This is a genomic window from Ruegeria sp. AB5 (assembly GCF_056542645.1).
This window is the reverse complement of sequence record NZ_JBQGAE010000003.1, coordinates 1-55300: the sequence shown is the minus strand read 5'-3', so window position 1 is coordinate 55300 and position 55300 is coordinate 1. Positions and strand designations below refer to the sequence as shown.

Annotated in this window: 61 protein-coding genes and 1 tRNA gene (1 of these 62 cut by a window edge); 39 read left to right on the top strand and 23 right to left on the bottom strand. The window is 55.6% G+C overall.

The window, feature by feature from the left end; genetic code table 11:
• The 3 genes in view from ACR0L4_RS07805 to ACR0L4_RS07795 are tightly spaced (at most 7 nt apart) and all read right to left on the bottom strand, a layout consistent with a single transcriptional unit that may run on beyond the window.
• Positions 1-1491: the 5' portion of an aldehyde dehydrogenase gene (locus tag ACR0L4_RS07805; protein ID WP_480511923.1), read on the bottom strand. Its footprint begins 6 nt before the window's first position; 1491 of the gene's 1497 nt are visible here — the first part of the coding sequence; it begins with the start codon at positions 1489-1491; its stop codon lies beyond the left edge, outside the window.
• 5 nt (positions 1492-1496) lie between these two features.
• Positions 1497-2414: a dihydrodipicolinate synthase family protein gene (locus ACR0L4_RS07800; RefSeq protein ID WP_170749505.1), complete on the bottom strand. Its 918-nt coding sequence runs from the start codon at positions 2412-2414 to the stop codon at positions 1497-1499.
• Between the two features lie 7 nt (positions 2415-2421).
• Entirely contained in the window at positions 2422-3132 is a 711-nt protein-coding gene (locus tag ACR0L4_RS07795) for a GntR family transcriptional regulator (protein ID WP_170749506.1), read from the bottom strand.
• Positions 3133-3292: 160 nt separating this feature from the next.
• Between ACR0L4_RS07795 and ACR0L4_RS07790 the strand changes: the two genes are divergently transcribed.
• On the top strand, positions 3293-4243 hold the full coding sequence (locus ACR0L4_RS07790; RefSeq protein ID WP_170749507.1) for a GlxA family transcriptional regulator: 951 nt from the start codon (positions 3293-3295) through the stop codon (positions 4241-4243).
• A 450-nt stretch (positions 4244-4693) separates the two neighbouring features.
• Here ACR0L4_RS07790 and ACR0L4_RS07785 read toward each other — a convergent pair whose 3' ends face one another.
• Positions 4694-5161, bottom strand: coding sequence for a ZrgA family zinc uptake protein (locus ACR0L4_RS07785; protein ID WP_480511920.1), 468 nt, complete (start codon positions 5159-5161; stop codon positions 4694-4696).
• 300 nt (positions 5162-5461) lie between these two features.
• Here ACR0L4_RS07785 and ACR0L4_RS07780 point away from each other — a divergent pair, with 300 nt between their 5' ends.
• The 10 genes from ACR0L4_RS07780 (at position 5462) to speB (ending at position 16539) form a co-directional block, all read left to right on the top strand.
• Complete coding sequence (locus ACR0L4_RS07780; RefSeq protein WP_480511918.1) at positions 5462-6733, top strand: imelysin family protein; 1272 nt, start codon at positions 5462-5464, stop codon at positions 6731-6733.
• A 138-nt stretch (positions 6734-6871) separates the two neighbouring features.
• Positions 6872-7165: a (2Fe-2S)-binding protein gene (locus ACR0L4_RS07775; RefSeq protein ID WP_170749510.1), complete on the top strand. Its 294-nt coding sequence runs from the start codon at positions 6872-6874 to the stop codon at positions 7163-7165.
• A complete protein-coding gene (bfr, locus tag ACR0L4_RS07770) occupies positions 7113-7598 on the top strand; it encodes a bacterioferritin (RefSeq protein WP_170749511.1) in 486 nt (161 codons plus the stop codon). The genes ACR0L4_RS07775 and bfr overlap by 53 nt, the downstream gene beginning before the upstream one ends.
• Positions 7570-9105, top strand: a complete 1536-nt coding sequence (locus ACR0L4_RS07765; protein ID WP_480511915.1) for a di-heme oxidoreductase family protein — start codon at positions 7570-7572, stop codon at positions 9103-9105. Before bfr ends, ACR0L4_RS07765 begins: the two co-directional genes overlap by 29 nt.
• Before the next feature lie 3 nt (positions 9106-9108).
• Positions 9109-10119 (top strand): imelysin family protein, encoded by a 1011-nt coding sequence (locus ACR0L4_RS07760; RefSeq protein ID WP_480511913.1) that lies wholly within the window; start codon positions 9109-9111, stop codon positions 10117-10119.
• A gap of 3 nt (positions 10120-10122) precedes the next feature.
• Positions 10123-11208, top strand: a complete 1086-nt coding sequence (locus tag ACR0L4_RS07755; RefSeq protein ID WP_480511911.1) for a DUF1513 domain-containing protein — start codon at positions 10123-10125, stop codon at positions 11206-11208.
• A gap of 101 nt (positions 11209-11309) precedes the next feature.
• A complete protein-coding gene (gene speA, locus ACR0L4_RS07750; protein WP_480511909.1) occupies positions 11310-13199 on the top strand; it encodes a biosynthetic arginine decarboxylase in 1890 nt (629 codons plus the stop codon).
• A 21-nt stretch (positions 13200-13220) separates the two neighbouring features.
• The gene (locus ACR0L4_RS07745) at positions 13221-14444 is read left to right on the top strand and encodes a saccharopine dehydrogenase family protein (RefSeq protein WP_480511907.1); all 1224 of its coding nucleotides are present in this window, start codon (positions 13221-13223) and stop codon (positions 14442-14444) included.
• A gap of 86 nt (positions 14445-14530) precedes the next feature.
• The gene (nspC, locus tag ACR0L4_RS07740; RefSeq protein WP_480511905.1) at positions 14531-15700 is read left to right on the top strand and encodes a carboxynorspermidine decarboxylase; all 1170 of its coding nucleotides are present in this window, start codon (positions 14531-14533) and stop codon (positions 15698-15700) included.
• On the top strand, positions 15697-16539 hold the full coding sequence (speB, locus tag ACR0L4_RS07735; protein WP_480511903.1) for an agmatinase: 843 nt from the start codon (positions 15697-15699) through the stop codon (positions 16537-16539). The genes nspC and speB overlap by 4 nt, the downstream gene beginning before the upstream one ends.
• Here the strand turns inward: speB and ACR0L4_RS07730 are convergent.
• The gene (locus tag ACR0L4_RS07730; protein WP_480511901.1) at positions 16536-17126 is read right to left on the bottom strand and encodes an HD domain-containing protein; all 591 of its coding nucleotides are present in this window, start codon (positions 17124-17126) and stop codon (positions 16536-16538) included. The two genes, speB and ACR0L4_RS07730, sit on opposite strands and share 4 nt — an antisense overlap.
• Before the next feature lie 97 nt (positions 17127-17223).
• On the opposite strand from ACR0L4_RS07730, the gene ACR0L4_RS07725 reads away from it, so the two are divergent.
• On the top strand, positions 17224-18051 hold the full coding sequence (locus ACR0L4_RS07725) for a LysR family transcriptional regulator (protein WP_480511899.1): 828 nt from the start codon (positions 17224-17226) through the stop codon (positions 18049-18051).
• 2 nt (positions 18052-18053) lie between these two features.
• Here the strand turns inward: ACR0L4_RS07725 and lptF are convergent, their stop codons facing one another.
• On the bottom strand, positions 18054-19190 hold the full coding sequence (gene lptF / locus ACR0L4_RS07720) for an LPS export ABC transporter permease LptF (protein ID WP_480511897.1): 1137 nt from the start codon (positions 19188-19190) through the stop codon (positions 18054-18056).
• Positions 19191-19323: 133 nt separating this feature from the next.
• Positions 19324-20094, bottom strand: coding sequence for an FkbM family methyltransferase (locus tag ACR0L4_RS07715; RefSeq protein WP_480511895.1), 771 nt, complete (start codon positions 20092-20094; stop codon positions 19324-19326).
• A 370-nt stretch (positions 20095-20464) separates the two neighbouring features.
• On the opposite strand from ACR0L4_RS07715, the gene ACR0L4_RS07710 reads away from it, so the two are divergent.
• The 11 genes from ACR0L4_RS07710 to ACR0L4_RS07660 all read left to right on the top strand — a co-directional run bounded on the left by ACR0L4_RS07710 (position 20465) and on the right by ACR0L4_RS07660 (position 26136).
• The gene (locus tag ACR0L4_RS07710; RefSeq protein WP_480511893.1) at positions 20465-21637 is read left to right on the top strand and encodes a tyrosine-type recombinase/integrase; all 1173 of its coding nucleotides are present in this window, start codon (positions 20465-20467) and stop codon (positions 21635-21637) included.
• 1 nt (position 21638) lies between these two features.
• Positions 21639-22730 carry a hypothetical protein gene (locus tag ACR0L4_RS07705; RefSeq protein ID WP_480511891.1) on the top strand — a complete coding sequence of 364 codons (1092 nt, stop codon included), beginning with the start codon at positions 21639-21641 and terminating at the stop codon, positions 22728-22730.
• A gap of 106 nt (positions 22731-22836) precedes the next feature.
• Positions 22837-23034, top strand: a complete 198-nt coding sequence (locus ACR0L4_RS07700) for a helix-turn-helix transcriptional regulator (RefSeq protein ID WP_480511889.1) — start codon at positions 22837-22839, stop codon at positions 23032-23034.
• Between the two features lie 108 nt (positions 23035-23142).
• Entirely contained in the window at positions 23143-23514 is a 372-nt protein-coding gene (locus ACR0L4_RS07695) for a hypothetical protein (RefSeq protein WP_480511887.1), read from the top strand.
• A 100-nt stretch (positions 23515-23614) separates the two neighbouring features.
• Entirely contained in the window at positions 23615-23824 is a 210-nt protein-coding gene (locus ACR0L4_RS07690) for a transcriptional coactivator p15/PC4 family protein (protein ID WP_480511885.1), read from the top strand.
• Positions 23824-24351: a hypothetical protein gene (locus ACR0L4_RS07685; protein ID WP_480511883.1), complete on the top strand. Its 528-nt coding sequence runs from the start codon at positions 23824-23826 to the stop codon at positions 24349-24351. Before ACR0L4_RS07690 ends, ACR0L4_RS07685 begins: the two co-directional genes overlap by 1 nt.
• 143 nt (positions 24352-24494) lie before the next feature.
• The gene (locus tag ACR0L4_RS07680) at positions 24495-24740 is read left to right on the top strand and encodes a hypothetical protein (RefSeq protein ID WP_480511881.1); all 246 of its coding nucleotides are present in this window, start codon (positions 24495-24497) and stop codon (positions 24738-24740) included.
• Complete coding sequence (locus ACR0L4_RS07675; RefSeq protein WP_480511879.1) at positions 24737-25183, top strand: DUF5681 domain-containing protein; 447 nt, start codon at positions 24737-24739, stop codon at positions 25181-25183. Before ACR0L4_RS07680 ends, ACR0L4_RS07675 begins: the two co-directional genes overlap by 4 nt.
• Entirely contained in the window at positions 25180-25467 is a 288-nt protein-coding gene (locus ACR0L4_RS07670) for a hypothetical protein (protein WP_480511877.1), read from the top strand. Before ACR0L4_RS07675 ends, ACR0L4_RS07670 begins: the two co-directional genes overlap by 4 nt.
• Entirely contained in the window at positions 25464-25793 is a 330-nt protein-coding gene (locus tag ACR0L4_RS07665) for a hypothetical protein (protein WP_480511875.1), read from the top strand. The genes ACR0L4_RS07670 and ACR0L4_RS07665 overlap by 4 nt, the downstream gene beginning before the upstream one ends.
• Positions 25783-26136 (top strand): hypothetical protein, encoded by a 354-nt coding sequence (locus ACR0L4_RS07660; RefSeq protein WP_480511873.1) that lies wholly within the window; start codon positions 25783-25785, stop codon positions 26134-26136. The genes ACR0L4_RS07665 and ACR0L4_RS07660 overlap by 11 nt, the downstream gene beginning before the upstream one ends.
• Positions 26137-26156: 20 nt before the next feature.
• Here ACR0L4_RS07660 and ACR0L4_RS07655 read toward each other — a convergent pair whose 3' ends face one another.
• Entirely contained in the window at positions 26157-26573 is a 417-nt protein-coding gene (locus tag ACR0L4_RS07655; RefSeq protein WP_480511871.1) for a CAP domain-containing protein, read from the bottom strand.
• A gap of 420 nt (positions 26574-26993) precedes the next feature.
• Between ACR0L4_RS07655 and ACR0L4_RS07650 the strand changes: the two genes are divergently transcribed.
• From ACR0L4_RS07650 to ACR0L4_RS07640, 3 genes are all read left to right on the top strand, one after another.
• Positions 26994-27164: a hypothetical protein gene (locus tag ACR0L4_RS07650; RefSeq protein ID WP_480511869.1), complete on the top strand. Its 171-nt coding sequence runs from the start codon at positions 26994-26996 to the stop codon at positions 27162-27164.
• Between the two features lie 927 nt (positions 27165-28091).
• On the top strand, positions 28092-28766 hold the full coding sequence (locus ACR0L4_RS07645) for an SOS response-associated peptidase (RefSeq protein ID WP_480512341.1): 675 nt from the start codon (positions 28092-28094) through the stop codon (positions 28764-28766).
• Positions 28767-28810: 44 nt separating this feature from the next.
• Positions 28811-29686, top strand: coding sequence for a hypothetical protein (locus tag ACR0L4_RS07640; RefSeq protein ID WP_480511867.1), 876 nt, complete (start codon positions 28811-28813; stop codon positions 29684-29686).
• 89 nt (positions 29687-29775) lie between these two features.
• Here ACR0L4_RS07640 and ACR0L4_RS07635 read toward each other — a convergent pair whose 3' ends face one another.
• From ACR0L4_RS07635 to radC, 3 genes are all read right to left on the bottom strand, one after another.
• On the bottom strand, positions 29776-29940 hold the full coding sequence (locus ACR0L4_RS07635; RefSeq protein WP_480511865.1) for a hypothetical protein: 165 nt from the start codon (positions 29938-29940) through the stop codon (positions 29776-29778).
• A 125-nt stretch (positions 29941-30065) separates the two neighbouring features.
• Positions 30066-30479 (bottom strand): thermonuclease family protein, encoded by a 414-nt coding sequence (locus ACR0L4_RS07630; protein WP_480511863.1) that lies wholly within the window; start codon positions 30477-30479, stop codon positions 30066-30068.
• Positions 30480-30511: 32 nt separating this feature from the next.
• Complete coding sequence (gene radC / locus ACR0L4_RS07625; protein ID WP_480511861.1) at positions 30512-31462, bottom strand: RadC family protein; 951 nt, start codon at positions 31460-31462, stop codon at positions 30512-30514.
• A gap of 265 nt (positions 31463-31727) precedes the next feature.
• On the opposite strand from radC, the gene ACR0L4_RS07620 reads away from it, so the two are divergent.
• From ACR0L4_RS07620 to ACR0L4_RS07585, 8 genes are all read left to right on the top strand, one after another.
• Entirely contained in the window at positions 31728-32762 is a 1035-nt protein-coding gene (locus ACR0L4_RS07620; RefSeq protein ID WP_480511859.1) for a Hint domain-containing protein, read from the top strand.
• Positions 32763-33401: 639 nt separating this feature from the next.
• Positions 33402-34283 carry a hypothetical protein gene (locus ACR0L4_RS07615; protein WP_480511857.1) on the top strand — a complete coding sequence of 294 codons (882 nt, stop codon included), beginning with the start codon at positions 33402-33404 and terminating at the stop codon, positions 34281-34283.
• 1 nt (position 34284) lies between these two features.
• On the top strand, positions 34285-35748 hold the full coding sequence (locus ACR0L4_RS07610; RefSeq protein ID WP_480511855.1) for a hypothetical protein: 1464 nt from the start codon (positions 34285-34287) through the stop codon (positions 35746-35748).
• Between the two features lie 208 nt (positions 35749-35956).
• A complete protein-coding gene (locus ACR0L4_RS07605) occupies positions 35957-37363 on the top strand; it encodes a hypothetical protein (RefSeq protein ID WP_480511853.1) in 1407 nt (468 codons plus the stop codon).
• Entirely contained in the window at positions 37360-39576 is a 2217-nt protein-coding gene (locus ACR0L4_RS07600) for a hypothetical protein (RefSeq protein WP_480511851.1), read from the top strand. The genes ACR0L4_RS07605 and ACR0L4_RS07600 overlap by 4 nt, the downstream gene beginning before the upstream one ends.
• Positions 39577-39759: 183 nt before the next feature.
• Entirely contained in the window at positions 39760-39990 is a 231-nt protein-coding gene (locus ACR0L4_RS07595; RefSeq protein ID WP_480511849.1) for an HGGxSTG domain-containing protein, read from the top strand.
• 19 nt (positions 39991-40009) lie between these two features.
• Positions 40010-40345: a hypothetical protein gene (locus ACR0L4_RS07590; protein ID WP_480511847.1), complete on the top strand. Its 336-nt coding sequence runs from the start codon at positions 40010-40012 to the stop codon at positions 40343-40345.
• Between the two features lie 3 nt (positions 40346-40348).
• Positions 40349-40603, top strand: coding sequence for a hypothetical protein (locus ACR0L4_RS07585; RefSeq protein ID WP_480511845.1), 255 nt, complete (start codon positions 40349-40351; stop codon positions 40601-40603).
• Positions 40604-40791: 188 nt separating this feature from the next.
• Here ACR0L4_RS07585 and ACR0L4_RS07580 read toward each other — a convergent pair whose 3' ends face one another.
• The 6 genes from ACR0L4_RS07580 to ACR0L4_RS07555 form a co-directional block, all read right to left on the bottom strand.
• Positions 40792-41526, bottom strand: coding sequence for a hypothetical protein (locus ACR0L4_RS07580; RefSeq protein WP_480511843.1), 735 nt, complete (start codon positions 41524-41526; stop codon positions 40792-40794).
• Positions 41527-41556: 30 nt separating this feature from the next.
• Positions 41557-41802, bottom strand: coding sequence for a hypothetical protein (locus ACR0L4_RS07575; protein WP_480511841.1), 246 nt, complete (start codon positions 41800-41802; stop codon positions 41557-41559).
• 504 nt (positions 41803-42306) lie between these two features.
• Positions 42307-42432, bottom strand: coding sequence for a hypothetical protein (locus ACR0L4_RS07570; protein ID WP_480511839.1), 126 nt, complete (start codon positions 42430-42432; stop codon positions 42307-42309).
• A 790-nt stretch (positions 42433-43222) separates the two neighbouring features.
• Positions 43223-43471, bottom strand: coding sequence for a hypothetical protein (locus tag ACR0L4_RS07565; RefSeq protein ID WP_480511837.1), 249 nt, complete (start codon positions 43469-43471; stop codon positions 43223-43225).
• Between the two features lie 395 nt (positions 43472-43866).
• Positions 43867-44109, bottom strand: coding sequence for a glycine zipper 2TM domain-containing protein (locus ACR0L4_RS07560; protein ID WP_480511835.1), 243 nt, complete (start codon positions 44107-44109; stop codon positions 43867-43869).
• Positions 44110-44350: 241 nt separating this feature from the next.
• Positions 44351-44884: a hypothetical protein gene (locus tag ACR0L4_RS07555; RefSeq protein WP_480511833.1), complete on the bottom strand. Its 534-nt coding sequence runs from the start codon at positions 44882-44884 to the stop codon at positions 44351-44353.
• A 363-nt stretch (positions 44885-45247) separates the two neighbouring features.
• Between ACR0L4_RS07555 and ACR0L4_RS07550 the strand changes: the two genes are divergently transcribed.
• The 4 genes from ACR0L4_RS07550 to ACR0L4_RS07535 all read left to right on the top strand — a co-directional run bounded on the left by ACR0L4_RS07550 (position 45248) and on the right by ACR0L4_RS07535 (position 48018).
• Positions 45248-45490: a hypothetical protein gene (locus ACR0L4_RS07550; protein ID WP_480511831.1), complete on the top strand. Its 243-nt coding sequence runs from the start codon at positions 45248-45250 to the stop codon at positions 45488-45490.
• Positions 45487-45924, top strand: coding sequence for a hypothetical protein (locus tag ACR0L4_RS07545; RefSeq protein WP_480511829.1), 438 nt, complete (start codon positions 45487-45489; stop codon positions 45922-45924). The genes ACR0L4_RS07550 and ACR0L4_RS07545 overlap by 4 nt, the downstream gene beginning before the upstream one ends.
• A gap of 64 nt (positions 45925-45988) precedes the next feature.
• Positions 45989-46492 carry a hypothetical protein gene (locus ACR0L4_RS07540; RefSeq protein WP_480511828.1) on the top strand — a complete coding sequence of 168 codons (504 nt, stop codon included), beginning with the start codon at positions 45989-45991 and terminating at the stop codon, positions 46490-46492.
• A 101-nt stretch (positions 46493-46593) separates the two neighbouring features.
• Positions 46594-48018 carry a S1C family serine protease gene (locus ACR0L4_RS07535; protein WP_480511826.1) on the top strand — a complete coding sequence of 475 codons (1425 nt, stop codon included), beginning with the start codon at positions 46594-46596 and terminating at the stop codon, positions 48016-48018.
• An 863-nt stretch (positions 48019-48881) separates the two neighbouring features.
• Here ACR0L4_RS07535 and ACR0L4_RS07530 read toward each other — a convergent pair.
• Positions 48882-48957: transfer RNA gene (locus ACR0L4_RS07530), tRNA-Trp, on the bottom strand.
• 140 nt (positions 48958-49097) lie between these two features.
• Here ACR0L4_RS07530 and ACR0L4_RS07525 point away from each other — a divergent pair.
• The gene (locus tag ACR0L4_RS07525; RefSeq protein ID WP_170749523.1) at positions 49098-49805 is read left to right on the top strand and encodes a DUF374 domain-containing protein; all 708 of its coding nucleotides are present in this window, start codon (positions 49098-49100) and stop codon (positions 49803-49805) included.
• On the opposite strand, the gene ACR0L4_RS07520 is transcribed toward ACR0L4_RS07525, so the two are convergent.
• The 5 genes from ACR0L4_RS07520 to ACR0L4_RS07500 form a co-directional block, all read right to left on the bottom strand.
• Positions 49802-50047 (bottom strand): MoaD/ThiS family protein, encoded by a 246-nt coding sequence (locus ACR0L4_RS07520; RefSeq protein WP_170749524.1) that lies wholly within the window; start codon positions 50045-50047, stop codon positions 49802-49804. The genes ACR0L4_RS07525 and ACR0L4_RS07520 overlap by 4 nt on opposite strands.
• Positions 50040-52295 carry a xanthine dehydrogenase family protein molybdopterin-binding subunit gene (locus ACR0L4_RS07515; protein ID WP_480511823.1) on the bottom strand — a complete coding sequence of 752 codons (2256 nt, stop codon included), beginning with the start codon at positions 52293-52295 and terminating at the stop codon, positions 50040-50042. Before ACR0L4_RS07515 ends, ACR0L4_RS07520 begins: the two co-directional genes overlap by 8 nt.
• Positions 52295-52774, bottom strand: coding sequence for a (2Fe-2S)-binding protein (locus ACR0L4_RS07510; RefSeq protein ID WP_117868038.1), 480 nt, complete (start codon positions 52772-52774; stop codon positions 52295-52297). Before ACR0L4_RS07510 ends, ACR0L4_RS07515 begins: the two co-directional genes overlap by 1 nt.
• Positions 52771-53637 carry an FAD binding domain-containing protein gene (locus ACR0L4_RS07505; protein ID WP_480511820.1) on the bottom strand — a complete coding sequence of 289 codons (867 nt, stop codon included), beginning with the start codon at positions 53635-53637 and terminating at the stop codon, positions 52771-52773. The genes ACR0L4_RS07510 and ACR0L4_RS07505 overlap by 4 nt, the downstream gene beginning before the upstream one ends.
• Before the next feature lie 164 nt (positions 53638-53801).
• Positions 53802-55073, bottom strand: a complete 1272-nt coding sequence (locus tag ACR0L4_RS07500; RefSeq protein ID WP_480511818.1) for an NAD(P)/FAD-dependent oxidoreductase — start codon at positions 55071-55073, stop codon at positions 53802-53804.
• Positions 55074-55300: the final 227 nt, after the last annotated feature.

Genomic DNA, 55300 nt, shown 5'->3' with positions numbered 1-55300 from the left:
GACAGCCTCGTCCGCGTCGTCTGCCAGATCGATCCAAATGGTTTTCAACTGGGTGTACTGGTCATGCGCGTGAACCGAGTTGTCGCGACCGCCAAAACCGGATTGCTTGTAGCCCCCAAATGGCGTGGTGATATCTCCTTCACCAAAGCTGTTGACCGTCACCGTCCCTGCCCGAATGGCGCGCGCGCCGCGAATGGCACGTTTGGCGTTGGCCGTGAAGATCGACGCGCAGAGGCCATACTCAGTGTCATTGGCGATCTTGATGGCCTCGTCAAAACCCGAAACTTCGATCACCGACAGAACTGGACCAAAGATCTCTTCCCGTGCCAGTGTGGCGTCATTGCTGGGCACTTCGACCACGGTAGCCTCGACAAAGCCCTTGTCCGCCTTGCCACCGATCACCACGTTTTGAGCCTGATCCAGATAGCCGCAGACCTTGTCGTAGTGACCTTCACTGACCAAAGCCCCCATGCGGGTTTCCGGGTCCAGCGGATCACCGATATTCCACTGCTTGGCGTGATGCCCGATGCGCACCAGCAGTTCAGCCTTGACGTCCTTGTGTACGATCAGCCGCGACGAGGCCGAGCAGTTCTCGCCCATGTTCCAGAACGCACCGTTGACCACATGAGCCGCCACGCGGTCGAGGTTTTCGGCGTCATCCATCACGATGGCCGGGTTCTTGCCGCCCATCTCCAACACCACCTCTTTGGCGTTGCTTTCGGCGGAATAGGTCAGGAACCGCTTGCCCGTTACGGTCGAGCCGGTAAAGGACACCGTGTCGACGTCCATATGCCGCCCGATAGGTTCGCCGACCTCGGCGCCGCCACCCGGAACAATGTTCAGAACACCCCGAGGCAGGCCCGCCTCCATTGCCAGTTCAGCAAGACGCAGCGCGGTCAGCGTGGTCTCGGCTGCCGGTTTCACCACCACCGAACAGCCAGCCGCCAGAGCCGGTCCGATTTTCCACGCCAGCATCAGCAGTGGAAAATTCCAGGGCAGCACCAGCCCCACAACACCAATCGGTTCGCGCAGAACCATCGCGATATGATCGTCGCTGGCGGGCGAGACCTGATCATAGATCTTGTCGATCGCTTCGGCGTGCCACTTCAGACAATGGATGGTTTCGGGCAGGTCGACGGTTTCACAGTCATAAATGGTCTTGCCGCTGTCGATACTCTCCATCACCGCCAGGTCGCGGGTGTTGCGGGTCATCAGTTTGCAAAGCCGGATCAGCACGTCCTTGCGCTCGGACGGGTGCAGTTTGGACCAACGGCCGTCGTCAAACGCCTCACGCGCCTTTTCGACCGCAAAGTCCACATCAGCCGCACCGCAGGATGCGATGTCGGCCAGCTTATGGCCTGTAGCCGGGTTCACCGTCTCAAAGGTGTCGCCCGAGATCGCCGGGCGGAACGCGCCGTCGATGAAGGCGCCGGTCGGCAGGGTCAGGCCTGCGGCGATGGATTTGTATTCGTCCTGTGTCAGAAGATCCATGTTTCCTACCCTTCAGCCACGATGTCAGCGATTGTGGTCTTCAACACGCGCGTTACCTGTTCCAGCGCGCGTTTGTCGTCCTTGTTCAGTCCCTTCAGCGGCGGTCGCATCGCGCCTGCTTCGATCCCGTTCATGGTTACGCCATGCTTGATGGTCTGTATGAACTTGCCGCCCTGTTCCAGAACCCGCATCAGCGGCATCAAGGCAGACATGATCCGGCGGCCCTTGGCAAAATTGCCCTCGATGGCGCAGGCCTGATACAGCGCCACGTGTTCCGAAGGCAGAAAGTTCGACCCGCCACACACCCAGAACGGTGCGCCCCAGGCAAAGAACTCAAGCGCCTGATCGTCCATACCGCAACCCAATTGGATATGCGGATAGTCCCGCGCCAGCAAATGGACCCGGTTGATATCGCTCGAGCTTTCCTTGATGCCGCAAAAGTTGCGGCTGCGGCCCACGCGATCCAGGAAGTCCTCGCCCATCATGGTGCCCGTACGGTGCGGATAGTTGTACAGCATCACCGGCAGATCCGCAGCCTTGTCGATGGCCAGCGCGTTCAGGGCGTTTTCACGGTCCGTTGGCACCGAATAAGGCGGGCTGGCCAGCAGGATCGCATCTGCGCCGATCTCGCGCGCGCCCGAGGCTAGCGTAACCGAATCTGACGTCAGCATTGCCCCGGTCCCTACGACCAGAGGCAAACGGTTCTTCAACTGCTGATGCGTGAACTTGGCCAGTTCCAGCCGTTCATCGACGGTTTGGGCATAGTTCTCACCCGTCGATCCACCCGAGATAAGACCCTGCACACCATTTTCTATGAGATATTCGACCACGTCGGACAAGGCGTCCCAATTCACGCTGCCATCCTCGCGATAGGGCGTGACCACAGGGGTATAGATCCCCTCAAATCTGAATATCGGGTTCATTCCGTCCTCATGCAGGGTTCGAAGGGGGCAGGATTCCCATCGGGACATCCAGCGCGTCAGGCATTACAAACAGCTCGATTTGGTCGCGTGACAGGTTCCAGTGCTCCTCGGCCAGCTGCGCAGCAGCCGCCTCATCGCCCGCCTCGATGGCGGCGATGATGGCGTCATGTTGACGGCTTGCCTCGGTCAGGTTTCCGGTCATTTCGGCGGTGTGCGGACGATAGAACGTCATCCCGATCCGCGCGTGATCGATCAGCAGACGATTGAACGACGGCAATAAATAGACGTTGCCCGACATCTGGCCCGTCACATCGTGGAACCGATTATTGGCCATTGCACGATCCTTGGCCGAGTCTGCGCGCAACGCGGCCTTAAACGCCTGCTGTGCGTCCTTCAGTTCGGCAATCTGAGTCTGCTCTGCATTCATCGCCGCAAGACGCAGGATCGCGCCATAAATCATTGGGGCGGCCAGGAAGAAATCTCTGAGCGTGGTGTATGACATCTCGGATACGCGCGCACTGCGATTGGCACGCAGGTCCAGATACCCCTCGCCCGCCAATTGCCGGAACACTTCGCGCAACGGCGTGCGAGACAGGCCGAAAGCCTCTGACAGATGAGCCTCATCAAGATCGACCCCCGGACGCAATTGCAAGGTCAGGATCGAATTCTTCAGATGCTCTGTCAGTTCGCTCTTGGGCGAGCGTGCCTCATCCTTCATCTGCGTTTCCTTTCCACCCCGCGCCCTATCGAATCGACGCCATCCCTATTCATCTGTGTATTCAATTAAAATACAACTTGTATACAATAAAAATTCGTGCAGCATTGCCCCCCTGAACGTAGTCTCAAAATACCCGCCAGCCCAAGGTGCCAAATTGCCTATGCCGAACCCGCGCCACATCACGTTCATCCTGATCGAGGAGTTCTCGCATCTCGCCTTTTCCTGCGCGGTCGAGCCTTTGCGGATTGCCAATCTGGTCAGTGGTGAAGACCTGTACAGTTGGTCATTTGCGTCCGAGCACGGTGCCCAGGCAATATGCTCCAACGGATCGGTGACGCTGGTGCATTCCGGGTTCGATGCGCTTGCCAAATGTGACCAGCTTTTTGTGTTGTCTGGCATTCACATGCGCGATCACGTCTCACGCCCCCTTCTCGCCCTTCTTCGGCGCGAGCGTGCGCGGGGAACGTCGATTGGGGCACTGTGCTCGGGCGCATGGCTGCTGGCCGAGGCCGGATTTCTGGACGGCATGCAGGCGGCTATCCATTGGGAATACCACGACGCTTTCATGGAGGCATTTCCGGACGTCAATCTGGTGCGCAGCGTGTTTGTCGCCGACGAAAAACACATAACGGCATCCGGAGGAACCGCGACTGCCGACCTTATGCTGCACCTGATCGAAAAAGATCATGGTGAGGAACTGGCTATCGATGTGGCAGATCAAATGGTCTACAACGCCGTGCGCAATGCAACCGCCAAGCAACGGGTTTCGCTACAATCGCGCAATGGCATGCGAAACGCGCATCTGGCCAAGGCCATTCAGGTCATGCAGGACAGTATCGAAACCCCAGTGGCGCCCTCCGAGATTGCCGAGGAATTGGGTATTTCCACCCGACAGCTTGAACGACTGTTCGGAAAGTACCTGAATACCTCGCCCAAGAAGTACTTTATGGAAATGCGATTGGAGCGGGCGCAGAAACTGCTTCTTCAAACCGAAGCATCCGTCACTGAAATCGCCATGGCCTGCGGCTTTGAAAACCCCGGGCATTTTTCGCGCGTGTATCGCCTGAGCTTTGGCGTCACACCCAATGCGCAACGCAACAAAATCGACTGACCCGGTATCTGCCCCCAAAACGGGGAGAGTTGCCTGACGCGATCGCAACCGAACACATCCGCACTCATCCCCTGGCCCTCTCGAGTACCCCCTCGTTAAAATCAGACTGGTCAACAGTTCGACAGGATTAATCGCTTTTGCCCGGTAATATTGGCACAACTATTGCCAGATCATGTCAGATGTGGGTTTTGTGCCGCCTTATTCATTAATTTGTATGATTTGGCCGAAGTTCAGCGTGGCATGCCTCAACAAATGGCGTGCAAATAGGCACCGGGATCGGAGCAAACCTTTATAACCACAGGTTAAATATCCATTTACCTTGCTTTTAATGAACATCTCGGCATGTCTTGATTGAAAACCCATTTCTCATTCCGTTTCCACGTCAGGAAACTCAGCATTGGGAAACCCTCACGATCCAAAAGACAAGACAACGCCAGTTCCAGCGTGTGTTCAACCGCGCCCATTCAAAACCGCAACATCCAGAATGCGCTGTGTTCTTGTGATGTTCAAACTGGGCTTTTCAGGGGTATGGATTCTCAGTGCCTCCGCCCGTTCAAAGTGGTCAAAAAATGCAAATTCAATCATGTGCAAAGCCGCCATATCACTGCACTGAATGGTGTATTCAGCCTGAAACTCTGAGTTTGATCTGCCCTCAGCGGCTTGCCCCAATGCCCGTCCCGTGAGCGTCACGCTGGCGGACGCAAGCGAACACCCGGCTTGTTGAGGAACAAGAAAAAGTATCAAGGGTTGTGAGAGTGTGGACATGGCCATCGCAACCGAGGCCCGATCCGCGTCAGTAACAGGGCGGCGATCAAATCCCAAGATTTCCGCACTGGGAACCGACAGCGACAGTCTGAATTCCGCGTGTGAAAAAGTAATTTCAAAGGTGCCCGCCTGAAAAGCCTGCGGGGTGTTCAAGTCATCCGCCCATATCGGGGCAGCCGTCGCAGAAAAAACGATAAACCCAAAAATACACTTCACTATAATCGTACCACAAGACCGGAATCACACCGGTCATTCTAATTTTAGGCGAACATGGTGCAATCACGGCTGCGCGTCGTTAACCCGCCAGATATGGGGAATGCGCAAAAATCCATGCAATTCCCGACAATAAAACTCAGGTTGACAATACTGACTATTTCACTCAGTTATAGACTCGCTTGTGCCACCCAAGGGGCGTGCCAGAGCGTGTATTGAGACAAGAAAGACCTGATCCTGATGACGAAACTGTTTGCCGCTTCCAGCGCTCTTACCCTGTGTGTCGCCGCCACAGCTTCGGCCGGTGACGCCCCGGCGAAAGCCGATGTGCTGAACACCTATGCCAACATCGCCGAAGCCAAATATGACGACAGCCTGATTGCCGCCAAAGCCCTGCAAGCCGCTGTGGACGCTTTGATCGCTGATCCGACGGATGCCACCCTCAACACTGCCCGGGACGCCTGGATTGCCGCCCGTGTGCCGTATCAGCAGACCGAAGTATTTCGCTTTGGCAATGCCATTGTGGATGACTGGGAAGGTAAGGTGAATGCGTGGCCGTTGGACGAAGGCCTGATCGACTATGTAGACGCCTCTTACGGCGGCGCGACCGATGAGAATGAATTTGCGGTGCTCAACGTCATCGCCAACCCGCAGTTCGAACTGTCCGGCAACGCAATTGACGCCTCCCAAATCACGCCCGCGCTTCTAGCCGAAACTCTGCACGAAGCTGACGGGATCGAGGCCAACGTAGCCACTGGCTATCACGCCATCGAATTCCTTTTGTGGGGTCAGGACCTGAACGGCCATGGCCCGGGTGCAGGCAACCGTCCGGCCACGGATTTCGCAAAAGGTGACGGTTGCACCAACGGCAATTGTGACCGTCGGGGACAGTACCTGAGCGCCGCGACCGATCTGCTGGTCAGCGATCTGGAATGGATGGCCGCACAATGGGCCAAAGGCGGCGACGCGCGCACGGCGCTGACCGAAAATGAAGCCGCGGGTATCAGCGCGATCCTGACCGGCATGGGCTCATTGTCCTACGGCGAACAAGCTGGCGAGCGGATGCGTCTTGGGCTTATGCTAAATGACCCCGAGGAAGAGCATGATTGCTTTGCCGACAACACACATAACAGCCACTACTATGATGGCCTGGGAATCCAGAATGTCTATCTTGGTGAATACGTGCGCATCGACGGTACGCCAGTCTCGGGCGCGTCTCTGTCGGATCTGGTGATTGCGACCGATCCAGCGCTGGATACCGAAATGAAAGCGAAGCTGTCGACGACGATGCAGGCATTGGGCCGGATCAAGTCGACCGCCGAAGCCGGGTTTGCCTATGACCAGATGCTGGAACGCGGGAATGCCGGAGGCGAGGCCTTGATCATGGGCGGCGTCAACGGCCTGATTGATCAGACGAAATCGATCGAACGCATCGTGACCGCACTGAAGCTTGACGGTATCGCCTTCGAAGGGTCCGACAGCCTGGACAATCCGAATGCGGTCTTTCAATAGGCTTTGATATCGGTCAGAGGCGCGGACATCACCGCGTCTCTGACCCACTTGGGTCACACATGCGACCATTCCGCAACTAGACGCGAATCCAATACCCTACTATTTAAGTAGGAAAAGAGAAAACCGGTTGAACAAGCCATGATCGTCTGCCACTGCACCAATATCACCGACAACGACATCCGCGCCGCAATTGACTGGATGCGGTCGGCGGACTCGCAAACCATCATCACCCCCGGAAAAATCTATCATGCCCTTGGAAAGTCTGCCGATTGTGGTGGCTGTATGCCGCTTTTCCTAGACACCATGCGCTCAAACGATAATCTGGAAGTCCCCATGCAGCTGCGTGCATTGCGCACCGGACCATCACAGGAGAAAGCAGATGAAGGGCGATCCCAAGGTCATCGAATATCTGAACAAATCACTGCGGCATGAACTGACAGCCGTCAGTCAGTACTGGCTGCACTACCGGCTGCAGGAAGACTGGGGCCTTGTCCACATGGCCAAGAAAAGCCGCGAGGAAAGCATCGAAGAGATGGGCCACGCGGACAAGCTGATCGAACGGATCATCTTTCTGGAAGGCCATCCCAACCTGCAAAAGCTCGACCCGCTGCGGATCGGTCAAAACCCCAGGGAAACGCTGGAATGTGACCTGGCCGCCGAACATGACGCGCGGAACCTGTATGTCGAAGCTCGGGAGTATTGCCGAGAAGCTGGCGACTACGTCTCCATGTCGCTTTTTGAGGAATTGATCAGCGATGAAGAAGGCCATATCGACTTTCTCGAAACGCAGCTCGATCTGTACGAAAGGATTGGCGAAGCCAATTATGCGCAACTCAATGCCGCGAAAATGGACGCCGAGGAATAGCTTTCTCGCCTTGCTGGTGGCCGCCTGTGCGGCCACCCCTTCCCTGTCAGCCGAGCTGCAGGACCTTCATCTCCACTTTGAACCTCGCACGGAAGACGAACGCGCCCGCATTGCGGTCGTAACGGCCCGGCCGCAGGATTTCAGCGTACCCCAGAAATTCGAAGACCTGTCTGCAGGGGCCGCAACCGTGCGAGTACGCAACGACGCGGATGCGTTTTCGCAACCGTCGGGCAATTTAAGCTTTGAACAGGAGCTGGATTTCAAGGTCGGCAACGGGTTGTTCAAGAAAATATGGGTGTCGTCGCCGTCGTCGACATTGGCGTCGGATGGGCTTGGGCCACTCTACAACGCCCGGTCCTGCCAGCGTTGCCACATCAAGGACGGGCGCGGGCATACTCCGAATGGGCCGGACGACACCGCAATTTCGTTGTTTCTGCGCGTGTCTATCCCCGGTGCCCCCGAAGATGCGCAGGCCGAGATCGAGGACTACATCGCGACACTGCCCGAGCCCAATTACGGCGTCCAGATGCAGGACTTTGCACTGGCGGGGCACCCGGCAGAGTACCGGCTGGACATCACCTACAAAGAGATCAAGGTCCTGCTGTCAGATGGCGAGACCGCTTCGCTAAGGCGCCCCACCTACATTGCAGCCGATCTGGGATATGGCCCGCTGCACCCCGACGCCATGCTCAGCCCGCGGATCGCACCGCAGATGATTGGTCTTGGCCTGCTCGAAGCGATCCCGGTCGAGGATCTGCTGGCAAGGGCCGACGCCGATGATGCAGATGGTGACGGAATCTCGGGCCGTCCGAACATTGTCTGGTCCACGGAATATGGTGCGCCAATGATCGGCCGTTTTGGACACAAGGCCGGGATGCCCACGGTCATGGAACAGTCGGCCTCGGCCTTTGTTGGGGATATCGGCATCTCAAATCCGCTCTTTCCTGCGCCGCACGGCGATTGCACCGAAGCTCAGAAGACTTGCGTGCAGGCCCCTCATGGCGATGATGATGCGCGGGGGTTCGAAATCGATCAGGTCGGTATGGACCTTGTCGCCTTCTATAGCCGCAATCTGGGCGTTCCCGGACGTCGAGACGTGGACGACCCGCAGGTGCTGCGCGGGAAAGAGGTTTTTCACACCACCGGATGCGCCTCGTGCCACACGCCTGCCCATGTCACCCATCGGATGGACGACCGGCCCGAACATAGTTTTCAGCTGATCTGGCCCTATACCGACCTTTTGCTGCACGATATGGGCGAGGGTCTGGCCGACAACCGCCCCGAGGCCCGCGCGACGGGCCGGGAATGGCGCACCCCACCGCTCTGGGGCATCGGTCTGACAGAACGTGTCTCGGGCCACACCCAGTTCCTGCATGACGGGCGGGCGCGCAGCCTGCTAGAGGCGGTTTTCTGGCATGGCGGCGAGGCACAAGCCGCCCGCGACACGGTCGTCTCGATGCCAAAAGCCGACCGCGATGCCCTGATCCGGTTCTTAGAGAGTCTTTAACCCATGCGCACCCTTTTCATTGTCACGGCCCTTTTGGTTCCGCTTGCCGCATCCGCGCAGGACCGCACGGCAATTCTTGCGGACGTGGTTGCAACCCACATCCAGCCTCGTTTCATTGAACTGGCTGCCGCGACGGATGTGCTGGCTGCGACGGCCAGCTCGGATTGCGCACCCCGGTCCGAAAACCTGCGCACCGCATACGCCGCCGCCTTCGACGCGTGGATTTCAGCAAGTCACCTTCGGTTCGGCCCAACAGAAACAGATGACCGTGCTTTTGCGATTGCCTTCTGGCCTGATACGAAAGGGTTCACTCCAAAAGCCCTGTCACAGCATATCGCAGCCCAGGACCCCGCAGTGAATAACCCCGCGGCCTATGCTGAAACCTCGGTTGCCGGGCGTGGGTTTTTTGCGCTGGAGCAGATGCTTTTTGACGCTGACTTTGCCGAAATGGGCAGTGCCGAGTCTCGCTGCTCTCTGATCCGGGTCATCGCCGCTGATATTGATGCAAATGCCGACGGTATGGCCACCGATTGGCAGATATTTGCGCCGAACCTCACCCAGCCGGGTGCAGGCAGCCCCTATCGGTCTCAGGACGAAGCGATGCAAGAGCTGTTCAAGGCCCTGTCCACCGGATTGCAGTTCACTGCCGAGACCCGTTTGGGACGGCCACTAGGCACGTTCGATCGTCCACGTCCCAACCGGGCCGAAGCGCGTCGGTCCGAACGGTCCATGCGCCACGTCGAACTGTCGCTGATCGCCCTGCGCGACCTCGCCGCACGGCTTTCAGCGGACCACCTGGACATCGCGGCTGATCTGGATGTCGCCTTTGAGCGCGCCATCAATAGCGCCCAATCGATAGACGACCCGGTCCTTGCCAGTGTCGCCGAACCTCAGGGCCGCTTCCGGGTGGAAGCACTGCAACAGGCGATCAACGACATCCGCACCATCGCCGCAACCAAGCTTGGCCCGACACTGGGGATCAGCGCTGGTTTCAACTCATTGGATGGAGACTGAGACATGACCAGCCGCCGTCGGTTCCTCGCTGGGCTCGCCGCCACGAGCATTGCACCGGTTCGGAGTTGGGCCGCGGTTGGAGCGCCCGCATTTTTGGCGGCGGGTCTGTTTCCGGATGGCTCGTTTCGTCTTGCCGGTCTGGATGAGGCAGGCGAGATTCTGTTCGCCCTGCCCCTGCCCGCCCGAGGTCACGCCGCTGCGGCACATCCGTTCAAAGCTCAGGCCGTAGCCTTTGCGCGCCGCCCTGGCACATTTGCGCTGGTCATCGACTGCGCAACCGGTTCGGAACTGGCACGATTGCGCGCACCGGAAGGTCGCCATTTCTACGGGCACGGTACGTTCTCGGCAGATGGCGCACGGTTCTTCGCGACCGAGAATGACTATGAGGCCGGAGAAGGCCGGATCAGCGTTTGGGATGCCAAAAGCTTTGAGCGATTGGGGGAATTCTCGTCAGGCGGTATCGGACCCCACGACATGCACCTGATGCCGGACGGGCAGACGCTGGTCGTTGCAAATGGCGGGATTGAAACCCACCCCGAGGCCGGGCGCACCAAACTGAACCTGCCGGTCATGCGTCCGAACCTCAGCTATCTGGATCTATTCGGCTCGGTTCTGGACCAGGTGGATCTGCCGGGCGCTTTGCACAAGAACTCAATCCGCCATCTGGCCGTGCATGGGGATGGCCTGGTGGGGTTCGCAATGCAATGGCAGGGCGACCAGACCAAACATCCGCCATTGCTGGGTTTACATCGTCGGGGTGAAACGCTCCGCTTGCTGAAAGCTCCGGACAAGTATCAAAACACGGTGCAAGGCTATGCCGGCAGCATCGCCTTTTCTGCTGATGGTGCGCAAATCGCGATCACGTGTCCACGTGGCAACATGCTGCACAGATTCGAAGCAACCAGCGGAAGGTTCACCGATGCCTTCGCGCTGGATGATGTGTGCGGCCTTGGGGCGGGTCGTGACGGTCTGATCTTCACGACAGGAACCGGGACGTTTGGCACCCTGACCGGGTCGCATCCGCAGGTTCTGGCCCGGCAAGCATGCAAGTGGGACAACCACCTGATCCCGATCTGCAATCCCGCCTAATGTTCGGCAATCGCTGTCGCATAGTTTACACTTGGACGAATCAAACTGCTGCCGTATTGGCGGGCGCGAAACTGGCACGCTCATGTTAAGGACTGACCTGATTGAAACAGACGCCCGACGCACCGCATTCCGTCTACGGGGTTGAGAAATGGGGTAAAGGCCTCGTTGAGGTGACAAAGCAGGGCGAGATCGGTCTGCGCAATCCGATGGCACACGATGCGGCTGCAATCAGCCTGCCCGGTATCCTCAGCGATCTGGATGACCGGGGCATCAAGGCCCCAATGATCCTGCGCGTCAGCTCTTATCTGGAACACGAGATTGCCCATATCAACGAGAGCTTTGCCGAGGCGATTGCCCGGGTTGGGTACAAAAGCAGCTATCGCGGTGTCTTTCCGATCAAGGTCAACCAGCAGGCTCAGGTGGTCGACCGGATCGTCGAGTTCGGCAAGAAGTACAACTATGGCCTTGAGGCGGGCTCGAAGCCCGAATTGGTGGTCGCACTGGCGCATCGTCTGGCCAATGAGGCGCTGATCGTTTGCAACGGCGTCAAGGATGCCGAGTTCATCCAGCTGGCCATCCTGTCCCGCAAGATCGGGTTCAACACGGTGATCGTGCTGGAAAGCCCGAAAGAGGCGGACACGGTGATCGAGGTCTATAATGAGCTGGGCATCGAACCCCTGATCGGTGTGCGGGTCAAACTGACCAACCAGATCAGCGGTAAATGGGAAGAAAGCTCGGGCGACCGGTCCGCTTTTGGTATGAACACCGATCAGCTGGTCGCCACCGTCGACAAGCTGAAGGCGGCAGGTTTGCTGCACTGCCTCAAGCTGCAGCACTCGCATCTGGGCAGCCAGGTGCAGGACGTCAACGATGTGCGCCGCGCCGTGGGTGAGGCTTGCCGGTACTATACCGAACTGACCCGCGAAGGCGTACCGCTGACCCATCTGGACCTGGGCGGCGGCATGGGCGTGGATTACACCGGCGAAAAGAAGGCCGCCGAAAACTCGATCAACTACACGGTCGAGGAATACTGCGCCAATGTGGTTGAAACCGTGGCTTATGCGATGGATGAGGCTCAGGTCGATCACCCGACATTGGTCACCGAAAGCGGGCGCGCAATTGTCGCGACCTCATCCATGTTGGTGTTCAACGTGCTGGAAAGCACGCTTTACGATGCGCCGGATGGGCCGGAAGTCGAGGCCGATGACCATCATCTGGTATCTGACCTTGCCGCTGTGCACGGATACCTGTCCAGCGACCGGCTGCAGGAATGCTGGAACGATGCCACCTTCTATCGCAACGAGCTGCGCGCGCTGTTCCGGCGCGGCTATGTCGACCTGCGCCAAATGGCCCGCGCCGAGCGCATCTACCTGTCCCTGATGGCCCGCCTCAAGGCACTGGCTGCCAGTGATGAGCTGGACACCGATGTCGACGAGCAGTTGGAGAAAGTGGCCGATATCTACCACTGCAATTTCTCACTGTTCCAATCGCTGCCCGACGTCTGGGCCATTGACCAGTTGCACCCGATCGTACCGCTGCAGGGCTTGAACGAAACGCCTGACCGCCGGGCCGTTCTGTCGGACATAACCTGCGATAGCGATGGCAAGATCGACCGGTTCATTCTGGCCGATGGCGTCTCACCCAGCCTGCCGGTGCATTCCCTGCCTGAAGATGACGAATACTTCATGGGCGTCTTCTTTGTCGGCGCCTATCAGGAAACGCTGGGCGATCTGCACAACCTGTTCGGCGACACCAACGTGGTCACCATCGACCTGCGCCCAGATGGCGGCTTCGACCTGCTGCACGAACAAGAGGGCGACACGATCAGCCAGGTCCTGTCCTATGTCGAGTTCGACCCCGCCGACTGCGTTGCCGCCTTCCGCAAAATGGTGGACGAGGCGATCTCGACCGGTACGTTGATGGCCAAAGACCGCAAAACCCTGATGAGCGCATATCGCGACTCGATCAACGGCTACACCTATTACGAATAACCCCCGAGAGGAGATGACCCCATGGGAACTTTGAGTGGCAAAACACTGGTTGTCGGCGCGGGCGGCGTCTCTCACGCTGCGGTGCACAAGATGGCGATGAACTCGGATATCTTCACCGAGATCACCCTGGCCAGCCGCACCAAGTCGAAATGCGACGCCATCGCCAAGGCGGTGAAAGAGCGCGTGGGCGTTGAGATCGCCACGGCGGAACTGGACGCCTACAAGGTCGCCGACACGGTCAAGCTGATCAAGGACACCGGCGCCGAAATCCTGGTGAACCTGGCGCTGCCCTATCAGGACCTCGTGCTGATGGACGCCTGCCTTGAGGCCGGTATCCATTACATCGACACCGCGAATTACGAGCCCGAGGATGAGGCCAAATTCGAATATCACTGGCAATGGGCCTATCAGGACCGGTTCAAGGCGGCCGGTCTGACCGCCATCCTCGGCTCGGGCTTCGATCCGGGCGTCACCAGCGTCTTTGCGACGTGGCTGAAAAAGCACAAGCTGGACACGATCCGCCAGATCGACGTGCTGGACGCCAATGGCGGCAGCAACGATCAGGAGTTTGCCACCAACTTCAACCCCGAGATCAACCTGCGCGAAGTGCTGGCCGAGGTCCGCCACTGGGAAGGCGGCGAATGGAAACACTCCCCCGCGATGACCCACAAGGTCGAGTTCGACTTCCCCGCCATCGGCCCAAAGAACATGTACCTGATGTATCACGAGGAGTTGGAAAGCCTCAGCACCCACTTCCCCGAGATCGAGCGCGCCCGCTTCTGGATGACCTTCGGCGACGCCTATATCACCCACGCCAAAGTGCTGGAGAATGTCGGCATGACCCGCATTGATCCGGTGATCCATGACGGCAAGGAAATCATCCCGATCCAGTTTCTGAAAACCCTGCTGCCCGATCCCGGCGATCTGGGCGCGGAAACCAAGGGCAAGGCCTGTATCGGCGATATCGCCACGGGTCAGGCCAAGGACGGCTCGGGCGAGAAGACCTATTACATCTACAACATCTGCGACCACGAGGAATGCTATGCCGAGGTCGGTAGCCAGGCCGTCAGCTACACCACCGGTGTCCCCGCCATGATCGGTGCCGCGCAAGTGCTCAAAGGCAACTGGACAGCGCCGGGCGTGTGGAACATGGAACAGCTCGACCCGGATGATTTCATGGACATGCTGAACGAACATGGTCTGCCTTGGCAGGTTCACGAACTGGATGGCCCGGTCGAGTTCTGATCCGCCAAGCTTCATCTGGCCCTAAATACCTTGGGGGGTCCGGGGGGCAGCGCCCCCCGCCCTCTCCAAAATCGGAGACGCCTGATATGTCCGACATGATGACCACCCAAGCAGGCGATGCCGGTGCGTTCCGCAATTTCGACCTCAGTCGCGTGCCGACCCCGTGCTTTGTGATCGATGAAGCGGCCGTCGCGCGCAATCTGGCGATCCTGTCAGATGTCGGCAGCAGGTCCGGTGCCCATGTCCTCAGCGCGCTCAAAGCGTTTTCGATGTTCTCGCTGGCCCCTTTGGTCCGCCAACACCTCGGCGGCACCTGCGCCAGCGGTATCTATGAGGCGCGTCTGGGTCGTGAAGAATATGGCGGTGAGGTCGCCACTTACTGCGCCGGGTACAAAGACGCTGACATCGACGAGATCCTGTCACTGTCCGACCACATCATCTTCAACTCGCCCGCGCAAAAGGACCGGTTTCTGGCCAAAGCCCAAGCCGCCAAAGTACAGGTTGGCCTGCGCATAAATCCCGAACATTCCGAAGGCGAAATCCCCAAATATGACCCCTGCGCGCCCTGCTCACGCCTCGGCACCCCCGTCAGTCAGCTGACGGCTGAAACGCTGAATGGCGTAGATGGCCTGCATATGCACACGCTCTGCGAACAGGGGTTCGAGCCCTTGCAACGCACATGGGAGGCGGTCGCGCCAAAGCTAAAACCGTTCCTGGGTCAGCTCAAATGGCTGAACTTCGGCGGTGGCCACCATATCACCCGCGACGACTATGATCGCGAGGGGCTGATCGCCTTCATCAGGGAAATCCGCGAAACCCATGGCGTCGACATCTATATTGAACCCGGTGAGGCCGTCGCTCTGGATGCGGGCATTCTGGTGGGCGAAATCCTCGACCTGCCGACCAATGGCATGGCGCTTGCTATTACCGATATCTCGGCCACATGCCACATGCCCGACGTGATCGAAGCCCCCTATCGCCCTGCCCTGATGGACGAGGCTAAGGCAGGCCATACCTACCGTCTGGGCGGCCCCTCCTGTCTGGCGGGTGACGTGATCGGCGATTACACGTGGGATAAACCGCTGCGGATCGGCCAGCGCTTTGCCTTCCTCGATCAGGCGCATTATTCGATGGTCAAGACCAACACGTTCAACGGTGTCCCCTTGCCCACCATCGCCCTGTGGAACAGCGAAACCGACGCACTGAAACTCATCAAACAATTCACCTATGACGACTTTAAAGAGAGGCTCTCATGAGCGTTTTCCTCGACAGTGAACTGACCGCATCGGAACGAACCGAAGACGCAAGGTTTCGCGTGATCCCGGTGCCGTTGGAGCGCACCGTCTCTTATGGATCAGGCACCGCGAAAGGCCCCGAAGCCATCATCGAGGCCAGCAATGAGCTGGAGCGCATCACCGGCCAAGCCGAGCCTTGCGTCAAGGGCATCTTCACCGAAGCCCCCTTAGACTGTGATGGCCCGCTGCCCGAGGTGATGGAACGCCTGGCCCAGCGCACCGAGGCCGCCATTCGCGCGGGCAAGGTGCCGGTCACTCTGGGCGGTGAACATTCGCTCAGCTACGGCGCGGTGATGGGCGTGGCGCGCGCGTTGGACCAACCGATCGGGATCGTCCAGATCGACGCCCATGCGGACCTGCGCGATGCCTATCAGGGCGAAAAGCACAGCCATGCCTCGGTCATGCACCTGCTGGCCCAAGAAGGCATTCGACTGGCCCAGTTCGGCGTTCGGGCCTTTTCCACCGAAGAGGCGCAGAGCCGGGTAAGGAACAACGTGTTCCACGTCGACGCTGAAGACCTAGTGACCGGCAGCATCCACGCGGTCGACCTGCCCGAGGATTTCCCCGAACTGGTCTATGTCAGCTTTGACGTCGACGGGCTAGACCCGTCGCAGATGCCCGCCACCGGCACCCCGGTGCCCGGCGGCCTGGGCTATTATCAGGCGCTGCAACTGGTTGAGAATGCCCTTCGAGGGCGCAAATGCGTGGGGTTCGATGTGGTGGAGCTGGCCCCGGACGGCAATGCCGCCTGGGATTTCACCGCCGCGCAGATCGTCTATCGCCTGATGGCCGCTTGCTAGCCTTCGGCGGTTTCGTTCAGCTCCATATGCCCCTCACCGCGGCCTAGGACGCGGCGCAGCAACGGTTCAAAGAACTCCAACGGTTTGGTCGGGTAATCCGGATCAAACGCCTTCTGATCGTATTCGTGACAGAAATAGCGGCAGTCCTCCCAGTAGGGACTGTCGCGGTACTTGTCGCGGGCGTTTCGGTCCCCGCCCAGATGGTGGTTGTAGTAGTAGCCCTGAAACACGCAGTGGTGCTTGAGGATCCAATGGGTTTTCTCGCTGACATAGGGCTTCATCATCGCCGCCGACAGCTCACCATGGTTATAGGGTGACAGGATATCGCCGGTGTCATGGATCAGGGCGGCCACAACCAGCTCTTCATCGGCACCGTCCTCATAGGCACGGGTCGCGGCCTGAAGGCTGTGCTGATAGCGATTGACCGGATAGGGCGTCCAGTCTTCATCCAACGAGCGGATGGCATCAAGGATACGATCCGGCAAGGCCGCGTTATACGCCTCTTCATATTCAAGTACGGCGTCCCAGTCGGCTTTGGTCGCCTCTTCGAAACTGGTCCAGGTGGGCTTGTGGCTTTTATCCAGCATGGCATGTCCTCTGTCCTGATCACCAATACGATACTGAAAACTGGCCACCCTAAAAAATGAATTGATTTTATCGGGTTGATCAAAAAATACTTTCACTATGCAGATCAAAGCACTTGAAACGTTTCTGTGCGTGGCTGAAACCGGCGGGTTTCATGCCGCCGCGCGCAAGCTGAACATCACTCAAACGGCTGTCAGCGCGCGGATACGCCTGATTGAGGAGACGACCGGGAAACCCCTGTTTTCCAGAGGTGCGGGAGGCACCACCCTGACCGACTTCGGACGCCAATTCCGACCCTATGCCGAACAAATGATCTCGCTATGGTTGTTTGCTTCAACCGATTTGCCGACGCAAAGCCAGACCCGTCCGGCGCTAAGGCTGGGTGCGCAACTCAGCGTGTGGGATCCTTTGCTGGTTGATCTTGCCGTGGAATTCGAACGGCGCTTTGGACAGCTTCTGCTGACACTGAACTACGATCATGATCTGGACATGATCGATGCCGTCGCAACCCATGTGCTGGATGCGGCTCTGACCCATGAGAAACCCACGGACCGTCGTATCGTTTTTGAGTCCCTGCCCCCAGAACGTCTAGTTTTGGTTGAAACGACAGGCCAGTTCCCAGACACCCCCGTTTTCGTCAATCTCGAGCTGGGGGCCGCCTATCAGGACCATGTGCGTGCGACGGCGCAACAGGCGGCGGGGCAAACGGTGTTTCTTGGAAACTGCATCATGGCGCTCCGCTACATCTTGAAAAGAGGCGGACGGGGGTATTTCCCGGGCTACCTGATTGAAGTTCATCTTTCGTCAGGCGCGCTGACCCCAGTCGCCAAGGCCGGTGACCTGCTGCTGCCCTTGTATCTTGTTGCCCGGCCCGACAATTCGGGTCTCGGTGACATTCTGGACTGCCTGAACAGCCTGCGTGCCTGACCTCATGTGGCCGACACCATCGCGGTGTCGTGTGCCTTGCGGCGCAGAACCGGACGACCAGCCATAGCCAGAAACAGACAGGACAACAAAATACCCAGTATTGCGGGGACATACAGCACCATCCACAGGCTAGGATCGGCTTCTACAACGGGTGAGACAAAGCCACGAACACCTTCAAGCAGCACCAGTATGGTGAATGCCACCAGGATTTGGGGCCACAGCCCAAACCGCGAAAAACTGCCCAGCATCAAGGTCGCGTACCCGACCAAACCCACGGCGATACAAATCGCAATCCATGAGAAGCGTTGGTGCAATTCCTCGACCAGTTCGCCCATCGTGTACCCTTCGGTAGAAGTGATCGCATCCCGATCTTGAATCAACTCGATCGTCGGAATCGCTTCGAGACTGCGTTTGGTCATGCTGCTGGTACTGGTCAGTTCGGAAATGTCGTAAGATGCGTCTTTGAACAGGGTCGAAGACAGGGTCCGCCCCTGTTGATCCAGCCGCAGCGCAACGCCATCCAACATGACCAGATGGATACCGGTGATGTTGTTCACCAGATAGGCCGTCGCACTGGAGTAGCTGACCGAATTGGCCGGGTCGCGCCGGTCCGAGACGAAGACCTCATGCAAGGTTCCGTCCAGATCAATCTGCCCGATGTAAACAGTCACACCGGACGCGGGGTGCAAGAATTCGCCTTCGTTCAGCAATTGCGCTGTCACGTCGCCTGCAACCTCCGCCTGCCGAATCTCAAGTTGTTCCACAGACGCCGGGCGCAGAAAAACACTTACGGCCGCCATCATCATTCCGGTTACAAGCCCGAACAGCACCACGGCGCGCGCCAGACGCCATGGGCTGGTCCCCGTTGCAAGCATCACAGTCAGTTCGCTTTCGCGGCTCAGGCGGTTCGTGGCGTAGACGGCGGCGGCAAATACCGCCATCGGCATCACGGTACGGATCAAGGTCGGAAGCGTCAGCGCGGTAAATTCCAAAAACACAATTGCTGACTGGCCTCCGCTGATCACCCGGTCAAACAAGCTGACCGAACGGGTAATCCAGAAGACCCCCACCAGAACAAGTGTGAAAAAGCCAAACAGCACCAGCAATTGCCGCAGAAAATATCCGTCAAAGCGCGACATGTACCCTCTTTTTGGTGTTGGTGATCTGCGGGGACATTAGGCCATTCATCCGGCAGAGGAAAGCCGGGTTCGGTGTCGGAAAGCCCTGTCCGACTGGCCTGTGGTTTGGTCATGCGCGATCGCGCCGCCCGAACTAGATGACCAGCAAATCAACCTGTTTTGTTATGGTCGCAAACTCGTCTCGTGAGAGGGGCCGAAATCCATTTGAATGGACGTAAACATCTTTGTAGTTTCCGTACAGCAGATCGCCAAGGTCCTGCTGTCCGCGCATTTGGCCGTTCGGCGTATATTCAAAGAAAATCGGGGGTTTGTATTTCGAGATCAGGCGCGTCATCCCCTTCAGTGCCGCCAACTCATGACCTTCCACATCCATCCAGACCAGTCCGATTTCTTCTTCAGGCACTGTTTCGCGTTTCAACAGGTCGTCTATTCGAACAATGTCCACCGAGAAACTCTCTCTCGATTTGCCGGCCGTCCGTTTCGCCCCCAGGCGAGAGCCTCCCCGATTGAACAGGTCCCGGGTAAACTCGGCTGTGCCAGTGTGATCCGAGGCGGCGACAGCCAATGTTGTGACGTTTTCGGCCAACCCGTTCAGGATAATGTTTTGGTGCAGGAGTGATAGATTGTCTGGGTCAGGCTCAATCGCGATGACGGTGCTGCATCGAAGGTCCTGAAAGAAATAGATGGTGTGCGTTCCGATATTGGCACCCACCTCAAGGATCGTCATCCCCGTTTTGTAGACTCCGCGTTCTTCAAGAATAGCATGTAGGTCTCTGACGGATTGTCGCGCGAACTCACCGTGTTCTGACAAGGACCGACCGATTGCGTCATTCGGAAAGTAGACGATGGCATGATCACCAAGATGCCTGAAAAACTTGATGTCCTGCTCCAGCAACATATCCATGACAGCGCGCCGAGTTTTCTGGTTGCCCAGAGCACCCGATACAATCTTTCGGGTCAGCAGGGTTCGCAATCCCGCAAAGTGCCCTCTCCAAACTGAATCGCAACGGTGCCTTCGATCAATCGACGGAGCAATAGTTTTTGCGCCAGCAACGCATCGTACAGAGTGGCGAACACCAAAACACTTGCAAAGGATTGGATGGCAGGGGCAGCAGGGTTCGAACCCGCGACCTACGGTTTTGGAGTTCGTGGGTTTTAAATATCCTGCGATATCCATATATATCTATCCTTATGGAATTGCAGAGTTTAGGCATGCCGGTATATTCAGAGATATCGCTGTCAAACGCACAAAACGCACAAAGAACGCACAAAAAATGAAACTTCGACTGAACGAGCGAAAAGCAGCAGACCTCAAGCCCAAGGACAAGGGTTATGAGGTTCGGGATGAAATTGTGCGCGGGTTGGTTCTGCGCGTTGGCAAGCGCGGGCAGAAGGTTTGGGAAGTAATCATACAGCGCGGCAAACGACGGCAGCGTGAGCGCGTCGGCACATTCCCCAACATCAGCGTCAAGCGGGCCCGCAAGCTGGCAGAGGAAGCCAAAGAGCGCGCCCACACCATGCGCACCGACAACAGCGTCAAAACTGTATCCGACCTGTTTGACGCTTACAAAACTGCGCGTGAAAATGAATTGCGAACATGGCACGACATCCAATCTGTTTGGGATGTCTGGGCAAAAGACCGTATCGGACACATTCGGGCGACCGACCTTTCCTTTTACCATGGCCAAGACCTGCGGACTTACGTCAGCAAGAAATCATCCCCGATCCGGGCCGGAGCGGTAGTCAGCTATCTGCGCCCCTTTCTTGCATGGTGCGCCGAAGAACAGATGATAAAAAGCAACCCTTGGGAAAAGCTCAAAGTGGGTGCGAAAGCCGGATCTCGGGACCGAGTTCTTTCATCCGATGAATGGGCGGCACTCTATACGACTGCGCGCGATATGCCCTACCCGTTCGGCCCCTTCACTCAAGCGCTGATGCTCAGCGCTCAGCGGATCAGCAACGTCGCACAAATGCGTTATGACGAAATTCATGGCGATATATGGATAATTCCAAAGGAAAAGGTAAAAGCCACACGCACCGCCAGCGCCATGGCACATGAGGTTCCGCTATCCAAGGCACTGGCCACACTGATTGCCAGTGTTAAGCGGCGCGGCGATTATGTCTTTACCACGACCGGCGAAAAACCCATCTGGCCCGGATCGAAACTAAAGGCGGTCCTGCAGAAGAATTCAGAAACCTCAGATTGGCGATATCACGACATCAGACGTACAGCGGCGACTCTGATGACCACGGGCAATGAAGCCGGGAAAGCAAATCGGTTCATTGTAGAACGCGTTCTCGGCCATACGGATAGCAGCGTGACGGCCATCTATGACCGCGCGACATATCGCGACGAGAAGCGCGAGGCACTTGAGGTTCTTGCCGCGACTATCCCAGCCAATAGCCAACTCAGCAACGTTGTCCCGATGCAGGGAGGCAAAGCCTGAAATGCGTTACTTCAAGGAAATCCAACTACCCGAATACTGTTTCCTGTCTGAGTTGGTCGAGTGGGTTGCGTTCGGCAGGGTGCCAGAGATTCACTACCAATTTGAAGTGAATGAACCCGGATACGCCGACCATCGCTTTTTTGACGAGGTCGGCGCACAGGTAGAATACAATGATGTCTGCCACCTATACGCTAAGCCCTACCTACACTTTAGCGCCTCAGAGGTGCAATCACTGGGAAATGATCCGGTAGAGTATGAGAACGCATATCGGGCATGTAGAGGTAGCATCAACTACGCAGAAGACACGGCCAGATTGCTACAACACATAGAATCGGACCCTTTCATTAGGCAGGAAATAAAAGAACGGTCCCAGCAGTTGTTTCCTGAACTGATCGAAAGGGCCAAGGCTGCGCTGCCACTCTTTGAGGAAATCAAATCAAAGTCCGAGGCGCGACTCGCGGATGCTTGGGGCGTGGCGTTCGGAGCAATAAAATCCGAGAGCCTTAGCTTGCAGGGTGTGAACTCGTTGGCATGGCAGTTGGCTGTTGACGCCGCCCTTGAACGCGCGGAGCAATCGGGTGCCAGCAAGTACATACCTGTCCAAATTACAGACCATGTGCCGTTCGAAGCAATAGGCCCGAGCGCCGTCAACTATAACACATGCTGGATAGGGAACATTGTAGAAGGTGACCCTGAATACCTGAGTGCGCGCGTCAAGACCTCTGACGCGCTTGAACTTAAATCGTTGGTGCCTGCATCGTCAATCAACGGGCAGCAGCGCGGAGATTTCGCATTCATTGGAACTAAAGGCGGGAAAATCGCCAAAAGGAAAAAGGGTAGGCCCCCGGCTGCAGACTATTCCGTGATTGAGGCGGACCTTTATTCCGAGTTGGTTCAGGGCAATATCCCGCCGGGAACCAATCCTGACAGCCTCGCCCATTACGTTGTGTCCAGGCATCGTAAGCCGAATGGAGACCCGATTGGGCACTCAACAATCAAGCAGAACATGGACGAGGTTCTGAAAGCTGTGTGTGAGGATGCAAACAAGCGCGGTGAAAATGTCGGTGAAAAGTCCGGTGAAAAAGGCGACTAGTTTCCACCGAAGTTTCCACCGCTTATATAATTGATTTACAACAATATTTCAGGCTTCATTGGGGTGTCTTAAGATATCCAACACCCCAAGCAATTGGAGCAGGAAAATGAATATCGAACCGAACCAACTGCACACCCCGCAGGAATTGGAAGACCGCCGCATCGCGAAAAAGCAAACACTTGCGCAGTGGCGGCATGAGGGAAAAGGCCCGGCATACATCAAGTCTGGTAGCCGCATTCTCTATTCCGGCGCAGATATCATCAAATGGTTGAATGAGCAGCGCGTCGAACCGAGCGCCGCCTAAAAGAAAACCCCCACCCGCAACAGGCACGGGCAGAGGTCAATTCTTTAGGTTAGCATCGAAAGAATAGTCCGAAACCCGCTGCCTTTCAACCTGAAAGGAAATGCGGACATGACTACCCTACTTAAAACCCAAGAGCAGGAAATCCCCCCCGCCAACGCACTTCGTGTGTATCGCTGGACAGACCTTCCCAATCTGACGGCTCCGGCACTCTATCGTGTCACTGATCCGGGTCAGGAGCCGCGCGAAGTCTACGCATCCAAACACAAGCGCCAAGTCCTTGAGGGGCTGATGCGGTCGCCTCTCTATGCTGCAAGCTACTGCCGCCTGTCTGACCAGGTGTTGCCCCTGCGGCGCGATGACGGCGTAAACATCGAATGCAAGATGTATCGGGGCGATGCAGACACCGGACGCCAGAAATATGGCATCTACATTCTCGTCAGCAAAGTTGAGCTGATCCGGGCGAACGAGGTGGCAGCATGAGAACCGCTGACCTCCAAGTCTCCGTCCTTCGTCGCAAGCATGGTCTCTCTGAGGCCGCAGCTCGTCTTATCGCCGCTCTCCACTTTGGGGAGCGCCGGTCATGAGTGTTGTGGTTCAGAAAAATGCTCAGGAGGAAATCCACGTATCCCGTGGAGAGTACATGGGCCACGACGTTGTCAATCTCCGCGTCTGGTATCTAGCGAAGGACGGAGAAAAGCACCCGACACGAAAGGGGGTGGCGTTCAACGCCGCCCTCCTCCCCGACATTCGGCGCGCACTGACTGAGATGGCGCAGGACGGGGGCGACTGATGGGGCGTGACAAGCGAAACGAGAAACGCGGCGAACATTGGACCAAGATGGCGCGAAACATGATGGAGGAGCCCGCTTGGCGGGCCCTCTCATCAACCGCGCAGGCGCTGTACCCATGGCTCAAGCTGGAATGGAAAGGCCCGGACAACAACAACAACGGTAGGATTAGCATGAGTGTCCGGCAGGCCGCAGAGTGTCTTGGTGTGACACGCAACACAACTTCGAATGCCTTTCGCGAATTACAGGCCAAGGGTTTTATCGCTGTCACCCAGCCCCCCAAACTGGGCGATAGTGGAGTAGCGTCTTCTCCGCAGTTCGAGCTTACGGAGATTTCTTTGCCAACGGCGAATGGGAACAGTGGTCGCAGGCTTTACAAGCAGTGGTCTAACGGCGCGGATTTCCCGGTTGTGAAAGCCCCGACTCACAATCCCAAAGGGACCAACGGAAAAGAAAAACCCCGACATCAAAACCGTGACGGCACCGTCGTAAAATTTGTGCCGGGGACAGCAGAGGCGGCACAAAAATGATGACGGCCCGTCCCAAAAATTATGCCGAGAACACCCCATTTCGGCAGGTCTCTCGTCCCAATAGTGATGACATCCTTAATCTACCAGGGGGTCTGGGGGAAACGGACACCTTCTGCACCAACGGTCACAACGAGGAACGAGCAATGGACGAGACTGAGATGAATGGTTTTCAGAGCGAATTCGAAGCATGCCCGATTTGCGGATCGCCCGGCGTGAACCTGAATGTTGGCAGGGTGCATTGGTCAGTCTGTCACGAGCACAAAATCAAGTGGCGGTTCGGTGAGAACCTGTTTTCCGGCTGGCATGATGAACCTGATGAATTGCATGTCCGGAATGAACGAACACTGAGCGGATACCGTCTTTGCGAACGAGGAGGCTTTGCAGCATGAGCAGTGATGATGACCGTAATAACGGCAGCAATACGGATGAAAGAAACCCGGACGGCACATTTGCCACCGGCAACCCCGGCAAGCCCAGAGGAACCCGTCACAGGGTCACACGGGCAGTAGAGGAACTGCTTGAAGGACAATCTGAGCAAATCACTCAAAAGGCGGTTGAGATGGCTTTAGCAGGTGACAGCACAGCTTTGCGCCTCTGCCTGGAACGGATAGCGCCCACCAGAAAGGACGCGCCAGTCAACTTTGAGCTTCCGCCTATCAGTACCGCCGGAGAGGCCTCAAAAGCCTCGCAGGCGGTACTGAAGGCGGTTTCCGACGGTGAGATAACCCCATTGGAAGGTGCGACCGTCATGGGGCTCGTAGAGCAGTACAGGCGGGTGCTGGAGACGACCGAATTGGAGCAACGTATCGCAGCATTGGAGGCGGTCAGATGAGGCTGGAACACAGGCTGAAGGCCATTGAAGGCAAGCTCAAACTCAAAAGCTCAACGCAGTTTGGAGCAACTGAGGATCTTTCTAAGCATCTTATCGAGGTTGCTGAGAGGCTGAGGGAAACACCACTTTCAGAAGCAATCAAATCCGCCTCACCGGCGACCATCGCAGCTTTGGCACTAGATGGTCGTGTGAGTGATGACGTCGCCGAGAAGTGCGCTGAATATGCCCGGAGCGAAGGAGCAGTCGGAGAGCTATTCACGGCTATTCTGGAGAATGCCCAATGAGCAGAGAACGCAGAGTGCGTAAGCTAGAGGCCCGGTCTCCGAACGTCGAAACACCAATAATCGCTTTCTTTCAGATTTACGGCATTAAGGAGGGCACAGAGGAAACCACTAGAATTATCGAAAAGTCGCTTGGACCGGCGAGTATCCGTGGCCTCGGATTCGAACTTATAGAGCCCGAAGATGGTGAGACCGAAATTCATTTCAGGCGGCGCGTCCATGCCATCAGAGCGGGTGGAAAACTCACCGAGGACATGAATGCGGAAGAGCTGGTGGCAGCCTATGCGGTCGCGGATCGAGAAGTGAGGAGCGAAAGCAATGGCGATTAAAAACCGGCTAAAGAAGTTGGAAACCAAACATGCACCCGGCAACACCAGCCTTCCACCGATTTTTGTGGAGTTCGATGACGAAGAAAGTGAGTGGGCTATAGTTTCTGGTCATGGCGGTGAATTACGTAAGGTCGACAACGAAAGCCAAGGCGAATTTTGCCAACGCGCGTACCATGCTTATGTCGAAGCAAAAGGGCTGGGCAACTACCGAGCGGAAGAACTCAGCGATGAAGACCTTCAGTGCATCGTGGCCTCAAGTAGCTCGAAGTTGGCGCTCAAATTGTACAGAAATAAAGAACTGACAGACGCCGACATTCAGTCTGTCATATTGCGGACCAGCTAGAGCGAGAGTTGCTGGAGCCTCTAGCACGGCGCAGCCAAGACCATCACCCATGTACGATCAGCCGCCTCATACAGCGCGAACTCCTTGGCCTTTCTTGACAGCATATTGGCACGGTGTCCCGGAGATTGCGCCCAAGCCGTCATCACGGCGTCCAAACCGTTCTGTCCCTTGGCGATGTTCTCAGCAACGAAACACCAATCATAGCCCGCCCTTCGTACCCGTTTCGCCACGTCTGACCCATCGGAGCCGGTGTGTGAAAAGAAACCCTTCTTCACCATGTCATCGGCATGGGATTTGGCGGCTTTCTCCAACTTCCGACTATAGATTACCTCTTGAAGACCTTGACTTTTACGAAACGTATTGAGTTCGTCGGTCGCTAAAGGATTTGCCACCAGCGGAGCGGGCAACAGGAACGCAATCAGCGCGATTTTTCTCAATTCGATGTCTCCTAAACCTAAAGTGACTGCATCCAGACCCTATCGAAACAACGAACTGTCGGACAGAGAATTAGGGGTTTGTTTGCATGGTAAAATCTGGAACTCTGTAACCCCCGGCTGCAAAAGGTTGGACTGATTGCATGATGCAGGGAGCGCGCGTTCCGACGGCTCAGGTGAGGACAACCCTGCCTCGATACATGGCATGCGCAATCGAGAAGCGCAGAAAACGCGCAAAACAATCAACAAAATGGTCTGTATAGCTCGCGCGATGGATCGACTGCTGGAACGCGGCAATTAGGTTTGCTTGTCTAAGATTCACGGCACAATGACCGGATTTCGCAAACCATTGGCAAAAAATCGCAATCAAAAGTGGAGTCACGAAACCAACTGAGATGACAAATCTTGTTTAGGAGAATTCGTATGATTGGAAAAACAGCAGACGAGGCCCTGTGTTCGGCAAATATCCTAACGGAGTGCTTCAAATCAAATGTTGGCGACCTCCCTTGGGTGCAGGCCAATCCCGAAATCGCCATTGTGGTTGAGAATGCCATACTGGCTATGGAAAAAGCGTGTGAGGCACTCAGGCAATAGCAATCAGAAGACCAGAGCGACGCAGACTCAGAATATCGCCTGACTAGATGATCCTAGATTTGGACCGTGCTCAGCAGCAGCAATGGACGTCAGACAACGGCGAGGTTGGGTGCGGCGCGCCGAACTCGTACCCCCTCATTGAAATCTTTAACCCCCTCAAGGCGCGCCGCAAATTACCTCTAGCGTCGTGACATTAAGCAATTGAGACCCTCTGGTGGAATATCCAAGCGACTCTGGACGCACAAATCCCGTATTTCGCAAGTATTTAACGATTGATGCGGGGTGGCACCCCTCACTCGTGACCCCCTCTTGTTAAGGCCATAAACCAATACGTGCTAAAATACAGACGTGCCACCCACAGTAAGAATATCGCATTGAGACAAATTTGTGTCCACGAATCTCCGGGAAACTGTCTGTTCAGCCTCTGGAAACAGACTGTTTCGCGGCTATTTCTATCATTACGGGGTTTCCCGGATACCCGCATTTTGGGTTATGTGGCAAGCTAAACTCACGAACACACACTACCACTTGCTCTTTGTAAAGGGACTGGCATCGACCCCCTCGGCCAGTCCCTTTCGCAGTTTACGACCCTTGCTCTGGCCACGATATTAAGCCTTCCGGCGCATCGACATCGTTCCGCAATAACCATTCTCGTATTGCCGCCCAATGGTCCTGCGTACCCGCAGTGTAACGTCTGGCGTGTAGTTCGCTTATCTGGTGCTCAAGCGAAGGCCACCACTGCAACTTGAGTCTCAGTCGGTGCGTCTTCGCCCAAGCACGCAAAGCTGCTTCCCAGTCGGTCAAAGCGCGGGACTCAAGCTCTTTGTGTAGGTCAAACGGGATTCGGTAAGGCCATTCGGACATGGCGAACATCTAGCGAACATCAGAAGCTTGTCCAAGCGAATATGGGCGCGTAGCTTTGGGTTCATGTGCAATCTGTATTCAAACACGATTCCTGCCGACGCAATGCGCCAGTTGTTTGATGTGGCGGCTGAGCGCAACAGGCTGGGAAATTCTGAACCCCTTCCCGCTATCTACCCCAAGCATATGGCCCCAGTTGTCCGAAAAGACGAGGACGGCGCGCGGGAACTGGTACCGCTGAGCTGGGGCTTTCGCACCACCAAGAAGTCGAAGAAGACAGGCGCAATCATCCAGCCCGGCGCGTGGAACAACGCCAGAGACGACAAGGTGCGCTCAAGTGGGCTGTGGAAAGGAAGCTTCGAGGATCGGCGCTGTCTGGTGCCTGCCAGTTCGTTCTGTGAGGCAAAGGGACGAAATCCAGCGACGTACTATTGGTTCGCACTCAAGGGTGCGGAGGACCGTCCACCTTTTGCCTTTGCTGGTATGTGGCAGACGTCCCGATACAACGGCAAGGAAGGGCCAGAGGAAGCCGAGACCTATACCGTCATCACGACTACCGCGAATGAGATTGTGAAGCCCATACATCCGCAAAGGATGCCTGTGATCCTCAAGCCGGACGACTATGAACAGTGGATGGATGGAAGCGCAGACGAGGCGTTCGAACTGCTGGAACCGCTTAACTCAGACGCCATGCGGATTGTGCAGTTTGGAGAGGGTGAAAAGTCAGATACTCTGAAGTAGACTAAGACTTCTATTTGTTTTGTATGTTGTTTGAGACGGCCACCATGTCAGAAGAACCAAAGAAAGACGAAAACAAATCCAACAGAAGTGAATTCGCCGACCAAGTCCTCACAACCCTATTCGCGATACTTGGCGCGGGTGGACTTTTCTTGTTGATAGGCACCCTCACGATGGCCAACTTCTATGCTTCTGAGACGGGCAACTGGGGTTGGGGAAGCGGGCAGTTCGGAGATGCGTTTGGATTTGTCACTTCAATTTTCACCGGCGCTGCGTACCTCGGACTGTGGTTGACGATGCGGTATCAGCGGAAAGAACTCTCTGAAGTCAAAGCTGAGAGAAAACTAGCTCAAGAAACCTTCGTAGCCCAGCAAGCACTAAATGAACTGACAAAGCAGGAGTTGGAGAAGCGAGGTTTAGAGGATCGGATATTCAAGCTTATCGACCGAGTTGAAACAAAGACCCAAAGGTTAAAAAAACTTGCCGCAAAACCATCGCTGGTTAGAGAAGCCGAAGAAGCAATTGAAAAAGTGGCGAACCTGGCTGAAAAAGATTCTGCAAGCACGATGATTGCATTGTCGCGACTATTAGGGCAGCCAAAACGTGCCTACTTGGAATTGGGTTGCAGCGAAATCCATACTGCCCTCAGATCAATGCAGTCCGCGAACCTATCACGTGATTTAGAGCCCATTCTTTTCGGAGCAACTGACCGTAGGTTTGATGCAGTGATAATGGCTTTTGCGCTACTCAATGAATTTCTGAGCGAAGACGGCCACTATCTGTTTCTTGTTTTCACACACAGGAATATCAGCGAACATCTTCATGCGGACACATGGGAAAACTACAACAAAGCACTGAAAGTCATTGGGACCTACCACAATAACAAAGAAAAAAGCCCGCCAGCCCCGGAACTGACGGACTAATCCAAATCAAAATGGTGGTACCGTGAATCAGGTTTCGCTGATGTGGTCGCACTTTTTTACATTTGAGGAATAGGAGGTGCATCTTTGGCTCAATCGATCACGCCGATTTCTTCCCGCACACTGCTTGAGGCCCTAAAGTCTTCGGCCTCCAAAATCGCGGAGAAAGCGTCCATTAACTTCTCTTGAAACTCGCGCGCCTGGTCTTCGGAATCGAACGCATATGCCTTGAAATCAATAATCCAGTATCTCTCCACACCTAAAACTCACCTACAATTAATGGCCCACACAATCCTTCTAATAAACCCGTCAAATGACGGTTTTGCATATCTAGAACGAAAACTGTGCTTGACCACTCGAGGTCGTTCGGTTGGAGATAAACCTATCTACAATACCCAGCCCGTTTGAACCGTGATTTGGCCTCTGGGGTCTCTAAGTGGCTGTACCTTCCACCACTGAATTTCTGGCAGTCCAAGGCATGTCCTGCGGCTATGACAGCGGCACTCAGGTTTTCACCGTCAACGAAGCACGTCCCGATATGGCGGTCCCCGTTCATCTCGCCTGTCAGTTCGCATTGCACGGTTTTGCCCTGAAGGTAGTCTATCATCCACTGCTTGCTAACCAGACCCTCTGGTGTTTCCGTCTCGGGTGCATCGACGCCTTGAAATCGTACAGGTATTCCCTTCTTTCCATTGAGGACAATCGTATCCGCATCTCGGACGTAGATGTCGGAGGACACAATCCCGTCAGAGTTGCAGGCGGTCAGAAAGGCAATCAGGCAAACAAAGCGCTTCATCAGTCGAAAGTGTTCCAAGACAAGTTAGCCAATCACGTATGCGGCTGAAGCCTAGTTAGCAACCCGTTCGAGACAAAGGAATACTCTTCCTTCTTCCCAATAATGACGTGGTCATGGATCAAAATACCCATTGTGTCACAGGCATCCTGAATGCGCTCTGTCATGAGGATGTCCGACTTACTGGGTGTCGGGTCACCTGACGGGTGATTGTGAACAAGGATCAGCGAACTGGCATTCAGTTCCAAGGAACGTTTCACAATCTCTCGCGGATATACTGGTACGTGGTCAACTGTGCCTCTGGCCTGTTCTTCATCAGCAATCAGTACGTTCTTTCTGTCGAGGAAAATGACGCGAAACTGTTCCACTTCCCGGTGGGCCATTGCGGTACGACAATAAGTCACAAGGTCATCCCATGACGACACCACATCCCGCTTCATGACTTGAGCTTGAGCCATCCTGTGCCCGAAGGCCTCAACCACTCGGAGATGGTAGTAGACCCAATCGTTTGCGCCTTCGACCTGAAGGATACGGTGCTTGGATGCGGCAATAACGCCGTTTAGGTCTCCGAATTCCGCCAGCAGGCGTTTTGCCAAAGGCTTTACGTCAATCCGTTGGATGGCGTTGAACAACAACAGCTCCAACAATTCGTATTCCGGCATCGGCTCGTGGCCACCTGCGAGGAAGCGCGTTCTCAGACGCTCACGATGGCCCCAGTAGTGCGGTCGTTTGGCTCCGTCGTCGCCTTTGACCAAACCACCACCGGCAGCGTTTTCCGGCGAAAGCCGGGAGCGGTTCACGTAAGATGGTGGATGCGCTGGCTCAATGATTGCATCAGGTGGCGGTATTCGCGCTTCCAGATCCTCCAGGCCTTTTATCGCATCTTCTGAAAACCCGCTCTGCCCATCGTGTTTGACCAGTTTGCCGAACCGTTTTTTGTCCCTGGCAATGACCTTTTTGAGCTGGTCGAGAATCTGAGCCTTCATAGCTAGGTCCACTCCATGAATCTGTCGTATGACCTTGCTCAAAGGATGGTTAATGAGTGGTTAAATCCGAAGCGCTCGTGTAGGTGAATGTGAGCTGTTCGAACACTCAAAGTTGAACGCAACGGACTACGTACATCTTGAAAAGAAGAACAAGACCCGCAACTGTCCCAACTCGATGGGTTAGGTCGGAATGCAATCAAAATACGATGCATTTCACTTGCCAAAAGGGTTCGAAGTAGCCGTGGTATAGGGTCGGTGATTTTTTATGGTGTTACGCAGTCTCTTTGCTCAGGATAGTTCGAGCCTAATCGTCACGGAGAGTTCCAATGGATCAATCATTGGCGGGCCAATTATCAACAACTCAGATACTCCTAACGGAACTGTTTACGAGTACTCCTCCGGCACCGGAACCACCGTTACTCTGGATGATACTTTTGATGTAAATGTGTTTAACGACGATGATCCCTCAAATCACGTTATCACAGATGGTGGTGGAATCGTCGCCAATGGCACTCAAGTTGAGGCGGAGTCCCTCATCAACGTGCGTGCCCTGGACGAAGACGGCAACTTGGTTGGTCCTGAAATCACGATTTATGTGTTTTCTCAGGGTGGTGTGTTCTCGGATGTCTGGGGGTACGCGACTTCGGCGCCTCTCCAGAATGGCACCTCTTACGAAAAAGTCGGAGGTTCGAACCTGGGCTCTTCCCCCTATTCGAACTTCATTCCTTGTTTCGGCGAAGGAACACTAATCAAAACCGCGTCGGGTGCTGTACCGGTTCAAAAATTGACTCTGGGTGAAAAAGTATGGACCAAAGATGATGGCTTTCAGCCTGTCAGATGGGTCGGAAGCACTACAGTCCGAGGTTCAGGGGCGTTCGCTCCTGTCGTCATCGATCCTGGAGTTCTGGGCAACAGCACCGAACTTGTCCTGTCTCAGCAGCACAGGGTTCTGATAAAGTCCTCGAAAGCTGAACTGCTGTTCGGCCAACCTGAAGTTCTCGTTGCCGCAAAACACCTCTGCGGACTAGCCGGAGTAAGAATACGGGAACAAGAGACCGTGCAGTACACTCATTTCATGTTTGATTGCCACCACATCGTGAGGTCGAACGGGGCATTGACCGAGAGTTTCTTTCTGGAGCACCTATCAGTTAGAGCGCTTTCTGATCCGCAGCAAAGAGAGATACTGTCTCTTTTTCCCTGTCTCGATCAGGCGGCAAGGGACTTCGGACAAACCGCAGCGATGACTATCAACGCTCGTGCGGCATCTGTTCTACGGCAAGCAATGACTCAGAGTGGCTGAACTCGCACAAATCCACTCCAACTGTTATCTGTCTTTCTGCGGAATTCGCTTGGGCAAGAGGTTCACTATGCAAAACCCGGAAAGTTTCGAGAAGTTCTACTTTGCCAAAGTTGGCATGGGCGAAGCGTGCGGTTGTGCTGAGCGGGTTATCGACGTGTTCGAATTCAACCGAAAGGGCGGTACGAAGCCGAAACGAGATGTGAAACAATTCAAACGCAAAAGGCGTTCCTTTCGGTCATGGGCCGTCAAGTATGGGCTTATCAGCCGAAAGCGTGGCTGACAAAAATGGGGCGCGCCCAACCACAAGCGCGCCCCAGTCTCAGGGAGAAGATAAGCTCGCGTTCTCAAATGCACCAACGCTAGCTCGTCAATGTAGGTAGTTTGGAAGATTCCGCCGCGAACGTCGGTGAACCGGATCACACGACATCAAACCACAGATTGTTCCGTACTCGCCGGAACAGGTTCAGATTCGATAGCCGACAGTCACGTCCTTTTCGCAATGATGGAAACAAAGGGAAATTTGGCATCACTATGAGGTGTGTATTTCTGCCTCAGGCAATCGAATGTTCACGGCTCGTTCTTGCTTTATGTGGGGTATTATAGTACCTTCATTGTAAGAAAACTCACTTGAGGCAAGCAATGAGCAGGTCAACATTTGAAACCGTGCCACGCGCACTGGACAGCAACGGCGATCCTGTATCCGGGGCGCGGCTTTATGTCTACGAAGCGGGTAGCACAACCGACGTTGTGACCTATTCGGACTCGGCTCTTTCCACGCCCCACACACAGCCTGTTGTTGCTGACGCGGCGGGGTACTTTCCGCAGGTTTACGCAAGTCCAGGCTTGTACAAGTACGTCGTCAAGGACGCTTCTGACGCGACGTTGGCAGAGGCAGACAATGTTCGGCAGGACAGTGGCACACTGACATTCACCAGCACGGCTTTGCTTCTGGACGCAATTAGCAACTACGGCGCGACTTACCCGGTTGGAACCATGTTCCATTCCCCGGATGTGACATATGAGAAAACCGCCTCGGGATGGACCGGACAAGTAAGCTCTGACGACCTGATGGAGTTGATAGCTGCTAAGTTGCCCAATGCCGACAACAGCGTTGACAACGCCAACCTCGCCAACATGCCCTCGAATACCCTTAAGGGTAACAACAGTACGATTACCGCTGATCCAAAGGATCTGACGCCACAGGAGGCGATGACACTTCTTGGGTTTGACTTTGACCGTGGTGTGCCAGGGCAATGGAAGTTCGGGCTAGAGTCGGGTGCTTCAAATCCGATGATTGTCAAATATGGATTTGATACGGTTGAGGGAACAGTAACATATACAGAACCATTTCCAACGGGTGTTTTTGCTGTCTTCGCAACGATGCGCGGAACGGGCGGACCCTACGCGGTCAGCATCTTCAGCACCCCTGTCACTGGCTTTGACGCGTACCCGAAGGAGTGGAATGGGTCGGCTTGGGTTACGAGCACCGCAGGCTATAACTGGATGTCCATAGGGTATTGATATGATCCGCTGGCTCCAGACCTCCGACAAAGCCCTCATTTCAGAGGGCGGTATAAATCCCGGAAATTGGTTCGGTACGTCCCTTTTGAACAGTGGCGTCTGCATCTACAACGAAACCGTATTTCTGTACTTTCGCGGCCCTGAAGGCACAGACAACGGGTATCATTCCATTGGGTGTTGGTCACAGCCTGTCACTGGATTTGATCCCTGGGATTTATCGAAATGGACCATGCACGGTGTAGTGTTGGAGCCGACTGATGTATCCGGTGTTTCAGGCTCAAGCCGACGCCTGACAAATTGTTCTGCGGTGGTCTATGGCGGGAAAATCCGGCTGTACTTCAATGTCATGGACGAAAACCCGTTCAGGAACCACACAGCAAGTTCCACTGACGGAATTACCTTTACTGATGACGGCCCATGCCAGGCTCTTGGCGCGGACTTCGGTGGCGGCGGTTCAGGCTGTGTCGACGTGGATGGAACGCTTTGGATGCTTCACGGCAATGCTTCTGCCACGCAGGGATTTGAAATCGCCGCTCGTAAGTCAATTGATGGGGTAGAGTTCACGGACTACGTAGACAGCGTGATTACGCCGGACGGTAGCGACGCCTTCACGGGTTACTCAATGGTAACGTCCCGTCTCGTCTACGAGGACCCATACATCTACGCCTTTGTCCCATCCAGCCCGGTGCATGACGATTATCCGGAGTCCGTAGGTGTGTGGCGTGCGCATAAATCGGACCATTCGACTTGGGAAGAATACGACCGCAACCCGGTTTACATGCGGGACGCAGGCGGGAAACAGGCGGAAGCCGCTGTTTGGTCCTGGTCGGTCATCAAAATCAATGGTGTGTGGTGGGCGTTCTATGAGGGGGCTGGATCGCGTTCTGAAGCCGGGACCACCATTTCTAACAACACTCGCGACATACCCTACTACAACTACTTCACCGATAGTTGGTCGCAGGTCTTCGCCGCACGCATGAATACCAGTATGGCCCTGGCGGAGCTGTGGGATCTTGGTTCGAGCGCCACCCCTTACGGCGACTACGTCGTTCAGAACATGAAGACACGGGGATACTTGGCAACACTGGATGGAGCGGTCACGTCGGGACGGCAGCTAGCGACATATGCTGACGTGGCAACAACGGGAACAACTTGGAACTTGACCGAGAACAACAGCCAGTTCCGGTTTAACAACAGCGCATTCATGGCAGCCGTTGAAAACAACACCCGTATCGAAGGGGCAAATATCGTCTTGTTGGGTGACGCAAGCCTTGACAACCGCGAATGGCACCTTGTTCCGCTAGAGCAGCCCCGCGAAAGGGGAGGACTTTATCGCATCATCAATCGCAGGAATGGCATGTGCATGTCGGTGGACAAAGACGCTTCGGGCGATGCCTCGCTTGTGTCGGTTCGCGAATATGACGGGTCGTCTTCTCAGACATGGCTTTTGAAGCCGATAGCGTGAGCGTGTGGATGTTGAAAAGGAGATTACAGGACATGGCTCACCCAATCCAAACAAAGAACCACTTCGAGTGGCAGTTCTACATCAGGTCAAAAGCCGACCTGTGTGCCGCTCTTGGGCGTTCAGGAATGCCCCCGCTTGGACTGGTCCATGAGATTTGGAAGATAAGCCAAATGCCAGCCATCACCCATCCGGAACCGGAGACAATGCAATGAACAGATTACCAGAGATACAGCCTGTAAACATGTTGGGGCGCGTGTCGCAGGCCGTGAACACGGCGGGCGCAATGAACCGCATTCGCACCCAAAATGCCTTGCAGGACGTCTACCAGCAGCACGGGCCGGGTATTGCATCAGGCGAACAGGGTGCGCTCAACGCACTTGCCGGTGTAGATCCGATGGCCGCACGCAGCATCCAGACGGACCAACGCGACTTCGACTTCCGTCGCACACAAGCTGACCGCGCGTATGGCCTGCAAAACCGCCAGGAAACCCGACTGGCCCAACATTTCGAATTGGAAATGCAGGAGTACGCGGCGTCTCTCGATGCTGCACAGGCAGCAGCAGAGGCTGAGCAAGTGCGTATGGGCGTTCAGGCGGCATCAACGGCACAAACCCCTGAGCAATGGGACGCCATTGCAATGCAATTTAATCAGCCCGAGCTAGTGGGTCAGTTCGGTATGAAAGACGCGCTGTTGGCTCGGTTTTCGACGGCGGCGCAGATTTTGGAGGCGCAGGCAGGGCCAAAGCCGCTTTCAGGGCCGGGTAAAGTTCAACACGATATCGACGCTGGTATCCTGCCACAGAACACGCCCCTTCGCAGTCAAACACCCGGCTTCAGCGTCACAACACCTAACGGCACCTTAGTTCAACAGGGTTGGCAGGGTGACACGCCGCCGGGTCAGAACCCCTTGACCACAGGTACACCTAGAAACGGCGGTCAACTGGCAAAGGAACTGTCCAAGGATGACGCGGCAACGCTTGAGGAAGTGAATGCAGCGGGTCGTACTGCGGCGGATCTTGAAAGCCTTGCCACGCAATTGGAAACAGTGGCTCCGCATGTTGGCTACACTGGTCCCGGTGGGCAGGTTTATGGGTTCGTTGACGACGTAGTTGGATTTCTGCCAGGCGACAGTGGCGCGCGTGGTGCCTTCAAGTCCCTGGCCATGGAAGCGCAGCTTACCTTCACGGAAAAAACCAAGGGCGCAATCACGGATCGGGAAATGGGCATGTTCCGTGCTGCCGTTCCGAACCTAAGCCAAACCCGAGAGGGAAACACGGCGATTGCTCAGGTCATGAAAGCCGCTGCCGCGCGGACGCAGACCCGTGCCGCATTCTTTGAAAACTGGGCGCGCAAGCATGGAAGCCTTGAGGGTGCACAGGAGGTTTGGTCTGAGTACATGCGGGACAATCCGCTTATCGCGGAAGACAGGAACACCGTCAAAGCCAACCCAGAGGGCGACTGGCAAAGCTATCTGAGCCGCCAGCCGGCCATGTCCTATACACCTGAATCAATCATGCAGATGGACCTCAATCAGCTTAGCATGGTGCCAGTCGAAAAGATGACTGGACCGCAACTCGACGCCTTGGAGCGACGCTTTCAGGAGTTGAACCGATGAATGGTGACCTACAGCAGCGCATTGCCAACCGACGTGCAGAGCTGGCCCAGCAAGGCGGTTTAGCGGGGATGCGGGACAGAATTGCCAAGCGCAGGCAGGAACTGTCTGGTGAGGTTGTCGCCACAACTGAGGACGGCGGCAAGGTGTTCAAGCGAGAGAATGGAACACTGTCCTTCTCGTCACCCGGCTTTGCTACAACTGACCAAGCCCGCATTCAGGAAATCATGGAGGGCGCGAAGCCTGTGGATCTGGTGCAGCGGGACTTTGACCAGCAGCGCATTTCTGAGAATCCGATTGCTGCCCGGGCGCAGGAGTTCGTCCAAGGTACCCCGTTTGTGGGTGAATGGGCGGATGAGGCTGTCGGAATGGTTAGCCCAACGGCAGCGGAAAACATGCGCCTGACGTCAGACGCGATGGAGCGTCAGCACCCCGGTCAATCAGCAGCCCTCAATGTTACTGGCGGTGTTGCTACAGCCATTCCGTTGGCAGTTGGTGCGACCGGCGCAAAGGCTGCCGATTTCATTGCAAAAGGTGCGAATATCTTAACCCGTGGCGTTCGTGCCGGAGCAGTGGCAGCCCCCGTTGGTGCCATAGAGGGCGCTTCCAGCTTTTCGGGCCGGGCAAATGAAGGCGAACGCATTCAACAAGGTGCAAAAGGAGCCGGGATCGGAGGGACGCTGGCCGCATTCCTTGGCCCCGTCGCATCTATTACTGGCGAACAGGTTGTAAACATAGCACGACGTATCAAGAGGCTGGAAATTCGAACTATTGCGGACGAACTGGGCATTTCCCCCCAAGCTGCACGGATCGTCAAACAGGGGATCATGAGCGACAATCTGGACGACGCGCAGACCAGACTTGCTCAATTAGGTGAGGATGCTCTGTTGGCTGACGCAGGGCCGTCTACAGGCGCGCTGTTGGATGCAGCGGCCACTACGGGCGGAAAGGCCCTCAACGCCGCCAGAGACGCAGCAGACGGGCGCGCAGCACTGGTTGGGAAACGTCTGCCCCAAGTATTGGACAACGTGTTCGGCAAATCCAAGGGTATCAAGGCCGCCGCAAAGGAAATCTCGCAGGGCACTGCCTCTGCAAGACAGAGGGCCTATGACTCGGCTTACGCAAAGCCAATTGACTATTCGGGGGTCCATGGCAGGAAGATTGAGTCCGTCCTGTCCCGCGTTCCGCCCCGAACCTTGAAGGCGGCGATTTCTGAGGCAAACGAGGCGATGACAGCCAACGGTCAACGCAATCTGCAAATCATGGCTGATATTGCCGATGATGGCAGCGTGACCTTCAGGGAAATGCCCAACGTCCAGCAACTGGACGAAATCAAGAAGGCGCTTGATGGGATAGCGCGAGAGTCTGTTGACCAGTTCGGTAGGCTCACCTCAGCAGGCCTGAGAGCCCGTAAGCTGGCCTCTGAGCTACGCGAGGCCACAAAGCAAGCTGTGCCCCTCTACGGGCGCGCTCTGCGCCTCGGTGGCGACAAGGTGCAGCAGGACGAGGGCTTGGCTCTCGGCAAGAACCTCCTTTTCAAGGGAACGACCGTTGAGGACGTGAAAGGCTTTCTGAGTCAGCGTGTGTCCAACGAAGCCCGGCAGGCTATCAGACAGGGCGTTAGGGAGAGTATTGAACAGAACCTCTCCAATGTGCGCCGCACTATCACAGACCCGAACACGGATGCCCGTGAGGCTATGCAACTGGTCAAGGAGATGTCCAGCCGCGCCAACATCCAGAAACTGCGCCTTGTTCTCGGTGGCCCTCGTGCGGATCGACTCCTGAACGAACTGGACCGCTCAGCGACTGCGTTGGAACTGCGGGCCGCTGTTGCTCAGAACTCTAAGACCGCAATCCGTCAGTCCATTCAGGAGCAAGTAGCGGAAGAAACCGCGCCCGGCCTTGTTCGTAGAACAACCGGCAACCTGGGCAATCCGCTAGATGCAGCGCGCGAGGTCACGCAATCAATCGCGGCAATTGATCCTCGCAGCATGTCGGCGCGTGAACGTGGAATGTTTGCCGAAATCGCCAAAGCCCTCACCGGCATCAAAGGAAAGGACGCACAGGACGCGCTGAAAGCCGTTAGGGAAGCGCTAAAGGGTCAGCCCATCAAAGACGCTCAGGCCCAGATTATTGGTCGAGCTGTAGCCGGTGCTACTGCTCTTGGACTGTATCAGAGCGCCAAGCAGCCCCTAGCACGCACACAGTCCCGCTGAGGCAGGCAATGACAAAAGGCACCATACCGAACTGATGGTAAATCTGCATGTATCCCCAGCCGACAGCCAGAACCGTAATTGGACTACAGAGCAATATGAGAACTATGGCAAAGGTCACAAGCATTCTACGCATGGCCCCAAAATAGGGGCTCACCCTTCCCCAGTCCAGACACGAGGCACGATATGACCAGCGAAACCAGGATTTGCGGAGCTAAGACAAAAGACGACGTGTGCATGAATGAGCCCCTGCCCGGCAAGACCCGTTGTCGCTTACATGGCGGTATGTCGACCGGCGCAAAGACCCTTGAAGGTCGGGCACGCCAAGCCGATGCCAACCGCGCAAGGTGGGCCGAAATCAAACTGGCGCTTGCAGCCTACCGAAACGGTGCAAGTGCACCCACAGACAGCCGTTGAAACCAAAGGAAACAAACAGATGAACCCAGAAATCAACAACTCGTCGGACATGCAAATCCTGTTCCACCCACAATACGGGCTCAATGAGAAGACCCGGCATATCGAAGCCCGCCCCGGCAGGGCCAGAATACTCGGCCTCGACCTTGGATGGATAGACGCCAACGAAGGCGAGGCGACACCAGACTTCGTACGCCGTATGCATACTGTCAAAGCTGGCGGCAAGCTGACCGAAAACATGACCGCCGATGAATTGGAAGCGGCTCAGCTTCTGGCGGATCGGCAACTGAATGAGGCGATGGGGTTTTTGCCGGTAAAATCAGAAAACCCAACAATATTAAAGCCTGTTCCCGGATAAGGTATGACAGACAGAGATAACGCGACAGTCTGGATTGAGGAACTGAACCCGCCTCATGTGAGGTTGGGGTTCACCCATTACCCGTGGCAGAACAAAACCCGGATTGCAAAGCGAGCGAGCAAGATGGCGCAGAACTACTCCGAGGGCTGGCACTGCGCCTACTGCGGCAGCCTCATGCCCCAGTGGAAGCGGATCGATGCGGAGTACTGCAAGGAAGGCTGTCGCAAGATGGCAGCGCGGAAGCGGCGTCTAAAGTAGAGCGAAATAGACTGATTTAGGCGCTTCTAAAGTAGAGCAAAGTAAAAGCCGGCCTCAATGATTTCAGAACCTTGCTATGTAGCATCATGGATTTGTTCCAGAAACGGAAAGAACCCCGGACCACTACTCTTGAACCGTTTTCGGAGGCGGTCTATTGGGCTGCAAAGATGTCAAGTTTTGCTAGGCGTCTAGTCTTTCATTTCGAAATCATAGAACTCTATGTGTTTTTTTTGAAAATCAGAGTGTTCGTATAAGTGCGCTGGTAAAAAGAACTCTTGTTCGTTCTCATGAACATCGAAGTATTCTTCGACTAGCGTCTCTGCGCCGTTGGCATAACAGCTTAAGATGTATTCGCTACAGGTAACGCGTTGGTGCAATTCAGGCGTCTTCCTTCTATTTTTTATGCCTGCCATGAACACATCCCAAACTGCCCAGTGGTCGTAACGTTGACGCGCCAAGTGATATTCAAGCATTGCACGGCGAACCATCGGGAACCTTCGAGGTTCAAATAGCTCTGAACGATGCCTCAGCACCAAATGGTCTTTAGCCTCTTTTCTTGAGCGTACTAGGGGCGTTATACGCACTCCGTTGCGCGGGTTCTTAATCGAAGGTGGGTTTGATTCCAAAACATGCAGATTTCCGATGTAGAGCATGGCATGCGTCCACTCAGAGGCTTGGTGCGATAAGCCCAGCGAAGCTTGATAGGCGCTAATATTTGGCTTTTGTTTGCCTGCGGGTTTAGTCAGTATGACATCACCAACGTTCAGGTCTTCATGCCGAGGGACTTTTACGCCGTCCTTTGATTTTCGCACAGCCTTCAGAATAGACTTGGCCGTAACATCTCCAAGCTCATTCTGAAGTGCATTTAAACTAATTGTTTTACTTACTTCGGCGCTATGCTCGCCGAATAAATCACTACTCAAATTTTACGCTCCGAGTTTCGCGGACCAAAATTAGTCCGCGAATTCTTTTGCCAACTCAACAGTGTCAGCACGAAGCGCATCAACGCTGTCAGTAGCAGTGCCGTTGACCCTAGTGTGTTTCATCAAACGGCCTTCGCCATTCATCAATCGAACGCGGCCTTTCGTGGCGTATGACACCACGGCGAATTTTTTACCTTGGACGGGCGCATCAAGGCGAACAATCGCCTCCCGACCCGCCTCAGTCGTTGAAGCAATCACGCCGCTAAACCTAAGCATAACTAAACCCCCTGGGCTGTCCATAAACGCACCGCGCAATCAGGACGTGAAATAACAGGTACAATTCTAATACTGTCCATTATAACACCCTTGCGCGGCCAATTTCCAGTCGTGTTTCCGGGACCTTCGGTACATTGGTAGTCGAAACCATGCCCCAGTTGTGTACACCCAACCGCTGTATTCTAGCAATAGGCCCCATATTTTTCGCCTTCATCGTGTGTATTTGTGCCGATAGAAAGTGGCACCAATTGGGCACCCATAATAGGAAATCGGTAACAGAACCCTTACACAACGTCAGTTAGATATGCCGGATAAGGCCAATTTCAAACAAACTGACAACGATGTTAGCTAACATTAATGTTGGGTGCAAAGTGCTGTCGGGCAAACACCGCCCCCGCTTCAACAGCAGAACTTCCCCACAGGGCCCCCAAATACGCCCGTTAGGCACATTTAGGCGCAAGCCGTTAGTCGCCGTAGACGCACTCACGGCCTATCATATCGCGTTCAATCGGTTTCTGCGGCTGGTTCGGTGCCTTCGGTAGTCACGTCCTCACCACTGCCCCTCATCATGGACAGGGCGGCTACAATGATTACGACCACAGCGGCGGCAATCAGGAAATTCCTGTTCATAGCCATTCTCCCAGAATGGTGAACAGCACCCAGGGAAGAAGACTTAAGCCAACTCCCGCACGTCAGGCGCTGAGTTGTTTAACTGTTCGTATTGGTCCACTGCCGACAAGTATTCTTCAAGCTGTTTGGCTTCTTCAGTATCCGGTTCAGATCCCCAGAGATATTCAATTTCCCGGAGAGCATCGTGGTAGTCTGTTGGAGTGCATAAAAAGGTCATGGCAATTCCTCAGAGCAGAATGAAACGTTGGGTGCCTACCTGATAGATTGCATACCCGAAAACGCGCGATTCTGACAGGATTCTATCCTAACATCATCGGGCTCGGCGTGTTGTTGCGCAGGGCCTGCGGCAGTGGAAAATCTGTCCAGTTGTCTAAATGCGGAGATTATCTCCATTTTTGGTATTCCGTGCATATCTGCATAGTTTCGTTCCACGGCGGAGCATATCCCATGTAGCAGATGTAGCAGATGTAGCAGGGGTGCCTGGCCGATTTTGGATTTGTTGACTAGGCTGCTGCGCAACGAACCCTTAGCTAGCCGGGGGAAAGAGCGGTGAAACATTCGGGCAAGTTGCGCAGCACATTGAGGAAACCAGAATGTGACGACCATCTTCTACCCCCGAGTAGGGGTGGATTCCGGATTTCGATACCAATACGCGCGAGACAGGAAGTTAAATCGAATTCCCAAGCAATGCACATTGTAAATAGGTTGGGTTTAGAGCGCGAGTGGAAAGCAGTTGATTTCCAGACCGCTTTCAGTCGGTTGCCACTTAGACGGGTTGCCAAATAAAGTGTTAAAAAAACACATCTTCCATGTAACCAGTAAATTCGTACTCTGCTGGCAGGTTGCTGGGCAAGTCTTCGATGCCAAAGGCGGTTGAGCGCAGCGTCTGAAATTTTGCTTCGCTAACCGTAACCCCTGACTCGTAACCTTCGACTAAACCCCACATCTCCACGCCTGTAGATGAGATGTACAAGTTTTCTCCAACATATTCTGAATCCGCTTCATCGATTTTGTCGAAATGAAATTCATCATTAAACATATTTTGCTACCTTTCACTGATAGGCCCGAATAGAAAATTGGGGCCGGGTGAAATCTCGCGTTCGAGACTCAACATGAACGCTAAATCGTTAATGCAGTGAGGGTGGCTGATACCCGGAAGCAAGTCAGTGAAGCGGTTCACATGTGCCCAAAAGGTGGTTCGTTTCCCCTCTCAGGGGAATTATCAGCCTCGGTCAAATCTAGGGTAAGAAAAAGGGGCGCACCCACCACAAGCGCACCCCAGTATAACAGGGAGGAGAAAAACTCGCGTTCTCAAATACACCAACACTAGTTCTTCAATGTGCTAGTTATGGATGGATCTGCCGAAGAGTGCAGTGAAGTTGGTCACGCAAGCCAAAAATTTCTGTAGCGCAGGTCCCCGCTGGTTAGACGCTGCTAGTTGCAAGCTGATTGACCAGCATACATCCCTAGTCCAGCACCGGCTGCCGTTGCCAGCGTTTTGCCTGTTCCACCACCAAACCGATTTCCAACTACCCCGCCCAGGGCCGCGCCACCAAGGACACCCGCCGCGCAGCGAGCGTCATGCTGCACTTGGGCCTGAGTTGGCGTAGTCGGCGCTCCGCAAGCAGCCAAGAGCAGCGAGCCGCCAAACGCGCACGCTATCAATGCCTTCTTCATCTCGATTGCCTCTCGAATTACCGAATTGGTTGTCTGAGTAGGTGGCGCTTGGCAGGCTGTTGTACAAGGCACTAGCGTCTGTGTGACTTGAGCTTAAACAAATCTTAATGAAGCAACTCTGGACAGAGTGCTTTGAGCGATAACCTAAGGCCTTGAGTTTATTAAATCTCGGATGCAGGTCGTGCGAAGCGCAGGCCGCGACTACTGAGCAATGGCTTGTTCTTAGCTTAGTGACCTAGCGTCAGTAACAACTCGCTACACTGTCCCTAGCGGCTCGTATGTCATCCCCAAAGGCTGTGTACAATTCCAGATAGGGGCTGACGGCCCTTTTTTCCGATACGTAGGCGCGGAAATCGAGCAAGTTGGGATGGTCGCGTAACGATGTCTGCAGTTCCTCAAATTGCCTCTGAGAAACAGCGTTTCCCGGACTAGCTTCAAGCCATTGAGACATATCCTCATCGCCCCATGCAAATTCCCAAAAATCATTGGGCTCAGCTAAGCGGATAGGATCATCTTCCCAAAGCCAGACTATTCGCGAGAGCCGCATTGCAAAGTTAACTTTCGACGCTTCTGACCCTAACCGCGCAATCTCGGCAAACTCGGGGCGCTCGTTGGATACTATCTCCGCAAAGTTGTCCTGAAACTTCAGCTTAAGGTCAAGCTCGTCTCGCAGCGCTGGTTCTACGCAGGTCCAATCAGGTGCACCTACCGCAGCGCCAGGCAACAACAAGGCACACAGCAATGCTGCTCGCGTCAAGGCGTTTGGGAGCTTCATTCAGAACCTTTCTTTGTAAGCACGATCCCGGCCCCGTTTGCCGTGTCGCCTTTGTCAAGAAACTGAATGCCCTGGGCCTCTAGTGCCTTTCTTATGGCCTCAGCATTGGAATGCTGCAGCCCGCCCTTCTCTGTCTCAAATCGACTGATAGTAGTGAATGAAACTCCGGCCATTTTAGCCAGTTCACGGGTTCCAAGCCTCAATGCGCTTCGCGCCATTCTTAGCTGCTCTGGGCTCAAAGTTAGTACCTCGTATGCATAATTGCCTACAGGGTATTGACATTATTGTAACCCTGTACATATTCTTAATACACAGTAAGCAAAATTGCAAATCTGGATCGTAGCAATCTAGGAGGAAACCGCAATGACTGAACAACGCGCTAGCGCGAACGGAGAAGTATTATCTTATCCCAGAAAAAGCTGCACCCGCGCTGAATTGCAGCATGAGGCGTTAATCGTCAAATACCTACTGGACGCCGCCACTGCACTTACTATTGGCAATGACGGTCATGAACACATGGTTGAAGTCTTGGCCATGGCTCAAGAGCGAGCACAGAAGCTCAACATCGCCTTGGACATTGTCAGCGAACCGGAGATAGCGTCATGAATGCCGAGAGCAAAACAACGGAGTTCAATCCAAACCCAGACATCTTTGTTGCAGACTTTTCTGACTTGATTACTTGTCGGCAGCGAGTGACGGCCTTTTGCCGATGGTTTGACTTGCCGGACCCGGGCCTTCGCTACGACGATGACGGCGATATCTTGCTGGACGACACATTTCTTCGCTGGTGCAAGGAAGAAGGTATTTCCATCGACTGGTTGGCGTGCGGCGATCCGAAAGGCATGGCGACAGTGTTCCGGGTACGTCAACAGCGCCGCAATGAAATGGAACCAGTGATTGCGGAGCTCAATAAAGAAGAATTGGAAATGCTTACCTTCGCAATCAGGGCACATGTGAAAAACCATGTACCCTTGAAGCAAGCCATGGAAATCTTCGAGAAATGCGTCGAGGACCATCGGAAGGAGGACAAGGTCGCTTGAGCTGTATTGTATTTAAGAGCGGGCGCGGCATAACCTGCGCCCATTTTCATTTCAGAGATTTGACATGAGTTACTACAGCGTCAACCGGCACTGGTCGGATCAGTTCCTGCCCGAGATAAAGAGCATCATCGGCAGCCACATCCTACAGGCCGCACCAGATCCACTGGACCACTTTCAGGCTACAGACTTGTTGATGCTGGACGCGAAAGACATGCGGATTGCTGCCAGGGTCAGGCGACATGGGTATGCCGAGAGATACCCGCACCAGTTCACCATACGCGCCAAGTTACCTACCGGGGCCGAAACGGAGCTATCCAAGATTGTGAACGGACACGGAGACTGGATGTTCTACGGCCATGCAGGGCCAGACGGGCAATCTATCAATGCTTGGTGGCTAATTGACCTAAAGGCGTTCAGGGCAGCGCTGATCCGGCATATGACCACGGGCTCAAACCTGCACATGGGGAACATGCGCAACGCAGACGGCACATGCTTCAAATGGTTCGACATCAGGTCGTTTCCGAAGGAACCGCCATTGGTGGTTGCTAAAGGCAACAGCAGTGTTTGATTCTTCACACGTAACAAAATTCAATCATTGCCGTCCTAGAAATGCCCATTTCTGCATGTAAACTGTCGCCACCCAAAGCGTACTGACTGTTGAGTTGGTTAATGAGAATTTTGCGAAGTTTTGTTGCAATTGTTGCGATTGCAAGTGTGGGTTTTCCCTCATTGGCGCGTTCGCAAGACTTTGAAGCATTGCTTCAAGGGTTTGACGCAGCCAATCTGAGCTATCAGGATAAGCGGTTTCTACAGACTGCACTTGCGTTTGAAGGTCACTATCACGGCCTACTTGATGGGGCTTGGGGCAAAATCAGCAATCGAGCGCTAGACAACTATTCTCGCGACGTGTTCGAAACATCTCCCGAAGACTGGCACATGGCGTTTCTGGCGTGGACTCTATTCGAGCGTATCTCCCAAGACGGTTGGGATATTCAATACTTTGAGAGCTTAGGATTATCTTTCCTTTGGCCCGCAGATACTATTCGTCGAGAAGCTGATTCTGAGTACTTTTTGAATTTTCGTCACTCTAGCAGCAGCTTTTCCATTTCTGTTGGGATTCATTCAGTCGAAACCGCCCAGAGTCTTCACGACTTTACAGCCCAATCTCACCAATTGGGCAATGATCCTTACACGGTTAGGAAAAACGACCTTGCCGTGACATCGGCAACAAAAAGAGACGGTGCCACACTTTATACGAGGTCGGATTTCGTAAATGGAGGCTGGTCAACAGTGATGCTGTCTGCAAGCGAACGCGACGGCCACATTTTAGGAGCAGTGGCTTCCAGTATTTCAAAGGGTCGCGCCAATCCACTGGATATTTCAAACAACGGTAAACTTGACAGGGTCATCCAACAAGTAGTCACAGCGCTCGAAACTGCGGATGAACCAACTAGTGAAGGTCCGGAGGAATCCAGCGCGGACAGTCAACGAAGTGCAGGAACCGGGTTTATTGTATCACGGGCTGGACACGTTCTTACCAACCAGCATGTGATCGACGGGTGCACACAAGTATTCATTGATGACAGGCCCGCAATGGTAGTTAATTCGTCCGAAGAGTACGACCTAGCACTACTTAAGTACGACGCACCGCAAGACAGGGGAATCGCCGTTTTTTCGGCCAGTCCTGCGAGATTGAATTCAGACGTAACTGCAGTTGGTTACCCTTATGCGGGTCTCCTCGGGGGGCTCAACGTTACTCGCGGCTCTGTCTCTTCTTTGACAGGCTTAAGCGGCGACCTGAGCACCATGCAGATTACAAGCCCCATTCAAAGCGGCAACTCAGGTGGTCCTTTGCTTGCATCCGACGGCGAAGTGGTCGGTGTGGTTGTCGCAAAACTAAACGAACGAGTAGTAGCTGACGCCCTCGGAGACACGCCTCAGAATGTTAACTTTGCCGTACGAGGAGAGATTGCGAAGTTGTTCTTGGCTCAGAATGCTGTCAATCCAATCCTTAGCCTGGACGACGAGAAGTTGGAACCAGAGCAAGTTGCCGAATTAGCCGCCAGCTTCACCACCTTCGTGGAATGCCGTTAACCATTGCAAGCGCACCCCTGCCCCTTGCGGCATGTATAGCTCCTATTGATACAGCTATTTCCGCAAGCTTTCCCCTTTCGACACACCTTACAGCAAGCCACGTTTAGTTTATGCAGTTCTCTGAGCGCTTTGGCGCGGTCCCATAGGGATTGCGATACTACTGGTGCATCAACGTCGCTCGATGCATTTTGCGCATTTCCCTGTGACGGTAGAAGGAAACATGCCACTAGACCGGCGAAAACAATGTGCTTCACGACAGAACTCCATTAACAATGCGTTAACCTTTGCATGGCCATGAGTTCAGCAAAACATCTATTGTTAGTTCATCAATTTTTTCGATGGAAGACACTACCAGGTAGCACCATGAGTGGATTGAAAGGCCAATGTGCTGAATGTGGCTGGACCACACGGCGAAGCCTCAAAAACATGAATAAGAAGCCCTGTCCAAAATGCGGCGGGCCTGTTTACGTGCACGAAGAAGATAGAGGCTCGGCAATCTTCATTTTGGTGGCCGTAGTTATCGCTATACTTATCTTTGCGGTTATTACTGGCAACTGGTGAAGCCTGACCAGCAGGCAGGAAATGCCCAGATTCAGGCCCGTAAGCGCTCTACTCAATGCAAGAAAGCAATCGCTTTTTGCTAGTTTCTAAAGGGTGTCGGGCGGGGAGAACCTGTTAAAACCTGTTATTCAGCCAGCCAGTTTACAAAAGTGAAAAGCGCCTCCTAGGCAGGGGCCAAGAATCAGACGGACAATTCGGACGCTTTTGCAGAGTTCACTCACTTTTTCCGAAAAACGCACAAAAAAACGCACAAATTTTCTCGATCAAATGTGGTTGAATTCGACTAAGTCATTGATTTTAAATGGCAGGGGCAGCAGGGTTCGAACCCGCGACCTACGGTTTTGGAGACCGTCGCTCTACCAACTGAGCTATACCCCTATGGTGCGCTCCAGATATGCCAGCCGCGCGGCGGACTCAAGAGGCTTTTTCATATTCTGCCGCAGTTTGCAATTCGACAAACAAGTTGCGCGGCACGCCGAGTTCGGTAAGACAAGGTTCGGCAATAAAAGGAACCCCGCGTGAGCCTCCGAAAGAAGATCGCCGACAGCGAAGCCTTACTGAATTGGACCGCAAGGCGGATTGCCAGCTACATTCGGATGGTCAATCGTAATACGCATTGGCAGCGCATCGGGTATGAAGACCTGGATCAGCTGGCCGAACAGGGCGAACCGGTCATCGTGGTTCTTTGGCATCAGCGATTGGCGCAATCGCCTTATTTTTTCCCTTTGGACAAAGGCCCTATCTGCTCGATCACATCGTCGGCCCGGGCTGGCAGTATGGTGGGGCGGGTACAGACGCTGTTCGGCATGGATACAATTGCCATGGCCAGCAAACACAAGAGCAACGTTGCCGTATCGCGAGAAGTGCTGGGCAAGATGAAGCAGGGGATTTCCATTGGCATCGCCGCCGATGGTCCACGTGGGCCGGAACGCGTGCTGTCCACTGTACCTCTGGTATGGGCGCGCACCTCGGGCAAGCGGGTGTTCGGGATCACTTATTCAACGCGATTTGGGCGTGAGGCAGGTACATGGGACCGGCTACTCATGCCGCGCCCCTGGCGTAATGAGGGTGTGCTGCTGTGCAGGGAATGGACCCAAACAGTCCCACGCAAGGCCTCGGAAGAAGAAATCGAAACCCTGCGCCAAAGCCTTGAACAGCACATGAACGACATCACCGCAGAAGCCGACCGTATGGTTGGACGAGAACCTTGGTCGCCCAAAGGCTAGCCGCCCCGTAGCCTCTGCATCAGATAAACTTCGCTTCCTTCCGGGATCGGTTCGGTAAGCCCGGTCGCGATGACGCGCCCATCAATGGCGATGGACACACCCGCATCGACGGGGGCTTGCAGTTGCGGATAGGCCTGAACAAGCGCCCTCAGCAACTCCCCGGTGGTTTTGGCCTCAACTTCGACCACCTGCTGGCCCCCGGTCAAAGACCGGAGGCCGGACCACAGATGGACCTCAACCATTGTCCTTGAGCGCGGCCAGAATGCGCGGCGGGGACATGGGCAATTGCTTCAAACGCACACCTGCCGCGTTCGACACCGCGTTGGCAATCGCCGCCAAGGGCGGCACGATGCCGGTCTCGCCCACACCGCGCACCCCGAACGGGTGGCCGGGGTTGGGCACTTCGACGATCACCGTGTCGATCATCGGCAGGTCACTGGCAACGGGGATCCGGTAGTCGAGGAAGATCGAGTTCTGCAACCGCCCGTCCTCGCCGTAGATATATTCCTCGTTCAGCGCCCAGCCGATGCCTTGTGCGGCACCGCCCTGATACTGGCCTTCCACATAGGTCGGGTGGATGGCCTTGCCGGCGTCCTGAATGACCGTGTAGCGGGTGATAGAGGTTTTGCCGGTTTCCCGGTCGACCTCGGCGTCTACGATATGGGTGCCAAACGACACGCCCGCGCCTTCCGGGGTGGCTTCGAAATGACCCGAGATCGGGCCGCCAGTCGAACCCATGTTCGCCGTGATATCCGCCAGTGGCATTGGGTCGAAATCGCCTGCATTGGGGCCGGATGGCACTGCGCAACCGTTCTCCCATTTCACCGCATCGACCGGGATATCCCACTTGGCCGCCGCGCGTTCGCACAGTTTCTCGACCGCGTGTGTTGCCGCCTTGATCGTGGCCAGACCCGACGCATAGGTTACACGAGAGCCGTGAGATACGTCGTTATACCCCAGCGTCGCGGTGTCGGCGATGGTGACGCGGATGTTCTCGTAAGGAATACCCAGCACTTCAGCCGCCATCAGCGCCATGGACGCGCGTGAGCCGCCGATATCGGGCGTGCCGACCATCAACTGCGCCGAACCATCCTCGGACAGGGCCAGCGACACGCTGGTCTCACCGCCATGATTGAACCAGAAACCACAGGAAATCCCGCGCCCCTGTCCCGGTTTCAGCGGGGCCGCGTAGTGGGGATGCGCTTTCGCGGCTTCCAGGGTTTCAACCAGACCGATGCGTTCATAGGTCGGGCCATAGCTGGCCTTAGTGCCTTCATGGGCGGCGTTTTTCAGGCGCACATCAACGGGGTCGAGGCCCAGCTTGTTGCAGAGCTCATCAATCACCGACTCGACGGCAAAGGCCCCCATCGGTGCGCCCGGTGCCCGGTACGCGGCCTGCTTTGGCCGGTTGGACATGACGTCGTAGCCGACTTGTTTGACGTTGGTCAGGTTGTAGGGCGCAAAAGCGCACATGGCCGTCATATCGCCCGGAGCACCGGGGAACGCCCCACCCTGCAGGCGGAACACGCCCTGCGCCGCCGAGATCGTGCCGTCCTTTTTCATCCCGATCTTCACGTCCATTGACGCCGAGGCGGTCGGGCCCGTGGCCCGGAAAACTTCGGACCGGGACATCACGACTTTGACCGGGCGGTTGGCCTTGCGGCTGAGCGCCAGCGCAACAGGTTCGATAAATACGGTTGTCTTGCCGCCGAACCCTCCGCCAATCTCGGATGCGGTCACGCGCAGTTGCGAGGTTTCAATCCCCAACAGCGCAGCGCAGGTTTTCTGTGCGATCCAGTGACCTTGCGTGGTGCACCACAGCTCACCTTTGCCGTCATTGCCCAGCATACCCAGACAGGCATGCGGTTCGATGTACCCCTGATGGGTGGCCTCGGTCACAAAGCTGTCTTCGATGACCAGATCAGCCTCGGCAAAGCCGGCCTCAACGTCTCCGTGGCCGCTTTCGTGATAGCGGACGACATTCGGATGCATGCCTTCGGGCACGGAATAGTCGGCGGCACCTTCGCGGATCACGGGCGCGTCCGGGGCCATTGCCTTGTCTACATCGGTGACGTGAGGCAGGACCTCGTATTCGACCTCGATCAACTTGAGTGCATCGCGCGCGGCCAAGGCGGATGTGGCCGCGACAGCCGCCACCGCGTGACCGTCATAGAGCGCCTTTTCGCCCGCCATGACGTTTTCCAGCACATTCCAGAATTCGCCTTCCAAACCGGGTTTAAAGGGCACATCCGCAAAGTCAGCGCGTGTCACGACGGCTTTGACGTCCTGATGCGCCTCGGCCTTAGATGTATCGATCCTCACGATCCGCGCATGAGCATGCGGAGATCTCAGAATAGCGCCGTGCAACATGCCCGGTGCCGAGATATCCGCGCCGAACTTGGCGCGACCTGTCACCTTGTCCAATCCATCGGGGCGGTTTGGACGGGTGCCCACGAAAGTGAAACCTGATTTACGATCGTCCAGAGCCATTATGACGCCTCCCGCATTTCAGCCGCCGTATCCATCACGGCGCGAATGATCTTGTCGTACCCGGTGCAGCGGCAGAGGTTTCCTGCCAGCCAATACCGGGTTTCCTCTTCAGTCGGGTTGGGGTTCTTCTCCAGCAGCGACTTGGCCGCCACCAGAATGCCAGGGGTACAGATCCCACATTGAAGGGCTGCATATTCGATCATCTTCTTTTGCAGCGGATGCAGAACATCCCCATCGGCAATACCCTCGACGGTTTCGATCTGCTTGCCCTCGGCCTCGACACCCAGCATCAGGCAGGAACAGACAAGGCGACCATCAACGGTAACCGAACAGGCCCCGCAATCACCGGTGCCACAGCCCTCTTTCGCGCCGGTCAGGTTCAGCTTGTCGCGCAAACAGTCCAGCAGGGTTTCGCGCGGGTCGCACAGGTATTCGACCGCGTCTCCGTTCACGGTTGTGGATACGTGAAGCTTGCTCATAGGTCTTCTCCCTTCGCGCGGGCATAGGCGATTTTTGCGGAGCGCTTGGCCAGAACGCCAGCAACCTCGGTGCGGAATGCGATGGTCCCGCGCTTATCGTCAATCGGGCTGCAGGCGGCAGAGGCGGCAGCGGCCAGCGCGTCCAAGGCCGCGTCGTCCAGCGTGCTGCCTATGATGGCCTTGGCGCAGTCTTCAACCAGCAGAACGGTCGGAGCCACAGCGCCCAGCGAGACACGAGCCTCGGTGATGGTATCGCCGTCCAGACGCAAGCTGACGCCGACACCAACCACGGCAATGTCCATTTCGGTACGTGGGATGAAGCGCAGATAGGCATCGCCGGCATCTTTGCCACGGGCGGGGATGTTGACGGACGAGATCACCTCTCCCTTCGCCAGCGCGGTCTTGCCGGGGCCGGTTGGGATATCTTCGACCGCAACCTCACGTGTGCCGTCCGGTCCGGTGACCGTGACAGTTACACCAGCGGCAACCATGGCGGGCACGGAATCAGCCGCCGGAGACCCGTTGCACAGGTTGCCGGTCAGCGTCGCGCGTCCCTGCACCTGTGTGGACCCGATCAGGTCCATTGCCTCGACCACGCCGGGCCAGTCTTTGCCCAGATCTGCGTGCTCGCTCATTTCGGCACCCGTGGTAGCCACACCCAGCGTCCAACTGCCATCGGCATTGCGCGCAATGTCGTGTACACCATTGATTTTCTTGATGTCGATCAGCGTGTCGGGCGTCACCAGCTCCGAGCGCAGCTGAACCAGAACATCGGTTCCGCCAGCCAGGAAACGGGTGATGCCTGTTGCATTTGCCGCCAGAGCCGACGCTTCGGCAAAGCTGGCGGGACTGTGATAATCCATGAATTTACCTCGCGCCTGTAAGTCAGGGTTCACTGGGGTTCGCGGGCGACGTTAGAGCAGCCGATTGCCCGCGTCCATGGCTGGATGTGCAAAATTTCGCGGTCCCCTTTTTTCGCCATGCCCGGCCGCTGTGGCGCGGGCTTGCAAGCCGGTGACAGCGTGGCTCAGAACCGCGCTTTTACGAAATGCGTCAGCGCCGCACCTGTTTCAAAGTATGCCCTGCGCAGACCGGTCCAGCTTTCCTGATAATCAGAAACCGGAGGCACCGGTAAACAGGACGGATCACCGCTCAGCAGGCTCTGGGCCATCAACGTGCCGAACACCGTACCGGGCCCAATACCGCGTCCGGAAAACCCGTGCGCCGACAGCGCATTCGGACCGATCTGGGTGATCTTCGGAATGTGATCCGAGGTCATGGCAATCCGCCCATGCCAGCCCTGAACCAGCGGTTCGTCCGAAAGTTGCGGAAAAACCCTGGCCAGTTTGCGTTTGACCCAGGCGGAATGCACGCCGCTGCCCGCATGGCTCAGATCCCCCATGCCACCGACGATCATGCGCCCGTCCTGATCCATACGGAAGGAGGTCATGATCAGCCCGGTATCCCAGCACCCCTCACCCCCAGGCAGAATGCCGGCGCGCAGATTGTGGGACAGCGGTGCGGTTGCAAACTGAAAATAGTAGACAGGCACATAAGCCGGGGCGGTGTCGCCGACGTTGCGATGATAGGCATTTGTGGCTTGAACAACTGCCTTCGCGCGCACCGTTCCGCCGGGGGCTTCAAGCACCCAACTTCCGCCGTCTTGCCACAGTCGGCGCACCGGGCTTTGTGTATGGATGTGCGCGCCCGCCTCCTTCGCCGCTCGCGCCAAACCAACCGCGTACGCCATAGGCTGGATTGTCCCGGCACGCGGATCAAAAAGCGCTCCATGCACTGCTTTGCTGCCGGTTCTCAGATCCGCTACCTCGGCTGGCAACAGTTTGACCGGCGCGCCCGATGCACTGAGCTGGGCGTGGCGTTTTTGCAGAGCGAGGACCCCAGCCGGGGAATGGGCACAATGAAGCGTTCCGTTCCGAACAGGCTCACAGGTGATCCCATGTTCTTCAATCAAATCAAACACGTCGCCGGGGGCTTTGGCCAGAAGGTCAATCAGGCGATCACCTGCTGCTTGCCCCAGAGATCTGCGAATCTGATCCGGCAGCAGCCAGAGACCCGCATTGACCAGCCCGACATTGCGGCCTGATCCCCCATGACCGATCTCCTGCGCCTCGAGAAGACACACCGACGCCCCGGCTTTGGCCGCATGCAACGCGGCCGAACAGCCTGTATACCCACCTCCGATCACAGCCATATCCACTGTTTTGTCAGCCGCCAGCGGCGGCGCGCTCAGCGTTTCTACACATGTGTCCTGCCAGAGAGAGTGTTCGGGGTACGTCATAGGTCACCGGTGGTCTTTGCAGATCGCATTAAAGCGCTCTGTGCCGACAACTCAAGATGATGCTGGCCTCAACGCTGACTTGCGCTCTGCGTCAAACCAAAGGACAGGCACCTCTCTTATTCAATCTCAAGCGCCGGGCACGTTGAGGATCACAAAACCTTTGGTCTTTGACTTTGTCCATCGCGAATGGAAACGGGCCAGGCAAGCGCAGGCTCTGTCCGCGCTTG

Excerpts from the sequence above, each read along its gene's own strand:
- ACR0L4_RS07800 (WP_170749505.1), bottom strand. The coding sequence starts at position 2,414 with ATGAACCCGATATTCAGATTTGAGGGGATCTATACCCCTGTGGTCACG.
- ACR0L4_RS07795 (WP_170749506.1), bottom strand. The coding sequence starts at position 3,132 with ATGAAGGATGAGGCACGCTCGCCCAAGAGCGAACTGACAGAGCATCTG.
- ACR0L4_RS07790 (WP_170749507.1), top strand. The coding sequence starts at position 3,293 with ATGCCGAACCCGCGCCACATCACGTTCATCCTGATCGAGGAGTTCTCG.
- ACR0L4_RS07780 (WP_480511918.1), top strand. The coding sequence starts at position 5,462 with ATGACGAAACTGTTTGCCGCTTCCAGCGCTCTTACCCTGTGTGTCGCC.
- ACR0L4_RS07775 (WP_170749510.1), top strand. The coding sequence starts at position 6,872 with ATGATCGTCTGCCACTGCACCAATATCACCGACAACGACATCCGCGCC.
- bfr (WP_170749511.1), top strand. The coding sequence starts at position 7,113 with ATGAAGGGCGATCCCAAGGTCATCGAATATCTGAACAAATCACTGCGG.
- ACR0L4_RS07765 (WP_480511915.1), top strand. The coding sequence starts at position 7,570 with ATGCCGCGAAAATGGACGCCGAGGAATAGCTTTCTCGCCTTGCTGGTG.
- ACR0L4_RS07760 (WP_480511913.1), top strand. The coding sequence starts at position 9,109 with ATGCGCACCCTTTTCATTGTCACGGCCCTTTTGGTTCCGCTTGCCGCA.
- ACR0L4_RS07755 (WP_480511911.1), top strand. The coding sequence starts at position 10,123 with ATGACCAGCCGCCGTCGGTTCCTCGCTGGGCTCGCCGCCACGAGCATT.
- ACR0L4_RS07745 (WP_480511907.1), top strand. The coding sequence starts at position 13,221 with ATGGGAACTTTGAGTGGCAAAACACTGGTTGTCGGCGCGGGCGGCGTC.
- nspC (WP_480511905.1), top strand. The coding sequence starts at position 14,531 with ATGTCCGACATGATGACCACCCAAGCAGGCGATGCCGGTGCGTTCCGC.
- speB (WP_480511903.1), top strand. The coding sequence starts at position 15,697 with ATGAGCGTTTTCCTCGACAGTGAACTGACCGCATCGGAACGAACCGAA.
- ACR0L4_RS07730 (WP_480511901.1), bottom strand. The coding sequence starts at position 17,126 with ATGCTGGATAAAAGCCACAAGCCCACCTGGACCAGTTTCGAAGAGGCG.
- ACR0L4_RS07725 (WP_480511899.1), top strand. The coding sequence starts at position 17,224 with ATGCAGATCAAAGCACTTGAAACGTTTCTGTGCGTGGCTGAAACCGGC.
- lptF (WP_480511897.1), bottom strand. The coding sequence starts at position 19,190 with ATGTCGCGCTTTGACGGATATTTTCTGCGGCAATTGCTGGTGCTGTTT.
- ACR0L4_RS07715 (WP_480511895.1), bottom strand. The coding sequence starts at position 20,094 with ATGGATATGTTGCTGGAGCAGGACATCAAGTTTTTCAGGCATCTTGGT.
- ACR0L4_RS07710 (WP_480511893.1), top strand. The coding sequence starts at position 20,465 with ATGAAACTTCGACTGAACGAGCGAAAAGCAGCAGACCTCAAGCCCAAG.
- ACR0L4_RS07705 (WP_480511891.1), top strand. The coding sequence starts at position 21,639 with ATGCGTTACTTCAAGGAAATCCAACTACCCGAATACTGTTTCCTGTCT.
- ACR0L4_RS07700 (WP_480511889.1), top strand. The coding sequence starts at position 22,837 with ATGAATATCGAACCGAACCAACTGCACACCCCGCAGGAATTGGAAGAC.
- ACR0L4_RS07695 (WP_480511887.1), top strand. The coding sequence starts at position 23,143 with ATGACTACCCTACTTAAAACCCAAGAGCAGGAAATCCCCCCCGCCAAC.
- ACR0L4_RS07690 (WP_480511885.1), top strand. The coding sequence starts at position 23,615 with ATGAGTGTTGTGGTTCAGAAAAATGCTCAGGAGGAAATCCACGTATCC.
- ACR0L4_RS07685 (WP_480511883.1), top strand. The coding sequence starts at position 23,824 with ATGGGGCGTGACAAGCGAAACGAGAAACGCGGCGAACATTGGACCAAG.
- ACR0L4_RS07680 (WP_480511881.1), top strand. The coding sequence starts at position 24,495 with ATGGACGAGACTGAGATGAATGGTTTTCAGAGCGAATTCGAAGCATGC.
- ACR0L4_RS07675 (WP_480511879.1), top strand. The coding sequence starts at position 24,737 with ATGAGCAGTGATGATGACCGTAATAACGGCAGCAATACGGATGAAAGA.
- ACR0L4_RS07670 (WP_480511877.1), top strand. The coding sequence starts at position 25,180 with ATGAGGCTGGAACACAGGCTGAAGGCCATTGAAGGCAAGCTCAAACTC.
- ACR0L4_RS07665 (WP_480511875.1), top strand. The coding sequence starts at position 25,464 with ATGAGCAGAGAACGCAGAGTGCGTAAGCTAGAGGCCCGGTCTCCGAAC.
- ACR0L4_RS07660 (WP_480511873.1), top strand. The coding sequence starts at position 25,783 with ATGGCGATTAAAAACCGGCTAAAGAAGTTGGAAACCAAACATGCACCC.
- ACR0L4_RS07650 (WP_480511869.1), top strand. The coding sequence starts at position 26,994 with ATGATTGGAAAAACAGCAGACGAGGCCCTGTGTTCGGCAAATATCCTA.
- ACR0L4_RS07645 (WP_480512341.1), top strand. The coding sequence starts at position 28,092 with ATGTGCAATCTGTATTCAAACACGATTCCTGCCGACGCAATGCGCCAG.
- ACR0L4_RS07640 (WP_480511867.1), top strand. The coding sequence starts at position 28,811 with ATGTCAGAAGAACCAAAGAAAGACGAAAACAAATCCAACAGAAGTGAA.
- ACR0L4_RS07630 (WP_480511863.1), bottom strand. The coding sequence starts at position 30,479 with ATGAAGCGCTTTGTTTGCCTGATTGCCTTTCTGACCGCCTGCAACTCT.
- radC (WP_480511861.1), bottom strand. The coding sequence starts at position 31,462 with ATGAAGGCTCAGATTCTCGACCAGCTCAAAAAGGTCATTGCCAGGGAC.
- ACR0L4_RS07620 (WP_480511859.1), top strand. The coding sequence starts at position 31,728 with ATGGTGTTACGCAGTCTCTTTGCTCAGGATAGTTCGAGCCTAATCGTC.
- ACR0L4_RS07615 (WP_480511857.1), top strand. The coding sequence starts at position 33,402 with ATGAGCAGGTCAACATTTGAAACCGTGCCACGCGCACTGGACAGCAAC.
- ACR0L4_RS07610 (WP_480511855.1), top strand. The coding sequence starts at position 34,285 with ATGATCCGCTGGCTCCAGACCTCCGACAAAGCCCTCATTTCAGAGGGC.
- ACR0L4_RS07605 (WP_480511853.1), top strand. The coding sequence starts at position 35,957 with ATGAACAGATTACCAGAGATACAGCCTGTAAACATGTTGGGGCGCGTG.
- ACR0L4_RS07600 (WP_480511851.1), top strand. The coding sequence starts at position 37,360 with ATGAATGGTGACCTACAGCAGCGCATTGCCAACCGACGTGCAGAGCTG.
- ACR0L4_RS07595 (WP_480511849.1), top strand. The coding sequence starts at position 39,760 with ATGACCAGCGAAACCAGGATTTGCGGAGCTAAGACAAAAGACGACGTG.
- ACR0L4_RS07590 (WP_480511847.1), top strand. The coding sequence starts at position 40,010 with ATGAACCCAGAAATCAACAACTCGTCGGACATGCAAATCCTGTTCCAC.
- ACR0L4_RS07585 (WP_480511845.1), top strand. The coding sequence starts at position 40,349 with ATGACAGACAGAGATAACGCGACAGTCTGGATTGAGGAACTGAACCCG.
- ACR0L4_RS07575 (WP_480511841.1), bottom strand. The coding sequence starts at position 41,802 with ATGCTTAGGTTTAGCGGCGTGATTGCTTCAACGACTGAGGCGGGTCGG.
- ACR0L4_RS07570 (WP_480511839.1), bottom strand. The coding sequence starts at position 42,432 with ATGAACAGGAATTTCCTGATTGCCGCCGCTGTGGTCGTAATCATTGTA.
- ACR0L4_RS07565 (WP_480511837.1), bottom strand. The coding sequence starts at position 43,471 with ATGTTTAATGATGAATTTCATTTCGACAAAATCGATGAAGCGGATTCA.
- ACR0L4_RS07560 (WP_480511835.1), bottom strand. The coding sequence starts at position 44,109 with ATGAAGAAGGCATTGATAGCGTGCGCGTTTGGCGGCTCGCTGCTCTTG.
- ACR0L4_RS07555 (WP_480511833.1), bottom strand. The coding sequence starts at position 44,884 with ATGAAGCTCCCAAACGCCTTGACGCGAGCAGCATTGCTGTGTGCCTTG.
- ACR0L4_RS07550 (WP_480511831.1), top strand. The coding sequence starts at position 45,248 with ATGACTGAACAACGCGCTAGCGCGAACGGAGAAGTATTATCTTATCCC.
- ACR0L4_RS07545 (WP_480511829.1), top strand. The coding sequence starts at position 45,487 with ATGAATGCCGAGAGCAAAACAACGGAGTTCAATCCAAACCCAGACATC.
- ACR0L4_RS07540 (WP_480511828.1), top strand. The coding sequence starts at position 45,989 with ATGAGTTACTACAGCGTCAACCGGCACTGGTCGGATCAGTTCCTGCCC.
- ACR0L4_RS07535 (WP_480511826.1), top strand. The coding sequence starts at position 46,594 with ATGAGAATTTTGCGAAGTTTTGTTGCAATTGTTGCGATTGCAAGTGTG.
- ACR0L4_RS07520 (WP_170749524.1), bottom strand. The coding sequence starts at position 50,047 with ATGGTTGAGGTCCATCTGTGGTCCGGCCTCCGGTCTTTGACCGGGGGC.
- ACR0L4_RS07515 (WP_480511823.1), bottom strand. The coding sequence starts at position 52,295 with ATGGCTCTGGACGATCGTAAATCAGGTTTCACTTTCGTGGGCACCCGT.
- ACR0L4_RS07510 (WP_117868038.1), bottom strand. The coding sequence starts at position 52,774 with ATGAGCAAGCTTCACGTATCCACAACCGTGAACGGAGACGCGGTCGAA.
- ACR0L4_RS07505 (WP_480511820.1), bottom strand. The coding sequence starts at position 53,637 with ATGGATTATCACAGTCCCGCCAGCTTTGCCGAAGCGTCGGCTCTGGCG.
- ACR0L4_RS07500 (WP_480511818.1), bottom strand. The coding sequence starts at position 55,073 with ATGACGTACCCCGAACACTCTCTCTGGCAGGACACATGTGTAGAAACG.